Source organism: Gemelliphila sp. 1F1 (genome assembly GCF_056897515.1).
On sequence record NZ_JBXHBE010000003.1, the window covers coordinates 1 to 57,671 of the forward strand.

58 protein-coding genes (1 of these 58 running past the window's edge) are annotated in these 57,671 nt (G+C 26.7%); 4 read left to right on the top strand and 54 right to left on the bottom strand.

The window, feature by feature from the left end; genetic code table 11:
* Window positions 1–365 precede the first annotated feature (365 nt).
* The 9 genes from AC1XWJ_RS03875 to AC1XWJ_RS03915 form a co-directional block, all read right to left on the bottom strand.
* Window positions 366–1,523, bottom strand: coding sequence for a multidrug effflux MFS transporter (locus AC1XWJ_RS03875; protein ID WP_483334588.1), 1,158 nt, complete (start codon window positions 1,521–1,523; stop codon window positions 366–368).
* 156 nt (window positions 1,524–1,679) lie between these two features.
* Entirely contained in the window at window positions 1,680–2,528 is an 849-nt protein-coding gene (locus tag AC1XWJ_RS03880; protein ID WP_483334589.1) for a hypothetical protein, read from the bottom strand.
* Window positions 2,529–2,671: 143 nt separating this feature from the next.
* The gene (locus AC1XWJ_RS03885; protein ID WP_483334590.1) at window positions 2,672–3,604 is read right to left on the bottom strand and encodes a ketopantoate reductase family protein; all 933 of its coding nucleotides are present in this window, start codon (window positions 3,602–3,604) and stop codon (window positions 2,672–2,674) included.
* A gap of 26 nt (window positions 3,605–3,630) precedes the next feature.
* Window positions 3,631–3,969, bottom strand: a complete 339-nt coding sequence (locus AC1XWJ_RS03890) for a DUF5713 family protein (protein ID WP_483334591.1) — start codon at window positions 3,967–3,969, stop codon at window positions 3,631–3,633.
* Between the two features lie 19 nt (window positions 3,970–3,988).
* Complete coding sequence (locus AC1XWJ_RS03895) at window positions 3,989–6,592, bottom strand: ABC transporter permease (protein WP_483334592.1); 2,604 nt, start codon at window positions 6,590–6,592, stop codon at window positions 3,989–3,991.
* A 1-nt stretch (window position 6,593) separates the two neighbouring features.
* Entirely contained in the window at window positions 6,594–7,295 is a 702-nt protein-coding gene (locus AC1XWJ_RS03900) for an ABC transporter ATP-binding protein (RefSeq protein WP_483334593.1), read from the bottom strand.
* 121 nt (window positions 7,296–7,416) lie between these two features.
* A complete protein-coding gene (locus AC1XWJ_RS03905) occupies window positions 7,417–8,007 on the bottom strand; it encodes a glycerol-3-phosphate acyltransferase (RefSeq protein WP_483334594.1) in 591 nt (196 codons plus the stop codon).
* Window positions 8,007–8,975, bottom strand: a complete 969-nt coding sequence (locus AC1XWJ_RS03910) for a lysylphosphatidylglycerol synthase domain-containing protein (RefSeq protein ID WP_483334595.1) — start codon at window positions 8,973–8,975, stop codon at window positions 8,007–8,009. The genes AC1XWJ_RS03905 and AC1XWJ_RS03910 overlap by 1 nt, the downstream gene beginning before the upstream one ends.
* A gap of 164 nt (window positions 8,976–9,139) precedes the next feature.
* The gene (locus tag AC1XWJ_RS03915) at window positions 9,140–10,543 is read right to left on the bottom strand and encodes a peptide MFS transporter (RefSeq protein ID WP_483334596.1); all 1,404 of its coding nucleotides are present in this window, start codon (window positions 10,541–10,543) and stop codon (window positions 9,140–9,142) included.
* A gap of 341 nt (window positions 10,544–10,884) precedes the next feature.
* On the opposite strand from AC1XWJ_RS03915, the gene AC1XWJ_RS03920 reads away from it, so the two are divergent.
* On the top strand, window positions 10,885–11,760 hold the full coding sequence (locus AC1XWJ_RS03920) for a YitT family protein (protein WP_483334597.1): 876 nt from the start codon (window positions 10,885–10,887) through the stop codon (window positions 11,758–11,760).
* Window positions 11,761–11,833: 73 nt separating this feature from the next.
* Window positions 11,834–12,463: an ATP-dependent Clp endopeptidase proteolytic subunit ClpP gene (gene clpP, locus AC1XWJ_RS03925; protein WP_483334598.1), complete on the top strand. Its 630-nt coding sequence runs from the start codon at window positions 11,834–11,836 to the stop codon at window positions 12,461–12,463.
* A 46-nt stretch (window positions 12,464–12,509) separates the two neighbouring features.
* Here clpP and AC1XWJ_RS03930 read toward each other — a convergent pair whose 3' ends face one another.
* The 5 genes from AC1XWJ_RS03930 to yaaA all read right to left on the bottom strand — a co-directional run bounded on the left by AC1XWJ_RS03930 (window position 12,510) and on the right by yaaA (window position 17,920).
* A complete protein-coding gene (locus AC1XWJ_RS03930; RefSeq protein WP_483334599.1) occupies window positions 12,510–13,835 on the bottom strand; it encodes an APC family permease in 1,326 nt (441 codons plus the stop codon).
* Window positions 13,836–13,866: 31 nt separating this feature from the next.
* Window positions 13,867–14,817: an L-threonine 3-dehydrogenase gene (locus AC1XWJ_RS03935; RefSeq protein WP_483334600.1), complete on the bottom strand. Its 951-nt coding sequence runs from the start codon at window positions 14,815–14,817 to the stop codon at window positions 13,867–13,869.
* Window positions 14,818–14,847: 30 nt separating this feature from the next.
* The gene (locus AC1XWJ_RS03940; RefSeq protein ID WP_483334601.1) at window positions 14,848–16,038 is read right to left on the bottom strand and encodes a glycine C-acetyltransferase; all 1,191 of its coding nucleotides are present in this window, start codon (window positions 16,036–16,038) and stop codon (window positions 14,848–14,850) included.
* Window positions 16,039–16,599: 561 nt separating this feature from the next.
* Complete coding sequence (locus AC1XWJ_RS03945; RefSeq protein ID WP_483334602.1) at window positions 16,600–17,184, bottom strand: flavin reductase family protein; 585 nt, start codon at window positions 17,182–17,184, stop codon at window positions 16,600–16,602.
* 1 nt (window position 17,185) lies between these two features.
* Window positions 17,186–17,920, bottom strand: a complete 735-nt coding sequence (yaaA, locus tag AC1XWJ_RS03950; RefSeq protein WP_483334603.1) for a peroxide stress protein YaaA — start codon at window positions 17,918–17,920, stop codon at window positions 17,186–17,188.
* Window positions 17,921–18,073: 153 nt separating this feature from the next.
* On the opposite strand from yaaA, the gene AC1XWJ_RS03955 reads away from it, so the two are divergent.
* The gene (locus AC1XWJ_RS03955; RefSeq protein WP_483334604.1) at window positions 18,074–18,703 is read left to right on the top strand and encodes a superoxide dismutase; all 630 of its coding nucleotides are present in this window, start codon (window positions 18,074–18,076) and stop codon (window positions 18,701–18,703) included.
* 39 nt (window positions 18,704–18,742) lie between these two features.
* Here the strand turns inward: AC1XWJ_RS03955 and cysE are convergent, their stop codons facing one another.
* From cysE to glmS, 12 genes are all read right to left on the bottom strand, one after another.
* The gene (cysE, locus tag AC1XWJ_RS03960) at window positions 18,743–19,270 is read right to left on the bottom strand and encodes a serine O-acetyltransferase (protein WP_483334605.1); all 528 of its coding nucleotides are present in this window, start codon (window positions 19,268–19,270) and stop codon (window positions 18,743–18,745) included.
* A complete protein-coding gene (gene cysK, locus AC1XWJ_RS03965; RefSeq protein ID WP_483334606.1) occupies window positions 19,270–20,178 on the bottom strand; it encodes a cysteine synthase A in 909 nt (302 codons plus the stop codon). Before cysK ends, cysE begins: the two co-directional genes overlap by 1 nt.
* Before the next feature lie 168 nt (window positions 20,179–20,346).
* A complete protein-coding gene (locus tag AC1XWJ_RS03970; RefSeq protein ID WP_483334607.1) occupies window positions 20,347–20,685 on the bottom strand; it encodes a zinc ribbon domain-containing protein YjdM in 339 nt (112 codons plus the stop codon).
* A 370-nt stretch (window positions 20,686–21,055) separates the two neighbouring features.
* The gene (locus AC1XWJ_RS03975; RefSeq protein ID WP_483334608.1) at window positions 21,056–23,503 is read right to left on the bottom strand and encodes a Rib/alpha-like domain-containing protein; all 2,448 of its coding nucleotides are present in this window, start codon (window positions 23,501–23,503) and stop codon (window positions 21,056–21,058) included.
* A gap of 331 nt (window positions 23,504–23,834) precedes the next feature.
* The gene (locus AC1XWJ_RS03980) at window positions 23,835–24,881 is read right to left on the bottom strand and encodes a hypothetical protein (RefSeq protein ID WP_483334609.1); all 1,047 of its coding nucleotides are present in this window, start codon (window positions 24,879–24,881) and stop codon (window positions 23,835–23,837) included.
* Between the two features lie 52 nt (window positions 24,882–24,933).
* Window positions 24,934–26,151 carry a lipid II:glycine glycyltransferase FemX gene (locus AC1XWJ_RS03985; protein ID WP_483334610.1) on the bottom strand — a complete coding sequence of 406 codons (1,218 nt, stop codon included), beginning with the start codon at window positions 26,149–26,151 and terminating at the stop codon, window positions 24,934–24,936.
* 17 nt (window positions 26,152–26,168) lie between these two features.
* Complete coding sequence (locus AC1XWJ_RS03990; RefSeq protein ID WP_483334611.1) at window positions 26,169–26,834, bottom strand: C39 family peptidase; 666 nt, start codon at window positions 26,832–26,834, stop codon at window positions 26,169–26,171.
* 58 nt (window positions 26,835–26,892) lie between these two features.
* On the bottom strand, window positions 26,893–27,912 hold the full coding sequence (gene galE, locus AC1XWJ_RS03995) for a UDP-glucose 4-epimerase GalE (RefSeq protein WP_483334612.1): 1,020 nt from the start codon (window positions 27,910–27,912) through the stop codon (window positions 26,893–26,895).
* 214 nt (window positions 27,913–28,126) lie between these two features.
* Complete coding sequence (locus AC1XWJ_RS04000; protein WP_483334613.1) at window positions 28,127–28,660, bottom strand: DUF948 domain-containing protein; 534 nt, start codon at window positions 28,658–28,660, stop codon at window positions 28,127–28,129.
* Window positions 28,661–28,713: 53 nt separating this feature from the next.
* The gene (gene murC / locus AC1XWJ_RS04005) at window positions 28,714–30,030 is read right to left on the bottom strand and encodes a UDP-N-acetylmuramate--L-alanine ligase (RefSeq protein WP_483334614.1); all 1,317 of its coding nucleotides are present in this window, start codon (window positions 30,028–30,030) and stop codon (window positions 28,714–28,716) included.
* A 117-nt stretch (window positions 30,031–30,147) separates the two neighbouring features.
* The gene (locus AC1XWJ_RS04010) at window positions 30,148–31,074 is read right to left on the bottom strand and encodes a diacylglycerol/lipid kinase family protein (RefSeq protein ID WP_483334615.1); all 927 of its coding nucleotides are present in this window, start codon (window positions 31,072–31,074) and stop codon (window positions 30,148–30,150) included.
* 133 nt (window positions 31,075–31,207) lie between these two features.
* Window positions 31,208–33,007, bottom strand: coding sequence for a glutamine--fructose-6-phosphate transaminase (isomerizing) (gene glmS, locus AC1XWJ_RS04015; protein WP_483334616.1), 1,800 nt, complete (start codon window positions 33,005–33,007; stop codon window positions 31,208–31,210).
* A gap of 477 nt (window positions 33,008–33,484) precedes the next feature.
* On the opposite strand from glmS, the gene AC1XWJ_RS04020 reads away from it, so the two are divergent.
* Window positions 33,485–34,816 (top strand): hypothetical protein, encoded by a 1,332-nt coding sequence (locus AC1XWJ_RS04020; protein WP_483334617.1) that lies wholly within the window; start codon window positions 33,485–33,487, stop codon window positions 34,814–34,816.
* A 250-nt stretch (window positions 34,817–35,066) separates the two neighbouring features.
* Here AC1XWJ_RS04020 and AC1XWJ_RS04025 read toward each other — a convergent pair whose 3' ends face one another.
* The 28 genes from AC1XWJ_RS04025 to AC1XWJ_RS04160 all read right to left on the bottom strand — a co-directional run.
* Window positions 35,067–36,014: an ISL3 family transposase gene (locus AC1XWJ_RS04025; RefSeq protein ID WP_483334734.1), complete on the bottom strand. Its 948-nt coding sequence runs from the start codon at window positions 36,012–36,014 to the stop codon at window positions 35,067–35,069.
* The gene (locus AC1XWJ_RS04030; RefSeq protein WP_483334618.1) at window positions 35,977–36,342 is read right to left on the bottom strand and encodes a transposase family protein; all 366 of its coding nucleotides are present in this window, start codon (window positions 36,340–36,342) and stop codon (window positions 35,977–35,979) included. The genes AC1XWJ_RS04025 and AC1XWJ_RS04030 overlap by 38 nt, the downstream gene beginning before the upstream one ends.
* A gap of 205 nt (window positions 36,343–36,547) precedes the next feature.
* Window positions 36,548–38,398, bottom strand: a complete 1,851-nt coding sequence (locus tag AC1XWJ_RS04035; RefSeq protein WP_483334619.1) for an ATP-dependent helicase — start codon at window positions 38,396–38,398, stop codon at window positions 36,548–36,550.
* Between the two features lie 77 nt (window positions 38,399–38,475).
* Window positions 38,476–38,919 (bottom strand): hypothetical protein, encoded by a 444-nt coding sequence (locus tag AC1XWJ_RS04040; protein WP_483334620.1) that lies wholly within the window; start codon window positions 38,917–38,919, stop codon window positions 38,476–38,478.
* Between the two features lie 3 nt (window positions 38,920–38,922).
* A complete protein-coding gene (locus tag AC1XWJ_RS04045) occupies window positions 38,923–39,471 on the bottom strand; it encodes an ImmA/IrrE family metallo-endopeptidase (RefSeq protein WP_483334621.1) in 549 nt (182 codons plus the stop codon).
* A gap of 134 nt (window positions 39,472–39,605) precedes the next feature.
* Window positions 39,606–40,427: a hypothetical protein gene (locus tag AC1XWJ_RS04050; RefSeq protein ID WP_483334622.1), complete on the bottom strand. Its 822-nt coding sequence runs from the start codon at window positions 40,425–40,427 to the stop codon at window positions 39,606–39,608.
* Between the two features lie 17 nt (window positions 40,428–40,444).
* Window positions 40,445–41,050, bottom strand: a complete 606-nt coding sequence (locus tag AC1XWJ_RS04055; RefSeq protein WP_483334623.1) for a hypothetical protein — start codon at window positions 41,048–41,050, stop codon at window positions 40,445–40,447.
* 5 nt (window positions 41,051–41,055) lie between these two features.
* Complete coding sequence (locus AC1XWJ_RS04060; RefSeq protein ID WP_483334624.1) at window positions 41,056–41,349, bottom strand: hypothetical protein; 294 nt, start codon at window positions 41,347–41,349, stop codon at window positions 41,056–41,058.
* 2 nt (window positions 41,350–41,351) lie between these two features.
* Window positions 41,352–41,780, bottom strand: a complete 429-nt coding sequence (locus tag AC1XWJ_RS04065; protein ID WP_483334735.1) for a phage tail tip lysozyme — start codon at window positions 41,778–41,780, stop codon at window positions 41,352–41,354.
* Window positions 41,781–41,792: 12 nt separating this feature from the next.
* A complete protein-coding gene (locus AC1XWJ_RS04070; protein WP_483334736.1) occupies window positions 41,793–42,320 on the bottom strand; it encodes a M23 family metallopeptidase in 528 nt (175 codons plus the stop codon).
* A gap of 193 nt (window positions 42,321–42,513) precedes the next feature.
* Complete coding sequence (locus AC1XWJ_RS04075) at window positions 42,514–42,687, bottom strand: hypothetical protein (RefSeq protein WP_483334625.1); 174 nt, start codon at window positions 42,685–42,687, stop codon at window positions 42,514–42,516.
* Between the two features lie 11 nt (window positions 42,688–42,698).
* Entirely contained in the window at window positions 42,699–44,630 is a 1,932-nt protein-coding gene (locus AC1XWJ_RS04080) for a CD3337/EF1877 family mobilome membrane protein (RefSeq protein ID WP_483334626.1), read from the bottom strand.
* A 67-nt stretch (window positions 44,631–44,697) separates the two neighbouring features.
* Entirely contained in the window at window positions 44,698–45,186 is a 489-nt protein-coding gene (locus AC1XWJ_RS04085; RefSeq protein ID WP_483334627.1) for a hypothetical protein, read from the bottom strand.
* Between the two features lie 66 nt (window positions 45,187–45,252).
* Window positions 45,253–45,741, bottom strand: coding sequence for a hypothetical protein (locus tag AC1XWJ_RS04090; protein ID WP_483334628.1), 489 nt, complete (start codon window positions 45,739–45,741; stop codon window positions 45,253–45,255).
* Window positions 45,742–45,800: 59 nt separating this feature from the next.
* Window positions 45,801–46,004 carry a hypothetical protein gene (locus AC1XWJ_RS04095; RefSeq protein ID WP_483334629.1) on the bottom strand — a complete coding sequence of 68 codons (204 nt, stop codon included), beginning with the start codon at window positions 46,002–46,004 and terminating at the stop codon, window positions 45,801–45,803.
* A 4-nt stretch (window positions 46,005–46,008) separates the two neighbouring features.
* Complete coding sequence (locus AC1XWJ_RS04100; protein WP_483334630.1) at window positions 46,009–46,485, bottom strand: hypothetical protein; 477 nt, start codon at window positions 46,483–46,485, stop codon at window positions 46,009–46,011.
* A 2-nt stretch (window positions 46,486–46,487) separates the two neighbouring features.
* The gene (locus AC1XWJ_RS04105) at window positions 46,488–46,787 is read right to left on the bottom strand and encodes a hypothetical protein (RefSeq protein ID WP_483334631.1); all 300 of its coding nucleotides are present in this window, start codon (window positions 46,785–46,787) and stop codon (window positions 46,488–46,490) included.
* Window positions 46,788–46,791: 4 nt separating this feature from the next.
* A complete protein-coding gene (locus tag AC1XWJ_RS04110; protein ID WP_483334632.1) occupies window positions 46,792–48,168 on the bottom strand; it encodes an FtsK/SpoIIIE domain-containing protein in 1,377 nt (458 codons plus the stop codon).
* Between the two features lie 239 nt (window positions 48,169–48,407).
* Complete coding sequence (locus tag AC1XWJ_RS04115; protein WP_483334633.1) at window positions 48,408–50,912, bottom strand: ATP-binding protein; 2,505 nt, start codon at window positions 50,910–50,912, stop codon at window positions 48,408–48,410.
* Window positions 50,913–50,933: 21 nt separating this feature from the next.
* Complete coding sequence (locus tag AC1XWJ_RS04120) at window positions 50,934–51,299, bottom strand: TcpE family conjugal transfer membrane protein (RefSeq protein WP_483334634.1); 366 nt, start codon at window positions 51,297–51,299, stop codon at window positions 50,934–50,936.
* Entirely contained in the window at window positions 51,299–51,541 is a 243-nt protein-coding gene (locus AC1XWJ_RS04125; protein WP_483334635.1) for a TcpD family membrane protein, read from the bottom strand. Before AC1XWJ_RS04125 ends, AC1XWJ_RS04120 begins: the two co-directional genes overlap by 1 nt.
* Window positions 51,542–51,556: 15 nt before the next feature.
* Window positions 51,557–52,525, bottom strand: a complete 969-nt coding sequence (locus AC1XWJ_RS04130) for a conjugal transfer protein (RefSeq protein WP_483334636.1) — start codon at window positions 52,523–52,525, stop codon at window positions 51,557–51,559.
* A 12-nt stretch (window positions 52,526–52,537) separates the two neighbouring features.
* Window positions 52,538–52,915 (bottom strand): single-stranded DNA-binding protein, encoded by a 378-nt coding sequence (locus AC1XWJ_RS04135; protein WP_483334637.1) that lies wholly within the window; start codon window positions 52,913–52,915, stop codon window positions 52,538–52,540.
* 18 nt (window positions 52,916–52,933) lie between these two features.
* Entirely contained in the window at window positions 52,934–53,104 is a 171-nt protein-coding gene (locus AC1XWJ_RS04140) for a hypothetical protein (protein ID WP_483334638.1), read from the bottom strand.
* Window positions 53,105–53,141: 37 nt separating this feature from the next.
* Window positions 53,142–53,420, bottom strand: a complete 279-nt coding sequence (locus AC1XWJ_RS04145) for a hypothetical protein (protein WP_483334639.1) — start codon at window positions 53,418–53,420, stop codon at window positions 53,142–53,144.
* A gap of 18 nt (window positions 53,421–53,438) precedes the next feature.
* The gene (locus AC1XWJ_RS04150) at window positions 53,439–53,720 is read right to left on the bottom strand and encodes a hypothetical protein (protein ID WP_483334640.1); all 282 of its coding nucleotides are present in this window, start codon (window positions 53,718–53,720) and stop codon (window positions 53,439–53,441) included.
* A 59-nt stretch (window positions 53,721–53,779) separates the two neighbouring features.
* Entirely contained in the window at window positions 53,780–57,106 is a 3,327-nt protein-coding gene (locus tag AC1XWJ_RS04155) for an SspB-related isopeptide-forming adhesin (RefSeq protein ID WP_483334641.1), read from the bottom strand.
* Window positions 57,107–57,278: 172 nt separating this feature from the next.
* Window positions 57,279–57,671 carry the final stretch of an SEC10/PgrA surface exclusion domain-containing protein gene (locus AC1XWJ_RS04160; protein ID WP_483334642.1) on the bottom strand. The gene runs 2,004 nt beyond the window's last position, so the window shows 393 of its 2,397 coding nt (coding positions 2,005–2,397); its start codon lies beyond the right edge, outside the window; it ends in the stop codon at window positions 57,279–57,281.

Here is a 57,671-nt window from a genome sequence, read left to right on the forward strand (position 1 = left end):
GAACTTTTTCTATCTTTTTTTCTTAACATTCAATAAGTTTTTCTTTCTTATTGTTCGTCTCTCGTCAAGACTTTTATTATTCTATCATCTTCTTTTTCTTTTGTCAATATCTTTTTTGTTTTTTTTAATAATTGTTTTAACAATAATCTAAGAAGACTTGTAATAGTCTATCATCTAGTCTTTTTATTATCAAGTTATTTTTATATTTTTGTTATAATTTTTTATTCTTATAAATTAAATTAACTGTACATAACAATTTTTTATCTAAATTAATGTAAACTAATATTTATTAGTAAAATTTATAAAAAATACTTAATATAGAAAAATTACATTCCATATTAAGTATTATATATTTGTAATTAATTTTAAGTTTTTATAGTTGAGTATAAAAACAAGGCTATAATGCTACTTACTATAAGAACTATGCTAGTAGAATATAAAGTATTCCCTAAGCCTACTAAGGGAGATACTAACCCTCCAAATAAAAATTGAATAAATCCTAATACAGCTGCTGCTCCCCCTGCATTACTTCTTTCAGAATTCATAGCAGATGATGATGTAGCTGGCAAAATAATACCTAAACCTACTAATAACATAAAAAATCCTAATTCTACCAATAGAACATTTAATTTAAAAATTAAAGATAATGTAATATAAATACTTAGAATAACCATACTATTTAATCCGACAGATATTGATTTCTTATTATTAAATAAATTAGAAATTCTTGAACCTATAATTAATGCCAATCCATTCAAACCAAAAAATAAGCTATAAACAAACGCAGAAACTCCGTATTCTTCTTGAAAAATAAAAGGAGATGCCGAGATATAACCAAATAATCCTGCCATAGCAAATGATTGAACTAATATATAAGTAATAAACGTCATATTCTTTACAATATTAAATAATTTTTTATATGTTTCTATTAAAGAACCCGAAAATCTCTTGCTTTCTTCTAATGATTCATAAAATTTTAGAGATACTATTAACAGTATTAAACCTAGTATAGTTAGTATTATAAAAATACTTCTCCACTCTGTAAATTGTATGATAATCCCTCCAAATATAGGAGCTATTATAGGAGCTAACCCATTTATTGTCATTAATAAAGAAAAAAATGATTTTAGATTTCTTCCTCCGTACAAATCTGTTGCTATAGCTCGTGATAAAACTACGGATCCTGCTGCTGAAAATCCTTGTATAAATCTAAGTATTATTACAAAATTAATGTTATTAACTAAAACAATAAATAAAGTGCTTAAAATATAAATTATTAAACTACATATTAAGGGTAATTTTCTACCAATTCTATCGCTTATTGGCCCTATAATCAACTGTCCTATAGACAATCCTATCATACTACCAGTTAAAGTTAGTTGGATAATAGTAGCATTAACACCAAAATATTCGCTCATTATAGGCAATGCTGGTAAATACAAATCTATTATGAACGGCCCAAAGGCTGACAATACTCCTAAGAATATAACTAAAAACAACTTGCTATTCTTTCTTGAATTCATATTCAAAATACCTCACTATCTAACATTAAACAATGACTTTCTAAAGTTTTATAAAACAAGAAAAATATAAAAATAGTGGCATCATATTTTCAAACTAAATTACAATAAATATTAAAAATTTATCGCTAGTTATATACCACTATTTTAAATACCATTCTACTTATTTTCTAATGAGAAAAACTCTACTATAGATTTTAAAGCTTTTTTCGTTTCATTATCAGATTCTTCTTTATTAGTTTCTTCTAATTTTTCAAAATTATCTTCTTCTATTTTTTTTATAATTTCACTTATATTTTCTTCTTTAACGTTGGCATTAGAATCAATACTATCACTATCCATCAATACTTGTTCTTCTGACTCTATATACTCTACAACTTTATCCAATAAATCTTCTGAAGAAAGTTCTTCATCTTTTACATTCTCAACATTATCTATAAATTCAGATGTCTCTAAACTATCTTCTTGACTTGTATTTAAATCATTCATTAATTTATCAACTTCTTCTTTAATATCTTCCTTCATTTGATTATTATCATCTACAACAACATTGTTGTCATCTAAAATCAAATCTAAATTATCTTTACTCTCTTCTATTTTATCTGTTATTTCTTCATCTACAGATTGTTTAACTTCTGCTAGTTCAATAGTTTCTTCCAATTCTACACTATTATCTGAAAGCTTTTCTTCTATTACTATATCTTCAATAATAACTTCTTGATTATCTAAAGGTATTTCTTCTTTATCAGAAAATGCATCTATTAATTTGTCTAGCTGTGAACTATTGTTCAATTCTTCTTTAGTAACAATACTTTCACTTATATTATTTTCTAATTTTTCATCTTTTTCTATATTATAATTAGCCAATTCATTAATTTTATCTATACCATTTTGAAAATTTTTCAAAAGTAATTCCTTATGTTTTTTTGCTTCTTTAGGATTTTTATAATAATATATTCCTAGTGCAGAAACAGCCCCAAGCAGCAATCTTCTAGTTATTTTTGACATAAAGTATCTCCTCTTAATAAATTAATATTTTAATTCTATCAAAAATATATAATTATGTAAAGATTTATAAAATAAATGAAACCGAAATATTTTTTGTAAAAAAGAAAAGGCTGATGAACAATCAGCCTTTATTAAATAAAATACTACTTATTGTTATTTATTTCTTCTTTAGCGTGAATAATATGAGTAATTAAATCACACACTGGAGTTTTTATATTATGTTTCTTTCCTAATCTTGATACTGCTCCGTTTAAGTAATCGATTTCTGTTAAACGTCCATTCTTCATATCTTGATATAATGATGGATAGTGCAAGCCAGCCAATTCTGGTGGGAATATTCTACTTATATTTCCAGAGATAACATCATATTTAACGTCAACTCCTTCTGCTCTACCTACAGCTACAACTTCTTCCAACAGCATATCTGTAAGTTGTTGGTGTCCAGAGTAAGAACCATATTCTCCTATATTACAGTCAATAATTGTACAATAAGCATTCAACACACAATTTAAACCTGCTTTATGCCAAATTGACTGATAAACATTGTCAGAATAAACTAAATTTAGTCCAGCTTCATTGAACCTAGCAACTATATCTTTTGTCGCAGATACATCTTTTTCTGATACTTGTTTTATTTCTGTTTTTCCAGTACCTACTGCATTAAGTACTCCCGGACCACCTAAGCCACTAGTCCATAAAGTAACACCTATCAAAATATTTTCTGAATCAACATATTCTTTTAACGTATCGACGTGTCCTAAACCATTCAAAATACAAATAACTTTTGTAGTTTCTTTTAAAAATGGTTTTAAAGTTTCTAGCATTGGTTTTAGTTGCATTGATTTTGTGGCTACGAAGACAACATCATATTCACCAGTTAATTCATGAGGATAAAATATAGGAATTTTTACGTTTCCTAAATCTTCTCCATCAATTATCACTTTTAATCCTTCATTTTTTATTTTTTCTACATGTTCTTTCCAAGAGTCAATTAAAGTAACATCTTCTCCTTTTTGATGTAGCATATAAGCAAATCTTGATCCTAGAGCTCCAGCTCCTGCAAATAAAATTCTCATTTTTGTATCTCCTTTATTATATTTTATTACCAATCTCTTTCTTGAAGTGCTGTTTCCAAATCGATATCTATATTGAACCAATTTAAAACATACTCTATCGTAACAGCTATGCTATCCCTAGCGATAGTCTCAATTTCACTATCATTATCCCAAAATTCTTCTTGAAGATCATTTATTGATAATGTCATTTCATCAAGCACTTTTTGGACAACATCTATTTTATTCTCTCCAGTCTCTAAAATAGAAATAACTTTTCTTATTTCTTCTTGTAATTTTTCAACAAGAAAATTAGGATAATAGGTATCCTCAACCATGTCTTTTACCAAAATATAATTTTCATCAAATTTTTTCATATATGTACACATCCTTTTTATTTTTTATAAACTATTCTACTGATTTTAACGCTTCTACCATATTAATATTTTTTAGGTATCTATGAACTATAGCCATTATAATAATAGTTACAACTAATGTTATTGCAGTGGATATTAAATAAACATAAATAGATACAGAAGTTTCAAATATCATATCTCTAGCTGCAAGCTCTACAATAATTTTTTGATACATTAAATATCCTACATAATTACCTATAGCTACACCTATCAATGTTAAATAAAATATTTCTCGAAACACATAAGTAGTAATCTCTTTGGTGTAAAATCCTAAAACTTTTATAGTAGATAATTCTCTAATTCGTTCAGAAAGATTTATATTTATTAAATTATACAGAACTACTATCGCTAAAGTGGTAGAACATAGAACAATAACTAATACTATAATATCTATACCTTCTACAAAATTATCAAACGTTTCTTTAAAACTTTGTTGATTTATAATATTTACAACATTTTTATCTTTCTCTAACAATGATACCACATTATTTATCTTGTCTTTATCATTATAATTTTTCACAAGAAAACTATTAACTACATATTCTTTTTGAAATATTTGTTCATAATATTCGCTAGACATATATATAGTATGCCCAAAATAGTTTTTGCTTATCCCAGAAACTTTAACTTTATAAGTATTATCGTTCAAAGCTATATCAAGACTAGATCCTATATCTAAGTTATATAGATAAGCTAGTTTTTCACTAATTATAGCTCCTTCATTAGATTTTTCTACGATTCCATCATTATTTTTTAACGTTACATAATCTTGTAAATCATCTTTATAAACAATCATAGATATATTATCTAAAATATCATTACCATTTTTTATAACAGCTCTACTTAACAATACTTCCACACTATTATCTACATTATGTCTATCATTCAAAACTTTTACTATATTATTTTTATCACTATCGCTTATATAAGGGTTATAGCTAACTGCCAAATTATATTTAGTAATACTGTTGAATTGTTCATTAGAAATATTCATAACTCCAAATCTTATACCAAAACCGATAAACATCAATGCCGTACACCCAAGAACTCCTAAAACAGTCATCAACATTCTGACTTTGTAGCGAAAAATATTTCTAAAAGTTACTTTATGAAGGAAAGATAATTTATTCCAGATAAAAGTCAAATATTCAAGAAATATTCTTGATCCTTCCTTAGGAGCCTTAGAACGTAATAAATTAGCTGGTTTCTCTCTTAAAATTTTATATATAGGAAAAGTTACAGCAATTATTACACAAACAACAGAAATAAAAAGTGCAACAAATATAGTAAATTTTGTAAATACTATTTCTGGGATTTTTAGAGTCAAAAATCTTGCATAAGAATTATAAATTATTGGAACTATTATTGAATAAGAAGCTACAACACCTATAATCCCCCCTATTAATGTAGACAAAAAACCATAAATATAATACTTCTTAGAAATTTGAAGGTTACTATATCCTAAAGACTTCAATGTTCCTATATTAGTTCTATTTTCATCAACCATTCTAGAGATTGTAGTTAACGAAACTAGAACGGATACAGAAAATAAGAACACAGAAAAAATATTAGCTATTGATAACAAACTTTTAGCTGACTCTATAAATTGTTTATAATAAGTATTTCCTTGGATATTCTCTACATTATACTTAGGATAAGATATTTCATCAATCTGTTTTTTATAGACTTGTAATTGTTGCTCTCTGCTTTCTAATTCTAACTTCTGATTATCCAAATTTGACTTTTGCTGTTCGTATTCCGTAGAAGGCAAGTTTGCAATTTGTTCATAAGCAAAATTAAGTTGCTCTTTGGCATCTAATATTTTCTGGTTATCTGCTTGCCATTTTTCTAAGTTATTATTACGGAACTTATCATTATTAACTCTGTGCAAATCCTCTAATTTTTTAACTATACTATCACGATATTTATTTACATTATCGTAATATTCTTGAACAGTTAAATCTGTTCTATCTATATCTTTAAGCAATATGGATACCCCACTTACCAAATCCGAAGAAAAACTTTCTTTATGGACATAACCAAAGAAATCTACATTACCTTTGTTATTCGTAGAATTTTCTGGATAATCCATTCCATAAACAAAACCTACTATTTTGTACTCTGAATTTTTTAGATTTAAACTACTATTATCTAGATTATTAAGTTTAATGGTATCACCAATTTTATAATTATCTTTTAGTGCTTCAGTCAAAACTATCTCTTCTTCATTTTTAGGAAGATTACCACTAATTAATTTAGGGGTAGCTATATTTTCATTTAAAGATTGAATTTGTAAATTATATCCATATTTATCTTCTTTACTTTTTAGTTGATAATAAACTTCTGTACTCTTTATCTCTGAAAATTGTTCTAAATAAGAAACATCTTCTTTAGCCATAAGAAAATCATTGCTGACTTTTATATCGTACATATTAGACTGTTGCAAGTATTTATTTAAAGTGTTGTTCATTGTAGATGGAACTTCATTTAATCCAATAAATACAAAAACCCCCAAAAACATTATTATCATAATAGATAAAAACTTAGTTTTCGTCTTTTTAATCTCTCTTAATAAATCTTTATTTATAGATTTCATACTACCACTCAACTTCGCTAATATCTTTAGGATTATCGTTTATTATAATATTTCTGACACTAGAATCATATATTTCAATTACTTTATCGGCAACTTCTGCAATTTTGCTGTTGTGAGTTATTACTATTACTATTTTATTTTCATTTCTACAATAATCTTGTAAATTTTGTAACACCAGTTTACCTGTGTTGTGATCAAGAGCTCCTGTTGGTTCATCACAGAGTAAAATTTTTGGATTTTTCGCTATTGCTCTAGCTATAGAAACTCTTTGTTGTTCTCCCCCTGATATTTGTGATGGAAAGTTATTTTTTCTTACTTCAAGACCAACCATTTTCAAAACATCCAAAGATTCTTTTGCATTATCCACTATTTGAGCCGCTAGTTCAACATTTTCTAATACTGTTAAATTAGGTATTAAATTATAAAACTGAAAAACAAATCCTATAGTTTTTCTTCTATATTTTGTAAGTTGCGTATCATTAAATTTTGTAATATCTTCTCCAAAAACATCAACTGTTCCACTTGTTGCACTATCCATACCTCCTAATATATTTAAGAGCGTACTTTTTCCTGCACCACTAGGACCTAATATTACAACAAATTCACCATTGTCTATTTCAAAATTTATATTTTTATTGGCTACTACTTTATTATTTCCTAGTCCATATTCTTTTATTAAATTCTTCACAACTATACTTTTCATAAGTCACCTCACAAATCCATCTACTATTATATTTTAACATAAAAATTACTTGCATTGTATATCTTTTCAATTTTAAATAAAAAAAGCACATTTACATACTATATAAATGTGCTTTCGATAATTATTTTTTTACTCGACGTGCTGCAAAGTATTTGTTAAAAGCATTAGTTATATCACCTATAGCTACTACAAACAACATAATAATTACAACAACAAATATTAAAGCTCCCTGCCACGACTTAAAATCTACATAATAAATATATATTAACATAGGTAACGTACTATAAAATCCTATAGTTGTGCTTCTAGTTACAAAAGCTATCAATAAAAACCCTAAAAGAAAAACAAATAGCAAGTTAGGAGACAATGCAGCTATCCCTCCTACAAACGTTGCAACACCTTTGCCGCCATTAAAAGAATTTAAAATCGGCATAATATGACCTAATACTACTAAAAATAAGCAGATAGTAATTACTAAAATATTAACATTTAATATCTTTAACAATATAACTACTAAAAAACCTTTAAATAAATCTATAGTAGCAACAAACAAAAATGCTCTCGTTCCAAAAACCCTTCCAGCATTTCTTGCTCCAATATTACCAGAACCTTTGTTAGAAATATCTTCGCCATAAAATCTTTTTAAAACATTTCCACCTAATATATTACCTATTGAATAAGATAGAATAAAATACACTGTATTTAAAATCATTAAATTCCCTCCTTTTTATTAATCAATCTTTTTACAAATTGAATAACTACCTCACTAATAAAAAGTATAGTACCTATAATAAAAGGAACTACATAATAAGATAGCCTATAAACAAATATAGTTGCAGCAACTATTTCTCCTTTAAATCCTAGATTTTTTAGACCTAATATAACTAAAAAATCAAAAGTCCCGACTCCTCCCGGGACCATAGACAGCAAACCAGCAATAGAAGCTACTACTATTACACCCAAAATTCTAGATTCTTTACCAAAAATAAAACTTCCTTCAAAGATATATAATATAAACAACACTAAAAAAGCTGCATATAACCATTCTAAAAAAGAAACAACCGCCAATTTAATAGCTAAATATCTATCACTCTTTATTTTAGGATTTTTCATATTAATAAATAAATATATTGGTAAAAATAATGTCATAAGTAGCAGAAAGTAATAGAATATAGAATAATCGCTATACAAATCTGCCCCTGGCAAGAAATTAAGGACTACTAAAATAGCCAACATACTTAACCCAGACAACATTGATACTAATATCATCCCAATAGCTATTAATAAACTTTTATTATTTTTAGAATAAGGTTTATAGCAATAATACCTTAATCCTGCACCTATAACACCGCCAAAACCTAAAATCATATTAAGAGAATTTGTCATAAAACTAATTTTAAAAACACGAATACCTTTTAAACTATTTTTTATAGGAATAGCTTTTAAAACAAAATAGTCATAAAAAGAAAGAATAGATATTCCTACTATCCCTAAAAAAATTATAAATAAAAAAATAGGTACTCCTAAACTAGATACTAATCTTTCTATCTTAACAAAATCAAGATTGTCGATTTCTTTCCTAAAATAAGAAAAAAGCATTGTTACAATTACTATCCCAAATATTATTTGAACTAATGTTTTAATAATGTTGGAATATTTTTGATTTTTACTATTTTCCATCAATTCTTCCTTAACAATATTTTTTCAATAATATAATATCACTTATTATATATTTTTTCAATATTTATACTAATTATATAAAAAACAATTATGTTAAGTACTATTAATTTATAGATGCATAATAAAAAAGGCTGACGTGAAAATCAGCCTAAACAATTATTTTTCTACTCTTCTTTCAATTTATCCAACGCCATAAGTTTTTCTAAGTAACCTTTTATCATTAATAAAATTACTCCGAACACTATTACTATTATTGCAATATATCCAAAAATTTTAGAGAATCCTAGAGACTCTGTATATCCTGTTAATGCTGCAGAAATTTTGTTAGCTAGTGAGAATGATAGATACCATATCGCCATTACAAGAGATGAATATTTTGCTGGCGCTAGTTTGTTAAATAGTGACATTCCTATAGGAGATAACATTAACTCCCCTACCGTTAACAATAAGTAAGCTAGAAGAATGTACCAAATACTCATCTTAGCACTTCCATCTGTAACTCCACCTAATGTACTAATACCTAATACAAGAACTCCAAAAGCTAAACCAGATAAAATCATACCTAAAGCCATCTTAGTAGAAACAGGTAAATCTCCTCTTTTAGACTCATCTAATCTCAACCATAATTTCGCTAAGACCGGAGCCAGAACAACACATAATATTCCGTTAAATGATATTAACCAAGAAATAGGCATTGTAAAGCCAAAAATATTTCTATCTACTAAATCTTTAGCTAACAATGAAAACGAAGTTTGAGTCTGATACCATGCACTCCAGAATAAAACAACAAATACAAAGAATATAGCCATTGCAACCATACGTCCTTTTTCTTCCTTAGTGAATCCTTTTTTAACCTCTTTTTCTTCACGCTTAGCTTCCGCTTTTTTGAATGATGGATATTTTCCTACTTCTTTTAGCCACTTAGGTGCTAAATATACAAATCCTAAAAGTTGAATCGTATTTAAAATTAATGCTGTTAAAAACGCATATTTAAATCCATAAGCAGCTACTGTACCATCAGCATTTAACGTTGCAAATTTTGTTTCTACTATGTATCCTACAACAATAGGACCTAAAAATGCACCAATATTAGTTGCCATATAAAATATACTATATGCTTCATCACGTCTACTCAACTCTTCTTTTTTGTAGAATTCTCCCACTAAAGCACTTACGTTCCCTTTACCTAGACCACTTGCTAGAATACCTAACCCAAAGCAAATCCATAAAGTAGTAGCAGTTGGATTACTAGGTAAAATAGTTACAAAAGCTAAGTAGTAAAATGAACTGACAAGTGTTCCCAAGGCAATAGTCTTTTGTAATCCTAAATACCTATCAGCTAAAAATCCTCCAACAAGCGGCGCCATAAAACCTAACATTGCATACGTTCCATACATATCACTCGCTTGAGAAACACTAAACCCTAATCCATTTTCTTCTACTGGAGAAGTTAAGAATAAGAATAAATATCCTATAACTCCGTATGCATAAAAGCTATTTAATCCAGTACATAAATTAGCTAGTTGCAACCCTATAGGGTGTTTCTTTTTTAATTTATTTGTTTCCATAAAACAAACCTCCTTATTTATTTCAACTGTATTTTAGCACCTTTACTCAAAAAAATACAATAGATTTTTAAAATGTAAATAAATTAATTTTATTATACTTTTTCATATTATATTTTCATAAAATGAAAACATTTTATAATATAAACAACACAAAATGTATCCGATAACCACAACTATTTGCTTTCAGTTTTAATTTATGATATTTTTTATTATAAAATCTATATTCATAAACTATTAACCAACTAAAATTAATCAAATTTTTATAACTAATTTATCTTGATTTTTCTATAAATAACGATTACAATAATACTAACTAAGAAACATAAGAAAGAATAGACGATATGATAAGAGAAACGCTTTACGAAGTTAATAAAAGAAAAAACATTAAAAACATTTTGTTTATGACTGTGGGTATATTTATTTTTTCTGTTTATGCAGGAATACTCATACCTTACAACGATTTGTCCACTGGCGGAGCTTTAGGACTCGCATTAGTTATAAATAAACTTACCGGGATAAAATTAGGGCTTGCCCAATTATTACTAAATATACCACTATTTTATATAGGATTTAAGTACGTCAGCAAAAAATTTATGGTTATAACTGTAATATTTATCGTAGCATCATCTTTTTTAATAGACTATCTACCGACAGTTATTACACCAGTTGATTTGCAAGACAAATTAGTAGCCACTATTTTCGCCGGAATTTTATCCGGAGTAGCTATGTGCCTTATTTTAATATCAGGTGGTTCTACTGGCGGAACTGATATTACAGGTAAATTTCTAGTAAATAAATATAAACTAAATTTACCTACTGTTTTTTTGGTACAAGATATTATAATTTATATTATAATTTGGTTCACTTTCGACTTACGTTATGTTATGTACGCTGTTATTATGAGCTTTGTTAGAAATCAAACTATGCGAATGTTCCAAAAATTTATTTCAGCATATATTCAATGTACAATTATTTCCGACAACGCTGACGCTTTAGCAGAAATAATTAATAGAGAAATGAATAGAGGTTGTACAATAATCGATGTAGAAGGAAGTTATACACACCAAAAAAGAAAAATGCTTATTCTTGTTATCCAACAAAACGAATTATATACTCTTAAAAAATTAATAAATAAAAATTGTCCTAAAGCATTTATAACTGTAAATAGCATTAATACTATTATGGGTAATTTCAAAGAACACTCTTATATACTGTAAATTCGCACTATTGAATAATATTTATATGTACAGTATAATATAGCTAATAGATTTTCAAGGAGGAAAATAATATATGAATTTAATACCTACAGTTATTGAGCAAACATCTCAAGGAGAAAGAGCTTACGATATTTACTCAAGATTATTAAAAGATAGAATAATTATTTTAGGATCAGATGTAAATGATCAAGTAGCTAATTCAATAGTTAGCCAATTACTATTTTTAGAAGCTCAAGATAGCGAAAAAGATATATATTTCTACATAAATTCCCCAGGCGGAAGTGTTACAGCTGGATTCGCTATATACGATACTATGCAACATATTAAGTGCGATGTAGTTACTATATGTATGGGAATGGCAGCAAGTATGGGAGCTTTCTTACTAGCAGCAGGAACTATCGGAAAGCGCTACTGTCTTCCTAATGCAGAAGTTATGATACACCAACCTTTAGGTGGAGCTCAAGGCCAAGCTACAGAAATCGAAATAGCTGCGCGTCATATTCTAAGAACAAAAGCACGCTTAAACAAAATATTAGCAGATAGAACAGGTCAAACAATAAAAGCGATAGAAAGAGATACAGAAAGAGATAACTATTTAACAGCAGAAGAAGCTTTAGAGTATGGTTTGGTAGATAAAGTTATGTATCCAGAAAATGATAAACCACAGAAAAAAGAAAAACCAAAAAAATCTCAAAAAAAGTAAACTAATAAAAAATCCTATTACTTAAAATTAAGTAATAGGATTTTTTCTATTTTTTATATTTATTTATTAATTCCTTATAGAAAAGCAATCCAATTAGCATTAACACTGTTCCTCCTAAAGCTAGCAAGGTTTGAGTTAATAACGTATTTATCAGAATAAATAACCCTCCAATTATTGCTATTCCCGGAATAACAGGGTATAAAGGAACCTTATAAGGTCTAACTAATTCTGGTTCTCTCTTTCTCAAAATTATAACAGCTAAAAATGTCATCGTATAGAACATCCAAATAACGAACAGTAATAAATCTGTTAACATATCGAACTGTCCAGAGAATATCATAATTATAGATACAATCAAAACTATTATCCCTGAATTTACAGGTATAGCATTTTTGTTTAATTTTGCAATTATGTTAGATTTTGGAACTAAATTTTCTTTAGCTAATGTATAAGGTATTCTTATTCCAGCCATTGTGTACCCATTAATAGTTCCATAAACACTAACTAATATACCTATAGTTATCAATTTCCCCCCAAGAGGTCCAAACAACTTAATAGCAACATCACTAGCAGCATTAGAATTTCCTGCTATTTCTGATATAGGTAAAGCCGTAACAAAAGCTATGTTTATTAAAACATATACAAGCATAATAGCGCTCAACCCTAAAACAATGGCTCTTGGCAAATCTTTTTTAGGATTTTTCATTTCTCCAGCCATAGCTCCAACATTAATCCACCCATCATAAGCAAACATAGTAGCTAACAAAGCTGTCCCCAATAAACTAAGAGTATTTCCTCCATATCCCCCTACATTTTCACTAGTAGGCAATAAAGATATACTTTGTACATCACCCTTTAACAATCCAAATACTATTATCAAACCTATAGGTATCAACTTACATATAGTTGTTACTACCTGTAAAGTTGAAGATGCTTTAGACCCTAAGAAGTTTAAAAACATTATAGAGCTGGCAGCTAATATAGCTATAGGTATATGCCAAGTAACATTTATATTAAATAAATTTAATACTTGTGTTGAGAAGATAATAGCTAAAGCTGCTATGTTGGCTGGCATATAAATAACACCTTGAGTCCAACCTAATAAATATGCTGCAGTTTTACCATAAGTTCTCTCAATCCAAACTATCATTCCTCCAGTTTCTGGTATAGCAGCTGCCAATTCTGCCGCTGTAAGTCCAGCACAAAGAGTTATTATTCCTCCAAGCACCCAAGCTAACATTCCAAGACTTACACTTCCTGTGGTCTTATATATTATAGCTGCTTTAAAGAAGACTCCAGCACCTATAACCGTCCCCATTACGGTAGCAAAAGCCGGGAAGAAACCTATATTCTTTTTTAATTCATTATTCATTTTTTTACCTAACCTTTAATAACTTATAAACTTAAATTCCTTTTTTCGATAACTCGTCTAACATAGTCTTTGTCATTCTATCTAGATCAAACTTAGGCTCAAATCCCCACTCTTCTTTCGCACAAGTAGCGTCAATAGAATTTGGCCAAGAGTTTGCTATACCTTGTCTCACTGGATCTACATCATAATCAATTTCAAAGTTAGGTATATATTTTCTTATTGATGCTGCTATTTGCTCTGGTTCAAAACTCATAGCCGCAATATTGAAACTATTTCTATGTTTTAGTTTACTTGCATCTGCATTTAATAAATCTACAACCGCATCAATTGCATCATCCATATACATCATATCCATATATGTTCCTTTAGCAATAAAGCTCGTGTATTTACCATATTTTAAAGCATCATAGTAAATATGCACAGCATAATCAGTAGTTCCACCACCTGGCAAAACTTTGTGAGAAATTAATCCAGGGAAGCGTACAGATCTAGTATCCACCCCATATTTAGTGTAATAATAATCACATAATAATTCTCCAGCTACTTTAGTAACTCCGTACATAGTACTAGGACGCATCAAAGTATCTTGTGGTGTGTTATCTTTTGGAGTATCATCACCAAACGCAGCAATAGATGATGGTGCAAAGAATGTTGCATCTAACTCTCTAGCAACCTCTAGTCCATTTACCAATCCTTGCATATTTAAACTCCATCCAAGTTGTGGATTTTTTTCTGCAGTAGCTGACAACAATGCAGCTAAATGTATAATTGTATCAACTTTTTTATCTTTGGCTAACTCTAAAAATTTACTGTAGTCCATAACATCTAAAATTTCAAAAATACCGTCTGTTACAACTTCATTATCTTCAACTCTTTTTATATCTGTAGCTATTACGTTTTCTACACCTAAATCTTTTCTTAATCTTAAAACTAATTCACTTCCTATTTGTCCTAGTGCTCCTGTAACTAATACCTTTTTCATTTTTATAAACCTCTTTTTCTCATAAATTTATTATATTATCTCTAATTCTTTTCCTATTTTTTCGTAAATACGTACAACTTCTTCTAGCATTTCTTTCGTATGTCCTGCTTGCAACATATTTCTTACACGTCCTGTTCCTAAAGGTACAGTCGGAAACACAATAGATTTTGCATAAACTCCGTTGTCTCTTAATTTTTTATAGAACATTTGCGTTTTATTTTCATCACCAATAATAACTGGAACTATAGGTGTTGTAGAAACCCCAACATTATAACCCAATTTCCCTAATTCTTCTTTTAAGAAATTAGCATTCTCCCATAATCGTTCTACCAATTCTGGCTCTGAAGATATGATTTCTATAGATTTTTTAGCTGCAGCAGCTGCACCTGGAGTAAGTGATGTTGAAAATAAGAATGGTCTTCCTCTTACTTTTAGCCAATCTATTAGTTCTTTACTACCGGCTACATATCCTCCCACTACTCCTACAGCTTTTGATAAAGTTCCAACTTGAATATCTATATCATTAGATGCATCAAACTCTTTTACTGTTCCTGCACCTTTACCCATAGTTCCCGAACCATGAGCGTCATCAATATAAGTTATTAAACCAAATTCTTTGGCTATTTCTACTATTTCTGGTATTTTTGCAACATCACCGTCCATAGAATATACTCCGTCAGAAATATACATAATCTTCTCATATAGACCACTATCAATAGCTTCTTTCGCTTTAGACCTTAGATCATCCATATCCTGATGTTTACATCTAATAATTTTTGCACCAGACAATCTACATCCATCAATAATTGATGCATGATTTAATTCATCAGATAATATTGCATCTGCCTTACCTACTATTGCAGGAATAGTTGCCATATTACAGTTGAATCCTGATTGAAAAGCTATAGCTGCTTCTGTTTTTTTGAACTTAGCTATAGTTTCCTCTAGCTCTTTGTGTATCTTTAACGTACCATTAATAGTTCTAACAGCCCCTGCACCTACACCGTATTCTTTTACAGCTTGAATTTCTGCTTCTTTTACATCTTCTCGTGTAGCTAATCCTAAATAATTATTAGCTGATAAATTAATAAATTCTTTATCATTAATCTTTATAGTAGTTCCATTAGCTCCCTCTAGAACATCAATTTCATTGTACAAACCTTTTTCTTTTAACTCTGCAATACTTTTAGATAGTATTTTTTTTAGATTGTTAGCACTCATAATAAACCTCCTATTTTTATATGCTGTATTTATTAGAAATACAATTGTTTTAAAATTTATATCCGGATTAAATTATAAAATTCATTTATTTATGTAAATATTTTTCATTTTTGAAATTGTTTACAATATAATTTAAACATAGAAATTAATTTGTGTCAATACAAAATTATAAAAATATTGTTGTTTTTATGGGTAATACAAGTGTATTTATTCGATTAAAATTGTTTTAATTTTCATTTTAATTTTCAATTATAAAAAATATTTCTATTATATTACAGCATAAAATAATATTATAAAAATAATATTATTTACAAAAAATAAATCAAAATTACGAAGAAACTATACGCTAATTCATTATGCAAAACATATATTACAATATATTACAATATTAAAATTATATTTTTTATGGAAATAATTTTATATTCTTTACATTTTCAATAAAATATACGACTATAAAATAAAAAAAGAGAAAATAAACAAGAAAATTTTCTCCAATATGTTTATATATTTTTAAAAAATTAAAACTGTTGTTAAAATATAACAACAGTTTTAATTTTTTATTTAACTACAACTACTAGTACCATTTTCAACAAAATCCCCAAGAGAAGCAGTTTCATCTTTTAAAAATCTATATACTCTCTTGTCAGAATCACCAACAAAGTGCACAGTTCTAACTTTTTCACCTAATAATTTTCCATCTTCCGATAAAAGATTTTCATCTACTATACGACGTTTAATTTCTCCTATTATATGAGTATAGCCACTATCATCTATTATTTGTCTAACCTCACACTCTATTGATAAGAAACATTCATCTACTAAAGGTGTATCAGTATATTTACCAATAGTGTAAGGTAAATCCGCCTGTTGCAGTTTATTATGACTGCTAAAGAAACCACAAATTTCTATTTCTGCCATTAAATTTTCGCAAGGTAAATTAACACTAAATTCACGATATTTCTTTATATATTTTGTTGAGCAGCTATCCGATTTCAAACATATAGTTATTGTTTTACCCAAAGTATATGAAGAACTTGTTGTTGTCGCATTGTACTTAAATTTATCATCTTTATATCCTATAAGTATAACCGGAAAACCATAATACAGTTTCTCCGCATATATCTCAACCTTATTTTCACCAAACATATTAATCTCCTCTTCTTGCTACAAATATAATTTTCTTATCACTTGATAAATCTTGTCTAAAAATATAATCATCAAATTTTAATTTTTTTATTTGATCTAATGCCGTAACATTATTTTCTACTAATTTCGTAACAAAACGTCCTCTAGCTTTTTTCGATATGGTAGAATGCGTCTTTAGTGTTCCGTTACGTTCTTCTTTAAATATTATTTTCACAAAGTTATCTCTAACATTTTTCGAAAAAACTTCTTCAAATTCACTAGATAGCAATGATATAACTAATTCCTCATCTTTAATAAAATTATCAAAAGCATCTCGCCAACAGGATTTTAAATTTTTATTATTAATTTTAATATTTTGTAAGAAATCTAATCTATGTTCTGAAATCTTATCATACACATTTATAATACCATAGAGTGAAGAAGTAATAAAAACATTAGATTTTAAATATTTTCTTTCTTTGTTAGACAAATCAGACCTTTTTATACTTCTATACATCAAACCATCAAACAAAAATAATGCTTCATAGCTATATGTACTTTCGTTAAACAAATTTAAAATTCTATTTCGTTCAATAATCGCAGAATCATATTTTATTTTATAAATTTCTGCTAATTGATCTATATCTAACTTATTTATTTCCTCAAGAATTATTCTACTATTTGTAGATAATTCTTGAAATTGATATTTCTTAGCCTCGGTATTCATTTCTTTAGCTGTTGGTATTAAAATTTTCATAATATCTCTCACAAATTTTTACTCTTTCTAGGTAGTAATTATATACAAAAATTATGTATTTTGCAATTAATCTACTTGATAGGCAGATATATTGTAAATATATACAATTTTTTTTATAATATATTTAAGATAATATATTTCGGAGGAATAAAGATGAAATTTGAATTACCTGAATTACCATACACTTATGATTTCTTAGAACCTGTTATTGATGCAAAAACTATGGAAATACATCATAGCAAACACCACGCTGCATATGTAAACAATCTAAATGCTGCATTAGAAAAATATCCAGAACTTGATTTCAAATGTCCAGGACAACTTATGAGAAACATAGATGACATTCCAACAGATATCAAACAAGCTGTAATCAACAATGGAGGAGGTCACTTAAATCATTCTCTATTTTGGAAATCTCTAACTTCACCAGACTCATCTAAATTTGAAGGAGAAATCAAAGAAAAAATAGACAATGAGTTAGGAGGATACGATAAGTTTGTTGAATTATTTACTACAGCTGCCACAACTAGATTCGGAAGTGGTTGGGCTTGGTTAGTAATAAATAAAGATGGAAAACTTGAAGTAATATCAACTTTAAATCAAGATTCTCCACTACTAGAAGGAAAACGTCCATTATTAGGACTAGACGTTTGGGAACACGCATACTATTTAAATTATCAAAATCGTCGTCCAGACTATATCAAAGAATTTTTCCGCATTATTAATTGGGATGTAGTTAACGCTAGATTAGAACACGCTAGAAATTGCGGATGTTCTAGATAAATAACTAATAAAAAAATAACTGTATCTAGTATGATACAGTTATTTTTTTTGATTAAGTTTTACATTAGGAGGGATATCGTAAACTATAGCATTATCTGGTACATCTTTTTTTACTACAACATTTGCTGCTATCTTAACATTATTTCCTATAATAATATTACCTAAAACTTTTGCTCCTGCCCCTATCATAACATTGTTTTTTACAGTAGGATGCCTTTTTAATGGATCAAACTTAGTTCCGCCTAAAGTAACACCATGGAACATAGTAACATTATCACCTACTTCAGCAGTTTCTCCTATAACTACTCCCATTCCATGATCAATAAATAATCCCTTACCTATTTTGGCTCCCGGATGAATTTCTATTCCCGTTAATCTTCTTGCTCTCTTAGCAATTATTCTCGCCATAAGAGGATGACCAGATTTATATAACTTGTGAGCAAAGTAATGATAATTAAGTGCTTTTATATGTGGAAATGTCCAAAATACCATCCATTTTGATTTAGCACTCGGATCTTCTTTTAGTACCCTTTCTAAATTATACCTTAAACTCGAAAAAAATTTCATTATTCTTCTATATACTTAACATCATCAAATTCAAACATTGAGAAATATTTATCAGATCCATCAGGAAGAACTGTAACTATAGTTTTATCAGGGTACTTTTCAGCTACTCTCTTAGCTCCAAGTATTGCAGCTCCAGAAGAGATTCCAACTCCTATTCCTGTAGTTCTCATAAAGTTCTTAGCTTCTTCTATAGCTTCATCACTAGTTATTGTTAATATATCGTCCATTAAGCTACTGTCAAAATTCCCAGGAACAAACCCTGCTCCTATACCTTGTATTCTGTGAACTCCTCCTACACCTTCTGAAATAGCCGGTGATTCTGCTGGTTCTAAAGCGATACCTAAAATATCGGCATTATGTTCTTTTAAATGCTTTAAAACTCCTGTAAATGTTCCACCAGTACCTATCCCCGCAACAAATACATCTACATTAGGTACTTGTTCTAATATTTCCTCTGCTGTAGTTTTATAATGGTAATTTGGATTGGCTGGATTATCAAACTGACTTAATATAATTGAGTTATCATACTTTTCTACAAGCTCTTTAGCTTTTTCAATAGCTCCAGACATTCCTAGTTCTTTAGGTGTTAATATTAATTGTGCACCATATGCTTTAATCAAAGTACGTCTTTCTATACTCATACTATCAGGCATTACCAAAACAGCTTTATATCCCAACATAGTAGCCAATAAAGAAATTGCTATACCCGTATTTCCACTAGTAGGCTCTATAATTAAAGTATCTTTATTTAATTTTCCTTGTATTTCCGCCTCTTCTAACATACCTAGAACTGCCCTATCCTTGACACTTCCACCTAAATTATACTTTTCTAATTTAGCATAAATATTAGTTTCTTCTATTTTATACATAGGGGTATTACCTACAAATTGTAATGACGAATGTTTCATAATACGAACCTCCATTTTCTTTTTTTCAATTATATCACATTTTATTTTTGTTAAACAATATTTTGTTTAATAATATAAAAAATAATCCAAAATTTTCTAAAAATTGTATACAAATTTTAGATATATTAAATCTAATTAACAAAAGTAGAAATTTTGGATTATTTATAATTATATTTTTTTTACAAATTCTGATTTTAGTTTCATAGCTCCAAAACCATCAATTTTACAATCGATGTTATGATCTCCATCAACTAAACGAATATTTTTTACACGTGTACCCATTTTTAAAACAGATGAAGCTCCTTTAACTTTAAGATCTTTTATAACAGATACAGTATCTCCATCTTGTAATATATTTCCATTAGCATCACGGTAAATCTTCTCTTCCTCTATACTAGATTCTTCACCGGGAATCCACTCATAAGCACACATTGGACAAACAAGCATAGCACCATCTTCATATGTATATTCAGAATTACACTCTGGACAATTAGGTAATGTTGTCATAATATCCTCCATAAAATTTACTAAAATAATTTTATCATAAATAATTCAAAAAATCTAGATAACAGCTAAACTTTACCCAATATAATCAATTATACTATTTCTCTTAATCATTAATAATTTATAATAAACTATTCTAATTTCATATCTAAATTAATTATATTATATTGATATCCAATATAATTTTTTGATACATTCATTATGAAGTTATAAATATCAATATTATTACAATAAATTTAAAAAAATTAATATATTTAACTATATAAAATATTATAATCATCACAGTTTTATAATTTAATATTTTAATATAAAAAAGGCAAATTCCATTGAATTTGCCCTTTTATAAATTTTTGATTTATAACTTACAAATAAATTATTTGTTTTTGTTACGACGCTTAGTTACAACAAGAAGTAACGAACCTATTAACATACTTGCTCCGATAGCAGTCAAGCCAACTGAATAACTTTCTCCTGTATTAGATAGTTTTCCTTGTTTTGCACCTAATTTATGATTCTTTGAAGTAACTAAATCTGATGCAGAAATTGTATCTATTGATCCATCTGGATATGTAATAGTTGCTTTTCCATCTGATCCTACTTCTACTTTAGTATTCGGCGGAAAATTATCTTTGTTAGCATCTACAATCTTATCTTTCACAATATTTTTCTCATCATCTGTCAAGTTTGTAATATCATCAACTTCTGTTATTTCTGGAACATTAGGAGTAATACATTCTGCATCTGTAACAACTCCTACATCTTTTTTATTATCTACAACTTTTACTGTTACATTAATTTCTTCTGTTGAGTTATCTGGATATGTAACTACAACTGTTGCTGATTTATCCCCTACTGAAGTTGTATCTACTGGTGTTTTGAACGATACTGTTGTTCCTTTTGGTAAGTCTCCAAAGTTTTCTATAGAATTTTCTACTTTTGGTATTTCATTCAATCCTACTGATTGGTCTTTTCCTACCGGTTCGTTTTTATCTGCGTCTGTTCTGTTGTCTACAACTTTTACTGTTACGTTAATTTCTTCTGTTGAGTTATCTGGATATGTAACTACAACTGTTGCTGATTTATCCCCTACTGAAGTTGTATCTACTGGTGTTTTGAACGATACTGTTGTTCCTTTTGGTAAGTCTCCAAAGTTTTCTATAGAATTTTCTACTTTTGGTATTTCATTCAATCCTACTGATTGGTCTTTTCCTACCGGTTCGTTTTTATCTGCGTCTGTTCTGTTGTCTACAACTTTTACTGTTACGTTAATTTCTTCTGTTGAGTTATCTGGATATGTAACTACAACTGTTGCTGGTTTATCCCCTACTGAAGTTGTATCTACTGGTGTTTTGAACGATACTGTTGTTCCTTTTGGTAAGTCTCCAAAGTTTTCTATAGAATTTTCTACTTTTGGCATTTCATTCAATCCTACTGATTGGTCTTTTCCTACCGGCTCGTATGTATCAACATTTAGTTCTGTTACTGTAATCGTTACTGGGACACGTTCGGTCATTGTTCTCCCTGTTTCAGGGTCTGTGTAGGTTACAACAACTGTTGCTTTAACTTTTCCAGCAAAAGTTGTGTCAACTGGGGCTTCCCATTCAAATGTCGCATTATCTGGTAAATCACCAACATTAGAAATGCTATCTTTCGGCATTACATCTGTATTTTTAGTAACAGTACTGTCTTGCCCTTTTGCTTTATTTATCTTGATAGTTTGAGTTGGTATTAATGTATCATCAAGTGGAGTCCCCTGAGGCATGATATAATAAATATAACCTAGTTTCCATACATTGTTCGGGTCTTCAGGGTCTATACCTAATTTTTTAGCATTCTCTATAACCTCTTCTTCAGAGAAGTCTTGACTATATCCCATCGCTGATCCCTCTGGATAAGATACCGTTACTGCTCCGTCATTAGCAACAGTTACTTTTGTTCCCTCTGGTAAGTCAGGATTTGCTTTACGCACATTTTCTTCAACCATTGCTTTTTCTGCATCCGTTAAATTTTGTGAATCTACTACTGGTTCTAAGACTGGTAATTTTAACACATAGATATTCTCCTCTTGTGACCAAGGTTGTGTAAAACCATCGCTACCTAGCAGTCGACTAGAACCATCTGCATTGACAGCAGCTGTGTCTACATGGCTATACAAAGCAGCATCTTTCGCCAATTCACGAAGATCACCTATAGCTTCTCCTGTTACATAAGTTGTATAGATATATTGAATAGTGGCTATAGCATATTTTTCGGCTTCAGTTATATTATTTGGATCTATAACCCTTATCTTTTGATGTGGTTCCAAACCATAAAAATCAATCATATGACGTATCCACTGTGCCTGAGATACAATATTCAATACTTTATCGTGTGAAACAATTACCGGATCTGAACCATCTGTAAAGTAAACTTTTAATGTTAAATTTCCAAAACGATTATCCGTATCTTCTGTGCGTTCACCATTCATTTCATTACCTGGCTGAACATATCTGTAATATGTATTTTCAGCAATCTCTATACGATCAATTGGTAATGTAGGATTCTCAGCTTTTAGAGCTTCTGTCAATTCATTAATCACACGTTCATTAATTATAACTTTACTGACAGAACTCCATGTAGTTTTTACTTTATTTTGTAATTCTGCTATTTCGTGTGTTTGCGCTGCTTGAGCATATTGAATATTTAAAATAATATCTTGTGGTATCATAGCACCAAATAATGCTAATCCAATAAGTACAGAGCCAGCACCATTTTTAAATTTTTTAATAGAAAAACGTTGTTTTATTTTTTCAGTTTTATTTTTTTCCTCTTTGGTATTCATTAAATTTTCCTCCTTTTATACTATAAAGATATAGTATTATAAATTAAACATAATTATCCAAATTATACTACCACTCATACTTTTTGTCAAATAGATTACTTACATAAATAAGAATAAATTAAACTAAATTTTATACTCTAATTCAGCCCATAAAAAATAAAAACAAGCGAACAAAACCATAAATAGGACTTTATTCGCTATATATTGTTTTTATACCTACTAAATTAATTATATAATTATGATAAAAATATTTAAAAATAATTTTCTATAAATATATATTAATTTAAAGTTTATATTATCTTTAATGATATTTTAAAATATAAATTATAACCTATTTAAATATTATTTTCTTTCTTGGTTCTCTTACCATATATTTAGCTAAATATTCTGTATAATAATTATTTTCATTACGCTTATCTATTAATGTAGCTCCTTCTAGAGCAGATTCATAAGATTCTTCACTAAGTGGAGAAGTAGCTATCATATATTTTAATATCGGCATATCTTCTATAGTATCAAATATCATTGCTCTATATTTTTCTGCTAATTCTTTCGCATAATCAATATCTCCTACTATTACTGCTACTTCAATAAAGTCTGTAATATATACTACTAAATCTAAATCTTGCTCAATGTACGATACTGCTTTAGGTAATAATTCTTTCGCCTCTTCATAGCGTTCTAACGCTATTAAACTTTTCAAAACATGAGAATAAGTAATATGAGGAACTTCTGCACAAGTTAACTTTCCATCTAATATAGGTTTAGCAATTTTTAATGCTTCTTCATATTCTCCTACAAAACAATAATAATTCACTTGTTCTGTTATTTCGCAAGCTTCACAATCACTCATTACATCATCAGAAGACTCTTGCCATAGTTTATAGTTTTCTTTTGCTTGTTCTATTTGACCCATATTAATATTTTGAAGCATTATAGTTTTGTAATACATAGCCAAACTAATATTAAGATTTGTGTAGTAATAATGCATCATATCATTAGCACTATCTATCATTTCTTTGGATACCGACATAGAATTTGGTATATCTGGTAATATCCATTTAAAATACCACATATAATCATACAATTTATAGTACAAACTTTCTTTCTCTTCTTCATCATCTATACTATTAAGTTTTGCTACTGTATTTTCTACTAATTGATATAATAATCTCATTCTTCGCTCTGCAGAAATTTTTGTACTAGAATAATCTTCATCAACTATTAGTAACTCTGATAGAACCATCAGTAACTCCATATCTTCTTTTTCTTGGATTTCTCCAATTTTCTCATAAATATATTCTTCTTTCTCTATTTTTGTATCTAATTTTTTTATAAAATCAACTATTGCTACTGCTTTATCTCTTACATTTGACATAAAAATACCTCCTTTTTATGTTAATTATAACATAAAAAGAAGGTGATAATTGTTATTTTTTTATTAATGTTAAAATTTTTCTTCTCAGTGGAATACCATAGTCATACATAAATTTATACACTTTATTAATTACGTAATCAAATTCTCCATAATGTTCCACTATATCTGGATTAAATTTCGATTTAAATAATAATAGATTATCTTCCAAACTACCTTCAACTCCACCAGTAGAAAAATGCGTAACCCCAAAATCATAAGCCTTTTGCATAGTTTCTGCATAAACTTTATATTGTGCTGGTAATTTAGCAAGTCTATTATCCATACCCGCATAAATCATTTCGGCACTATTACCAGAAACTAAAGTAAATGAAGCACTTATTATCCTCTCTCCAGTGAAACCATCTTTTAATAAACTTGTAAATAAATCGAGTAATTTATTAGCACTATCTTTCTGTTCTTCTAATTGTCTTCTTTTCTTAGGAGAATTTTCTCCTAAGATAACAAGTTCTTCATCTAAACTAGATAGTTTTTGTTTACAATTTATTATAGCCCTATCTATATTTATATAAGACACAAAAACTAAACAATTATCTCCATATAGTCTGAGAAGTTTTTCAAAATATTCTTTACTTCGTAAAATTATACCTTTTCTTTTCTCTGTACACTCAATAGCATACATAAAATCATCTAATTTATCTATACCTACTCGTCTAACCTCTACGAATTTTTTATCTGCATCACGAATAAGTCTACGAGTATCTTTAGGAAATTTGTCAATTATATTATCTTCTAATTGAGTAACAACCTCAAATCTTGGTTGTATAGTATCACTCATATTAAGTGTAAAACCTTTGTGAACAAATCCCTCTTCTTTAAATACTTTCAAAATATAATCTTTTTTTGAGCTATATTCCGCTTCTTTAAAAACAGATAATTTCGCCATTTTAACAACTTCAGGAATATCAACCTTTAATAATTTTGCTCCGTTAGAACGAGCATATTCTTTTATCTTTTCTAAAAATTTTCTAAACAATAACTCATTATCATAATCTAAAACAGGACCTCTAGCTATGTACCAAAGACCTTTTCTAACTAATATTTGCGCTACAGCAAAAATATCATCGTTATCAACTAAAGCAACTCTTCTAAAATCCCAAGAATCACTTTTTACTTCTACCCATTCAGGAGTTTGGAAGATATTACTATATATACTACTTTTTAAAAATTCATTATACTTATCTATATCTAAATTATCTACAAAATACACCATATCCTCCTTAATAATAATTAACGTATAACTAAAGATTTACTTCCGTACGCTCTATATTTATTATAAAAAATATTTTTGTCTAATTTTCTTTCTCCCAAAGCGGGATCATTTATATACCAATTTTGTTCGTCATAACCTACTACTAATACTGCATGCAATCCAGAACTAGAATATATAGGTTCACTATCTGTTAATATAGCAATATTAGTAGGATCCCAAGAGTACCAAACTAATACTGGATTTCCTAAAAATACTTCTCTTTCTATCTCTTCTAAAGTTAGACTGTTAGCTACATAAGATTTAGACCTATAATCTTGGACTTTTCCTATTAATGCTTCTGGCCATATAGTCGGAACTGTTCCATTATAATATTTAAAAGAATACATATCTCCCATAAATCCTTTACGAGGATCATAAATAGTAGGTATATTCTCTATAAATTTATTGACATCCATACTTATACCTTTATAATCAAAAGCCATATTAATACTAACACACTCGCATCCCATAGGTATAAAGTCAGGGGATAACTGACTAAATACTGGAACCGATAACTTATAATTATTTGGTTGCATGCTAGGTTTGTGAATCTGGGTAAAAAACTGATCATAATTAGCATTACTATTCTTAGAATTGACAAACATCAACAAAAAAAGTATAAGCAATATTTTTCTCTTAGTCATTATAACCTCACATATATAATATAAATAAAATGGGGTATCTCATTATACCCCAAAATTTTTATTTAAATCCATTTGGATGTTTACTTTGCCATCTCCAAGAATCAATACACATACGTTCAATATCAAATTCTGCTTTCCAACCCAATTCAGCAAAAGCTAGAGAAGAATCTGCATAACAAGTCGCTATATCTCCAGCACGTCTAGGTGCAAGAACAAAAGGCAACTCTCTACCGATTGCTTTATTCATATTTTTTACTATATCCAAAACAGAATATCCATTTCCAGTTCCTAAATTATAAACTGAAACTCCCGACAAAGGTTCTAGTTTTTTTAGAGCTGCAACATGACCTTTCGCCAAGTCTACTACGTGAATATAGTCACGAACTCCTGTCCCATCATGTGTATCATAATCTGTTCCAAAAACATTAACTCTTTCTAATTTACCTACAGCCACCTGTAAGATATATGGTAACAAATTGTTAGGAATTCCATTAGGATCTTCTCCTAAATCTCCACTTTCGTGCGCTCCAATAGGATTAAAATAACGTAACAAAACAATATTCCAATCATTGTCTGCACTATAAACATCTTTTAATATTTCTTCTAACATAAGCTTAGTTCTTCCGTAAGGATTAGTTACTGATAAAGGAAAATCTTCCTTAATAGGAACTTGATGAGGATCACCATAAACAGTTGCTGAAGAACTAAAAATTATATTTTTACAGTTATTTTTTGCCATAACTTCGCATAAAGATACAGTTCCTGCTACATTATTATCATAGTAGGTAAGAGGTATTCTACATGACTCTCCTACTGCTTTTAATCCTGCAAAATGTATAACTCCAAAAATATTTTTTTCTTTCTTAAATATTTCATCCATTTTATTAGCATCTCTTATGTCAGCATTATAAAATGTCAAATTTTTCCCTGTAATTTCTTGAACTACTTGTAAACTTTTTTCACTAGAATTGTATAAATTATCTACTACTACAACATCATATCCAGCATTCAATAATTCTACACAAGTATGAGAACCTATATAGCCAGCTCCACCAGTTACTAAAATTTTTCTAGTCATAATAAACTAATCTCCTTATTATAAACAATTTCTGCAATTAACTATTTTTATAATATATAATCACTAAAAACTAATACATTAATTTTATAGCATTATTAGTTAACTGTCAAATTTTCTTATTATCTACTAAAAATAGTTCTCATAATATTTTACAAAATAAAAAAATTTAAAATAAAGTATTATATACGCAAAACTTTATTTTAAATTTTTTTATTTATTTATCTTCTTTAGAATCTTCACTATCAATATCAACTTGAATTTCTACTGATTTATCTTTTTTTAGAAACTTGCTAAGAAGACCATTTGCTTTACTTACACTATCTTTTCCTTTGTTTACTGCACTATTTATCTTCTCATCCGTATCTTTCTTGAAGTTAGTAACATTATTTTTCATCCCTAAAACAGAATCTTGTAAAGAATTAACTGACTTAACTAAACTTTCTGTTGAATCAAATAAAGGATTTAACTTTTCAGATTTTTCTTGAAGATCTTCAGCTAAAATATTAGTATTTTGAAGTAAAATATTTGTCTCAATCATTATAGGTTCTAGCTGTTGTTCTACTTTCTTTACAGTTTCATTAAGATCTTGTGCTAAATCTAGCCCATCTTCTGCTATTTCTGTAAAAATACCTATTGATTTTCTAACGCGTAACAATGTAATAGCACCACTAAAACAAATTATAAGAATACCTAAACCTGACAAAAATATTCCTGCATAAGCTAGAACTAACCAATCTATATTCGGCATTTCTATACCTCCTCTTTATATATTAATTATATTTTAAATTATAATTTATAGAATTACAATGCTTTTTCTTTAACTTCTTCTAAAAATTTTTGCTGATATTTATTAATATCTCCTGCTCCCATAAATAAAATAACGTGATTATCTAAAATTGATAATTTTTTTAGACCTTCTTCACCACTAATTACTTCAGCATTACCTATCGCTTTTCGTAAATCTTCAATAGTTACTTTACCTGATTTTTCTCTCGCTGATCCAAATATAGAATATAGATATACTTTATCAGCATTACTCAAACTCTCGGCAAATTCTTCTAAAAACGCCTCTGTTCTAGTATATGTATGTGGTTGAAATATTGCCACTACTTCTTTATCTTTATATTTTCTACGTGCTGTATTTAGCGTAGCCGTTATTTCTTTTGGATGATGAGCATAGTCATCTACTACTATATTATTTTTAAATTTATATTCTGTAAAACGACGCTCTGCATTTTTATATGTTAGTAATCCTTTTTGGATATCTTCTATACTTAAACCACAAACATGCCCCAAGATAATAGAACTAGTTGCATTACTTATCTCGTGCAAGCCGAAAACTCGCATATTAAACGTTCCAAAATACTCTCCATATTTGTATATGTCAAAAGTACTTCCTTTTTCATCAGTAATAACATTTCTTATAGAATAATCATTATCTTCATTAAATCCGTAAGAAATCATTTTAGAGCTTTTTGATTTTAGTCGCGATGCTAATCTATCATCTCCACAATAAATAACTGCTTCTTTTACTTGGTTAACAAAACTTTGAAATGCATCAAATACATCTTCCTCATCTTTAAAATAATCAGGATGATCAAAATCAACATTAGTTACTATTGCGTAATTAGGTCTGTAATGTAGGAAATGTCTATAATATTCACAAGCTTCAAAAATGTAAATATCTGGATTCTCTATGCCTACTCCTGTTCCATCACCTATTAAATAAGATGTAGGGACGTTTTCTTTAAAAACTGCACTTGCCATCGTAGTTGTCGTTGTTTTTCCGTGCGCTCCTGTAACGGCTACAGATTTTATTTGTTCAGACAACTCACCAAGAAATTCGCTGTATGTATAAATTTCTAAACCTAATTCTTTTGCTCTAACATATTCAATTTGATTATCATTAAAAGCATTTCCTAATATAACTATAAATCCTTCTTTTATATTTTCAGTATTATAATCTAATATTTTTATATTTCTATATTCTAATTTTTTTTGTGTAAAAAAGTATGTAGGTACGTCAGATCCTTGAACATAATGACCCATATCGTGCAATATTTGCGCTAATGAACTCATTCCAGATCCTTTTATACCAATAAAATGGTACTTCTTCATTAATAATCCTCCTAAGTTATTCTCCATAACTTTTATTGCCATTACAATTCTACATTATATTTTATTTTTTTTCAAGAAAAATGTAACATATTTGTAACATTAGAAAATATTTATTCTCTAAATCAAATAAAATGGATAAGTTGTAACAGATAATTTTAATTCCGTATTGTCTAAATTTCTTATTTCACCGTCAAACTGCAATAAACTTTTTGTATTTATAGATATATAAAATTTCTTACCTATAAATTTTTGCAATTTCTCTGTTTTCTCAAAATGTTTCTCTGTAAATAGTATGTGTGGCAAAATTTTAACTACATCAGCTATATTTACATTTTGAGCAATTATCAATGATATCTCATTATTATTCTTTTTAGCGTGTGGATTAATCTTTATTCCACCACCCAAATATTTGTTTTTCATAAATGTAGAGAACAATACGTTATCAAATTTTAATTTAATCATATCATCTATTACAACATCAATAGAAAATAATGCTCGTTTTTTGTAGGCACTCAATATTTTACTAATATAAGATAATCGACCTACCTTTAACTTTCTGTTATTTTTTGATATATTTACTAAATTCGATACTAAAGCATCAAACCCTATACCTAAACCATTTAATGCATATATTGTATCATTATTTATTGTTGCTTTTATTAATTCTATATTTTCTACTTGTGAATCAAACAATTTCTCAATAAATTTATTCTCATCATGTTCTAATTCAAGCGACCTTGCAAAGTCATTTCCCGTACCAGCTGGAAAATATGAAATAGGTACTTCTAAATTTTCCTCCTTTAAACCGGTTATGGCTTCGTTTAGTGTACCATCTCCTCCTACAACTACAATTCTATCCGTTTTTAAATTTTTTGTAGTATTAGCTACTTCTTTTATTAATGTTTTAGTATGCTCTGGATAATTAGATATATAGATTTTATACTTAATATTATTTTTGTTACAAGCAGATTGTAATTTTGATAATACACTTTTGCCTCTATTACCACCCGCATATAAATGTGTAACTATTGCTATATTTTTCATATAAATTCCTCTTATTAAGTACAATTATTTAAAATTATTTTATCACAAAAATATGTTTTGGTATAGTTTTATTGTATTCAATAAAAAAAGATTGAAGTAACAAAACGATACTTCAATCTAAAGTTAAATAAGTCTATTCTACTGTTACTGCTTTTGCCAAGTTACGAGGTTTATCTACGTCAAGACCTCTACTTGTTGCAGCATAATAAGCAAATAATTGTGTTACTACTATACTTACTATAGGGGCAAGTTCCTCATTAACATTAGGTATAGCATAATCTCCCTCACGTGCTAATTTTTCCAAAGTTATCACTAAAGTATTAGCTCCTCTACTTGCAACTTCACTTATGTTCCCACGAGTGTTTAAATCTAATTTTGTATTAGTAATTAATGCTACTACTGGAGTATTTTTTTCTATAAGAGCGATAGTTCCATGTTTAAGCTCTCCTCCAGCAAAACCTTCTGTTTGAATATAAGAAACTTCTTTTAATTTAAGTGCCGCTTCACAAGCACTATAATAATCAACTCCACGACCTATATAAAAAGCATTGCGTTCAGTAAATAATTTATCTGCTAAATTTTTTATTGTTTTTGCATCATCAAGAATTGACTCTATGGCATTAGTTACCACTGATAATTCTTTTTCTATATCTAGTTTTAGTTTGTACCCTAATCTATTTGCAACTTCATAAGCTAAAATACTTAACACAGCTATTTGAGATGTATATGCTTTTGTAGAAGCAACTGCAATCTCAATTCCTGCATGAAGTAACAATGTATAATCACATTCACGACTTAGAGTAGATGCGTCAACGTTAGTTAAAACTAAAAACTTGTAGTTATCATTTAACTCTCTAACTTTTGTTAATACTGCACGCAAATCTGCAGTTTCTCCTGACTGAGATAAGAAAATAAACATAGGTTTTTTCGATAAAATAGGTACATTATACGCAAATTCTGATGCTAAGTGAACTTCTGTAGGTATTTTTGCCCATTTTTCAAAATAATTTTTCCCTACTAAGCCTGCATTGTAGCTAGTTCCACAACCTATTATATAAAGTCTATCCGCTTGCTTAACGTTATTAATAATTTCTTCATCCATAGAAACATTTTTTCCATCAAAATATTTAGAAATTATGTTACGCATAGCGAAAGCTTGCTCATTTATTTCTTTTATCATATAGTGATCATAAACACCTTTATCTATTTCACCATATTTAATATTTGGTGTAAATGGTTCTCTCAAAATTAAATTACCATCTTTATCTTCAATATTTACACTATCAGCTTTAACTATAACTATTTCTCCATCATTTATTTCCAAAAATTTATTAGTATATTTAATCATAGCCAAAGCGTCACTTCCCACATAATTACACTCTGATCCTAATCCAATTAATAAAGGACTCTTATTTTTAGCTACATATAGAGTATCATCATCATATTTATCCAATAAACATAAAGCATACGACCCTTGCAATTTAGAAATAGCTTTTAAAAATGCTTCTTTAGTAGTAAGACCATCTTGAGCAAATAATTCTATTAACTGAACAATAACTTCTGTATCTGTTTCTGATACAAAGTTATGACCTTTAAAAAATCTATCTTTTAACTCTTGAAAGTTTTCTATTACTCCATTGTGAACCAAAGTAAATCTTCTACTCGCACTTTGATGAGGATGAGAGTTTGTTACATTTACCCCTCCATGAGTTGCCCAACGTGTATGTCCTATACCTACATTAAATACTAAACTCTCTGGAGTTAGCTCTTCTAAATTTTTTATACGACCAACTGTTTTTATAACTCTGACATCTGCATCTAAAATACCAGCTATACCACAAGAATCATAGCCTCTATACTCCAAACTGTTAAGTCCATCAATTAAAAAATCTACTCCATTTCCATTCCCTATATATCCTACTATTCCACACATAATTTGTTAATCTCCTATAAATTTCTATTTTTTTGTGCATAGTTAAACACTAAAAAATATATTAAAATTTAACCACACCGTAAAAAGGTTCGAAACCTTACAATATAAAGAGATAGCAACAATTTTGTTTTTTTGTATGTTACTTAACGAAACTCTTAATTCCGAAAAAGCATCCGCCGAATATTCGATAACTTTTTTCCTCGTCATCTAAACCTATTTCAACCGTTAAGACTTAGATCGGGCGCTATAATTATAAAAATAAAATCCCCCACTGTATATTTAATAAATATAATATACTACACCTAGTCATTAAAGTCAACAGAGCCTATTCTATATCAAGAAACTAAATTTAACATTAGTTGAAATCAATATCAATACTATATTCACACATTTTTCAAGAATAAAATTTTAATAAAATATTTATTAAATGTTTTTAGTATGATATAATTAAAGAAAATAACTTTTAAGGAGACAATTATGAAAAAGAAAAATATAATTATAGCAGCTGCCGTATCTGCTACTATTATTGGAGCAGGTGGAGCATACTATGGCTATACATATTATAATGATCCTGTCTTAAAAATAGCTAAGGCAGAAGCAGAAACTTTGGAAAAGATATCAGAATATACTAACGAACGTTTAAAAGAAGATATATCTTGGTTTGATAAAAATTCTGGAAAAGAAAAATCTTTAACTATAAATTCTAAAATAGAAAATACTAATGTCCAAGTGGATATGTATCAAAATCCTAAAGAAAATAAAGGATATATTTCTGCTAATATTAGTAATCCAGAAAATCCATCACAAAAAATTGATTTATCATTCTATGATAAAGATAACGATAATATTGTAGCAGATTCTAGTTTTAGTGATTACTCATTATCAATTCCAGAAACATTCATAAAAGAACAACTTAAATACCCAATATCTATGTCACCAGTTCCAAATAGTATTGATACATCTTATATAGATTCGTTAGATATTAGTGTAAATGAAATTACAAAAATATTTATTCCAGATAAAAATAATCAAGATTTAAAACTGGACAACAATGATATGATAGAAATATTAAAAACTATTCCTAAAGAAGCAGTTACTAAAAATGATAAAACATACACTGTAACACTTAATAAAGAAAGAATTGATAATCTATTTTCTAAATATGAAGAAATAGCTACTAAAAAAACTAAATCAGAATTTACAAAAAATTATGTTAAAGATTTAGTTAAAAATATAAAAAATGAAACTTCTAAAATCAAAGAAGATATTAAAATAGATTACAAAATAGATAAAGATGAAGTAACTAGAACAATTAGTTATAAAGATACTACAATAGGCAATAAACAAACAGAAACACAAACAGAAATTAAATCTAATGTATCTAAAGAAAAATTATCTCTTAGTATGAAAAACATTAACAACCCTAACGAATCGCTGCAATATGTTAGTGAAAAAAGTGGAGATAGCACCTATAAAGATACTGTAACATTTAATGGAGAACAAAATATAACTTTTGATACAAGAAAATCTGGTAACTCAACTATAACTAGTATGAAAATGCTAAATTCTACAGTAGATACTATGACACTGAAAACTACAGTTACTGATTCTACATTAACATATGAATTACTTAATGCAGGTACCCCTGTTGTAACACTAACTTACAACAATAACCCTACTAAACCAGCTGAAAGTAGTAAGGAAATAAAAGATTTGGCAGGTAAATCTTCAAACGAACAAAATATGATGTTATCAGAATTTGTTCAAAAAATAATGCTTAAAATGATATCAGAAAATGTGGACGAATAAAATAAAGGTTTTTTGTCAATAGATGTAGATAAAATTTTTTAAAAATTTTTAAATTAAATATATTTGTTTATTTAATAAATGCGCTTGTTGATATATAGCTTTTTGTATGATTTTATATTATTTATATATAAAAATACATAACTAAACAGACTTGTTATTTTCAAATTTTTTTGAAATTATTAAAAATATTTTAATTACTGGTTGAATATTTTTAATTAACAAGTCTATTCTTTTATTAAATTAATAATATTTACTCTAGTTTTTTCTTTGATAAGTAGTTAAATATAAGTAATATTCTAGTTCTAAAGTTTTCAAAATTCCTATATCCACAAGCATTCCTTTTTAACGCTTTTATTATTCTGTTTGCTGCTTCTAATTTTCCATTTGAATATTTATACATAATAGAATTTTCAATATAAGAACTATACTTATTTAAAGTTTTCACACATATTTTTAATTTTTCATTTTTAATAAGTTTATAATTGTTTTCTTCTAATAATTTTCTAAAGTGAACTATATCTTTATTATCTATCGCAAAATACAAATCTTGTAATATATAATAAGCATTCTTTAAATCTTCATTTAAGTTTAAAATATAATCTAGTATATCAAATTCATTATAAAACATAGGATAGTATTTATATTTTATATAATCTGTTGATAAATTCTTATACTTTTTTATTAGTTTTTTATTAAATTTCTTTAAAACCCTATATTCCAAACTATTCTTTTTATATTTATTCATTAAATTAATTCTTATATTGTCTATTACTCTGTATAATAAACCTACAATATGAAATCTATCTAATACTATTTTAGAATTTTTAAAATACTTGTTCGCAATATCAATATAACTATCCCACATATCCGTCACAAAGAATTGAACATCATTTCTTGCTTGTACTGTATATGTTTTGAAATATTTTATTAAATCATTTTTTCTTCTAGTAAAAATATAATCCTTAATAGCTCCAGTTTCTCCGTTTTGTATTACACAATTATATTTCCCTTTGTAAGTTCTAATACCTGAATTTTCATCAATACATAAAACTTTAGGCAATACTTCTTTATTTACTTTTATATTTCTTTTATTTATTTCTAAAACTCTTTTTACTGTAGATATAGACACATTATATCTTTTTGCGATTTCTGTCATTGAATTAGTTGTAGTAATTAAATCGTGTGTAATTGCTGTTATTACCTGTTTTGATTTTCTTGAATGTTTTTTTTACATCTTTACAATTAACCGAAAATACCGTATTACAATTATTACATTTACATCTTCTTTTCTTTAAATACATTATAGCTTTAGTATTTGATATATTAGATAATTGTATTTTTATTTTGTCTACTCCGTGGCTTCTTAAATCTTCACTTTTACATTTATAGCACTTTTTTGGTATATATAATAAATTAGCGTGTATTATATTAATACTTTTATTATTTTCTTTTATTTTTGATACATTTTCTATCAATATTCTTTTATCTTTTATATTAAATAAACTTAATAAACTTTTATTTTCCATAATAAGCCCTTTATTTTTATTGTAACACAAGTATAATTGTTATAATACATATATTTAGGCATAAAAAATAAGCCCACTAACTTATAGTGGACTTTAGGGAGTAATACTTAAAGGAGTATTACACAAATATGAAAACTTCTATTATTAATAATAACACATACATATTATAAATGCAAATGTTGTTTAAAAATATTAGTATTCTTTTCTAAAATATAAATCTACTCAATTCTTTTATAAACTTTGAATTTTTATCTCCAAAAATATATAGATTATCAATAGTACGTGTCATTGCTACATACAACAATCTTCTTTCTTCTTCGATAAGATTATTATTTGACAGTTCTAATTTATCGAGTTTCATATAGTTAGCTTTATATAAGTATGGGTAATTCGCATTTATATTTAAGATATATACGTTATTAAATTCTAAACCCTTGCTTGCATGCATTGTCATTATTTGTAGTTTATCTTTTGTAGCTACGTCTTTAAAATATTGAATATAATCTAAATACTCTTTTGTTGTTTTATACCCATTTCTTTTGTAGTATTCTCTTGATTCTTTTAAAAACTCCTGAAGATAATTATAATCTTTATTTTTTACTTCATTAAATAAGTCATCTATTATTTCTTCAATCAGACTGTCAAATGATTTTTCTATATTGTATTTATCAAAGAAGTTTGTAAATTCTTCCATTTTATTTGTGTATCTTTTTAATTTTTTTACCTGATATTTGTTATAATTTTCAATTATTTCAAAGTAAGTTTCTATTCCTAGATTTTTTCTAATATCGTCTAATACTTTAAAGAAATTTTTTCCTAAACCAAATTTTAAGTTTATAGCTGTTCTTTTTAAGTGGTAATTATTGTTTTTATTTTCTAAAAAACGTAATACGCTTATTAAATCTTTTACTACTTTTCTTTTATATAATGGGTAATCTCCTATTATTTGATATGGGATATTGTATTCTACAAGTTTTGTTTTTAACATAGTAAGCAAGTCAATATTTCTATTTCTTATTAATATGGCATTTTGATTGTAGTTATAGTTATTTTTATTTTTTAATATCTCATTTAATGTATATGTTATTTGATTGTTTATTTCTTTTTCTAGTAATATTTTAGGATATGTATTAGTTCTATCTGTTATAAGTGTTTTTTCTATTCGATTTTTATTTTGTTTTATAAAGTTTTCGGCTAGGTATAATATTTCTTTTGTAGAACGATAATTTTGTTCTAGCTTAATTACTTCACAATTAGGATATTCATTTTGAAATTGTTTAAAGTATTTACTGTTACTACCACGCCAACTATATATTGACTGGTCTTCATCTCCTACTACTAAGATATTTGTATTAGATGATATTAGTTTTATTAATTCATATTGATTTTTGTTTATATCCTGGTACTCGTCTATAAATATATGAGTAAATCTATTTTTGTATTTTTTTAATATTTCTTTATCTTTATTTAATAATTGTACACTTAACGCTATTAAATCATCAATTTCTATTAAATTGTTATTTTTTAAATGTATTAAATATAGTGCATATAGTGTTTCAATGGTTTTCTCTAAATCTTCTGCTTTTGATTTTATATAAAGATTATTTTTCATTAATGAAAAGTCTTGTATTAAGTTTTTAAGTGTAATCCCGTATTTATTAATAAGTTCGTAATTATCTGTGATTTCTAACATATTAGATATTGTTTTTTCTCTTGTTTCATCATCAATTATTGTTAGATTACTATATCCTAATTTTTTGTAGTTATCATTATCATAAATAATTGTTCTTGATAATTCGTGAAATGTATTTACTACTACATTATTATTACCTAATATAATATTAAGTCTTTCTTTTATTTCATTTACTGCTTTGTTTGTAAAAGTAATCGCAAGTATGTTACTTTGTATTACTTCTTTTTGTGTAACTAAATATCTTATTTTATTTATTATTGTATTTGTCTTTCCTGTCCCTGCGCCTGCGACAAGCATTATTTCTTTACTATCACTTAGTACAGCTTGTCTTTGTGAGGTGTTAAGTCTTTCTAAATATTCCATATTTTTGTCCTTTATATTTTTAAAATCTTTTTAAATTTCTAATTACTATTAAAATAAAAAAGTAGAGTTTTTACACTCTACTCCTTAAATTTATCTTTTTTTATTCTGATATTTTGAATATAGTCCGTAGTATCTTTAGTATTACTAAATAAATATTTAAACATTATAGAAATTAAACTAATTATACTTACAAACACTGTTACTGATAAACCTAGCAATAATTTTTCTCCGGGTACAAAATTTCTAGACACAAGTAGATAAGCATACATAGCTATCATAAGTATAAAGAAAATAGATATTAACCCAATAGAAAATTTTAATGCAAGTTTTCTAAATTTAATTTTCTCTAAAAGTTCTCTTTCTAAAATATTTTCTATATACCTAATATGATAATCATACTCCTCTTTGGTATCAAATCTATTATGCTTTTTTACAAGTTCTTTTATATTTTTATCAACTGTATTATTAGTATTTTTTGTTTTATTCTGCAATTCTTCAAATTGAAAAGTAGTTTCACTCATAAATTACCTCTTTATATCGTTCCACAATATATAAGCGGCAGGTTTGGAAATTTTAAAATTATTACTTATAAAAATTACTTGTGTCTCTCTATCTGTTACATTTAAATCTTCTTCTATTACCCTTAAAAATTCCTTTACTATCCTTTGTGGTGCTAAAAATTCAATAGCAAATTTATCTGCTTCTGCTTCTTTTTTTTGTTCTTCTAAATCATATTTATAATTTCTATATGATACTTCAACTAAATCATCATTCAATTTTTTATCAGGAAGCCAACCCCAATGTAAAAATATATGTCCTAATTCATGTGCTATAGTAAATCTTATTCTATATTCACAATCATTTCCATTAACTACTATTTCCGGTAAACCATTAACTATGTGAACATATCCAGAAATATCACTATTAGCGTCTATTTCTTTCATATCTGCATATTTTATTTTTATTCCAATTTTCTCAATAGAATGCTCTATATCTTTCATAACATTGTCTAAACTAAGTTCTGGTACAATTTGTCTTAATAAATTTACAAATTTTTCGTAATCAATAGGCATATAGATTCCTCCTTTATAAAATAATAATACTATTTTGTAACATTACTAAATGTTTATACAACAAAATATAATCAATTACTTTATTTAATTATATCATTCTTTTATTTTATTTTAAATATTTTCCTCTTAAATTATTAATGTTTATGTAATTCTCCGAAAATATCGGTAAATATTTTTTCTAGTTCATAATTGTCTATAAATAATTTTTGTATCTCTTGTTCTTTTGCTTGTTTTTCTTCTTTATATTTATTAAGCTCTTTTTCTGCTTCTTCTTTTGCTTTTGTAAATCTTTCTATATTAGATTTTTCATTTTCATTAGTAAATTGCTTTATTTTATCATCTGTATATTTTAATGTTTTTTCTGTTTCTTCAATATTTTTCTCTAGTATTTTAATAGCACCTTTTACACTTACTATATTATGTTCTAACTTTTCGTGTTCCTGATATTTTTCTTTTGTAATGTTTGTTAGGTCATATTTTTTAGCGTTGTGTATGTCTATGTTGTATTCTCTTGTATCATCTTTATTATCTTTACTTTGGAGATAAACTTTGAAGTTATCATCTACATATAAATTAGCTGTGAGTACTGCCATATGTTCGTTATTTTGAAATACATCTAATTTTTCTTTTTTGTTGTTTAAGATAATATAAAAATCATAGTTTGAAAAGTAATCATTGACACTTTTCGCAAATATTAACATTATTTTTTTATGTTCTCTATCATTTATTGTTTTGTAGTGTAAAAATTCTAATCTAAATTTATCATCATCTGTTTGTTGTTTAGTAGTTTCTACATTTACTATTTCTGTTTGTTGTTCTTCTTTTGGTGCTTCTTTTTTCTGTGAATAGTTAAATATTGTAAATATAATTAACAAGATAAAAAATATTAATAATATTATTGTAGTTTTGTTCTTTTTTATAAATGCTTTCATAATAGTTATAAAAAAATAAAACAAGATATTTCTATCTTGCTTTATATATACTCCTTATAGTTCTTCATTATATGTTTATACTGATCTATTAATACTCTTTTTAAATTTTCATCTTCCCATTTTTTTGAAAATTCAAATTCTAACATCTCTATACCAGTTACTAATCTATAATCTTTACTTGATATTTCTAAAACTTTTTTATTATTAAATTGATAATCTTCCCTATTATACAAAAGATACAATTTATATGTATTATTATAGTTTTCTAACAATAAAAAAGTGTATTTTACATATTTACGGTTACTTAACCATAAATATGTATCTTTTTCTAAATATATACTATCTTTATCTAAAATATCCAGCTTTGTTACATTATAATATTTATCAATCTGATATATAGACTTCAAATTATTTCTTTTGATAATATTTAATTTCAAGTAAAATTTTTCATCAAAATCAAATTTAGTTCTTTTATATAACTCTAGTTCTAATGTAGGTTCTATTTTATAATCATGTTCTTTTTTTATATATTCTTTTTGAAAGTTATTAAATCTTTTTTGTAGCCTGTAAACCACAAATGATAAAACAAATGTAGATAAAGATAATAAAATAGGTGTTATTTCTATAAAAATTTTATAGTATAGCAATGCGATTATTTCCTTTTGTAATATTTTCTATCTATCATTATATCATTTTTAATAAGCAAAAATATAGTATAAAATATTAATATAAATAAAATTGCTAAAATTATACTAGCTATAGTTTCAAAAATAATGCTTTCTTTAATTTTAAATACATCATATGCTTTACATATAAAAAATACAACAATTAAAGATAGTGATAATTTAAATAATCTATTTACTATAAAATCATATAAATTCTCTAATTCTTCCATATAATTTTCATATTCTTTATGTGTTAATTTTTTCTTTTGCTTTTTTAACATTTCTACCCCTTATACTTTTTATAGATTGCTTCTGCTTTTTGGTATCTACTTGCCATATTGACTATACCTGCTTTTTCATACTCGTTATGGAATGTGTCTGTTGCTTGGTATATATCTTTTATTTTTTTGTAACTTTCAACCCAACTCATACTATTCATTTCGTGCATTGAAAAGTTTAGTTGTGCAGTTAGTGTACTTACATCAAGGTTATTTTCTTTTGCCCAATTTTCTAAATTTGTACGTCTTTCGAAACTCCATTGTGCTAGTCCATATCCTATATTATTACCTATTTCTTGTATATCTGGATTCATTCCACTTTCGTGCATAAAATTACCTAATATTCCTGCAATTGCTTCGTCTGAAAATCCTTGTTTTTTGTAGAAATTCCACGCTTTTTCTATATTGTCATTCCCTGATAATTCGCTATCAATAGCATTAGCAACTCAACCTTTACCACTTTTTATATCAACGTTACTTTGTGTTTTATCACTAATACGTATTACATCGCCACTCCTTAATTTTGGAGAGCCTAAGTATATTGAACTATCTTCTGTCGCTAAGTTAGGGTAATTTGTTTGTACTTCAAAATGGACGTGATATACATTTGTTGCACCACTATTACCCAAGTTACCTAATTTTTCGCCTTTTTTTATTTCTTGACCTTTTGAAACAGTTGCATTTTTTAAGTGTCCATAATAGGCTACTTTGTCTATACTCATTCTTACGTGTACATAGTTACCCCCGATATCTGTATATCCTACATTTTCAACTATTCCGTCCGATACAGAGTATACCCCTACATCTTCAGCGTTAAAATCTCTAAAATTAACGGGTTGTACATCTATTCCAGTATGTCCTACTCCTGTACCTACATATAGACCTGCACCTGCCCCTGTTGCCCAAGCAGTAAACCCAAATTCTTGTAATACTACATAATCCTCTGCGAATATATGCCCACCGGCATTGATTATTTCACTACCTCAACCATTATCATTACTACTCGAACTAAGAGAAAGTATTAATATTATGGGCATAAATAAGAATAATAATATTGTAGGTAAGCACCCTATGGCTATACTTCTTTTTAATATTTTATTCATTTTATTTCGTCCTTTTATATAAAATAAAAAAGATAACAAAATTAATTGTTATCTTATGTATTAATTATTCGTTTAGTCTTTCATAAATATGATGAATTTGTATGTTTCTATTTTTCATTTGATTATATTCATTTTTTAAATAATATTGTTTAAAATAGATTGATAATATTGAAATTATTATCGCACATAAAGAAAGCACAATAGATATTATATTTAATACTTTGTTTGTTTTATTCATTTTCATCACTCCTACAATAAACCTTTTTCTTTTAGTAGTTCTTCATATTCTTGTTTTGTCTGAATGCTTTCTTCAGTAATATTTTGTTCATTAATTTGTCCTGAAGATATTTCGTCCATTTGTTTTTTAATATAGTCTGGTGTATTATATTCTACTCTACCACTATGGCCAGTATTTCTATATTGAGTATTCCTTGTTTTATAAGGATTTGTATTACCTTGTATTTCATTATTAAAATTATTTTGTGGTGTTCTTGAATTATAATCTGTATTGTTTTTATATGATAAATCATTTTTGTACTCGTTATAATTTGCTTTACTTTCTTCTAAATAATCATCATAGCTTGTTTTTTGATTTGTACGTACATAATTATTGTCATTAGCTTTATAATTATTATTTCTACTTTCTAAATTCGTATCTGCATTTTCTATATAATCACTTTGATTTTGTCTTACATAATCATTTATATTGTCATTATTTTCTAAATTAATATCTTGATAATCTTGTGTTTCTTCTATTTGTGATGTACGCTCTACAATTTTACCTTTATCATTTATTCTTTGTGTTATTTCTTGTTCTTCGTATGTTCCGTTATTAGCACTATTTATTAATTGTTGTTCTTTATCTTTTCTATCTTTTCTGTCTTGTAGATAATCATTTACTCCTTGTTTTGTATTTGATAAACCATTTCTAAATTTATCTAAACCTTTAAACCCTGATGATAAATCTTTTGTATATTGATTGTTCGCAAATGTACTGACTATTTCAGTTCTTTTCTTATATAGCGACATTATCGCAACTAAAAACATTATTGTTGATACTGAATATGTTGTTAATGCCGATGATGTTGTGCTTTCCATTATTTTTGAAACTAAAACCATTAATACATCTATAAATAATACTAATAACCCTAACATTGCTTTTAAGAGATACATTCCTAGTAGTTTTTTAAACATTATTACATAGTTACTACTCATTCCTGGTATCATTGACAACATTATCGCAAATGGTATTATTAATATATAAAATAGTATTTGTACTTGTATTATAAAGCTAAAAAATGCGATTATAGAAAATGGTATCATATATAATATATTCATCCCAATAGAAACAACTGCTGTAGTTAACTTGTGACCTGTTACGTAATCAGTTATATAATAATTTTGACCTTCTACCTTACCGTCATAATCTTCTCCTTTAAGCTCATAATCTTTTAAATATGTTTGCTTATCCTTATATTTTTCAAATCTCACTAAATTATTAATTCTTTCATCAGAAATACTATTTTTGTCTATTGTATTAAAATTTAATATCAAAAAAGGTTGTTCTACCATTTTTTCAAATGCTTTTTCTCGCATTAAATCCACACCAGAACTACTATCACTAATACCTGTTGTTTCTGTTATTTTACTACCACTACTTGCGATTATCCCTTGTAGTTCGCTTGATAAATCGTTAGCCGTTCTTATTATTGTACCTGAATTTGTAACCCATAATACACCTATTCCAATTACTATAAAGAGATTAATTGCTTCACGTATTCCCCTACCATTTTTAGTTAAATATCTTATTCCTATAAATAAAATAGCTATCCCAAATAATAACGCTCCTACTTGACCGAATACATTTTCATATATTCTACTAGACATATCACTTAATACATCTACTATACTATCCAATGCTTTATTATCATACAAATATTTTAAAAAGAAGTCTGTAATACTCGCAAACCATTTAGCTATTCCAAAAAACCAATTTGTTATATGATTAGCGTACACGGCAAAATTTACAGACCAATTACTATCATAAACATAACTTTGATATTGTTCAATATTACTATATTTATTATCAACACTACTCGTCGCATAAGCAATTAATATTGTACTAAAAAGTAAAATTATAGTTGATAAAAATATATAACTTATTCTGCTAAATTTTTTCAAGAGCTATCCCCCTTTCTACTCAAAATAAAAAAAGACAACAAATTTAATTGTTATCTTTAAAAATATACTATTGATTTTTCTTAAAATTTTCCATTTCTGCCTTTAATTTATCTTCTAAAACCTTTTTATTTTTTTCATCATCTGTAATATTATTTTCATCGTAAACAGACTTATTAGAATTTTTAACTTGTTTTTCTAAATCATAAGGCAACTTCAATATTTCATTTTCTTTAGTAATAATATAAAAATCAGTAGTTTTTATTATTTTAGAATTAGTATATTCTTCCAATGTTCTTTTTACTTCTGTTCCATTACTAGGCTTAAATGCATAAGAAATATACCAATACTCAAAAGAATAAACGTTAAAATTGCCTTTTACCTTTAATGTATCTATATTAACATTTTCATAAACCTTAATATTAATATCTTCTCTTTTTAATTCTGCTTTTTGTAAGACCTTATTTATTTCATCATCATATTTTTTACTTTTACTAGAACACCCTACTATCGTTACCACCAACAAAAAGGCTGTTATCATTGATATAATCTTTTTCATAATATAACTCCTTATATCTTATTTTTCATTCTAATTATACCAATAATAATCCTTTTTCTCAATAGTTTATATTATAATATATCTTATTATCTCTATAAAACACCATATTAGTATTGATAAAAATAGATATAACGTTAATGTAGTTATTGTACTTAATTTATATGTTACAAGTACCGATAAATATATTATAAATAAAAATATTATTGATACTATTAAACTTACAATTATACTTATTTTTAAAAGTCTATCTTCTTTATTGTTTTTCCTTTTAATAAATAATGGCGATAAAATCAACATTAATAAACCTATAATCAAAATATTTATTTCTAAAAAATCAATTTTAATATGTTCAATGTTTTCAAATTGTTCTTTAAAGTTTATTTTTTCTAAATATGGTACAAACTCATTTTTTATTTTTTGTGAAATATAGAATACTAATACTCCACTTAATCCTAATGAAAATAAAATTTTACTTATGTTATTCTTTATTATTTTTACATATTTTGAGTTGTTAAAGTTCTTGATACATACGTCTATTTCTTTTTTAATTTTCATTTCATCACCTACCCTTATTTTATCAATAATTATTTTTACATCAATAATTTTACTATTCTTTATTTAAATAAAATAAAAATAACTAAATATACTAAACCTAAATACAAAATAGTTAGAAATAAAAATGATACTATGAATAAAAATAAATAAAGATAACCTATCAATCCGATTTTCCCTATAATTTTTAATATAGTATCTGATATTAAATTAGCGTTATTGGGATATTTTTTTATTAAATATGTTTCTAAACTATATTTTTTCATTATTTTATATCCCCCAAAGTATCATTATTTTTTCATAAATAAATTCTAATAACAATACTATAGATGAGTATACAAAAATTGCTAAAAGGAAATTATAAGTTATAAATATTCTTTCTTCTTCTTTATTTTTCTTTTTATTTTCTTCATCATTTTTATCTTCTACCTTAAAAAATATCTTTTTATATTCTTTATTAGCTTTAATTATATGTAATAAAAATAATGGAAACAATAATAAAAAGAAAAAAAATGTTTTATTTGTTTCATTTATAGAATTAATTAAAGAACTTAAATATTTTTGAACTACAATAGATATAATACCTAATAGAATTACTGGAGTTACAACGTTATCAGTTATATATTTTAAAAAATCTATATTATAAAAATTTATTTTAGGCATTTTCTCTTTTTTTATTAAATTATTACTTTTTAATATTTTATAAGTTATTAATAGTGACACTAATAACGATATAACTATTATCATCTTTATATCTCCCTTTGACATTCGTCTATTATTTTCTCAAGTTTTTTTATAAAAAAATGTGTATCTTCAAAAATTTTTCTATCCAAAAAAGTTATTCTTTCCGCAACTTTTCTTATGACAGGTAGCTTTAAATCTTTACGCAACATAAATCGCATTTGTAAATCACTGTTATATTCTTCTATTACTAAAAGGCAATCATAAAATATATGTTTTTTCACAATACACATAAAATTATTACTATCAAATGTTAGTATTCCATCTAACTCTAAGCAGTCTTTTTCCCAGTATTTAATTTTATCCATTTTACTAATTCCTTTCTTTTATTAATTCTACTATTTCTGTATATACTTTTTGTTTATTATCTACATAGGGCGATAAGAATACTTTAGGAAATTTACCTTTCCCTAGTATTGTATAATATCCGTATCCTACTGTATCTAGTTCTTTAAATGAACTATCTACATTTTCAAATATCATTCTATATCCCTCTTTTGAAAGATTACCTAATCCTATTCTTAAATGTAGTTGATCTCTTACTGCTCCGTCTATAAATTGTGTATCTGCTCTTTGTAGTGTAAATATGATATTTACCCCTGCTTGTCTTCCTTTTAATATTATATTTTTTATTAAGTTATCTACTTCTTTTTTTTCTTTTGCATCTAATGTAGACATAAATGCTGATTGTTCATCAAATATTAAAAAGTATGGCTTCATTCCATAACTTGAAAAGTCTTCTCCAAAGTTTTCACTTGAATTTAACATAGTTAAATATCTTTGTTCCATTTCTATTACTGTATCTTTTATCACTTGTATTATAGTTTCTTTATTATACGCTACTATGTTTTTTGAAATTTTTTCAAATTGTGAAAGGTCGCTTTTTTTAGGGTCTATTATTTTTATTTTGTAATCTTTTCTAAGCATTTCTTTTATTAAGTAAAATAATAAGTATGTTTTTCCACTACCTGTTCCACCTGTAATTATTGCGTGTGGCTCTTTTCTAAAATTCCAATACACATTATTCATTAATTTTATTTTATTTTTTTCGTTGTCTATATCTATAAATTTTATCCTTTGTTTTTCATCAAATAGTTTTAATACATATACTTGATGTTCATTATCTATATATTTATCTACAAGTGTTAAACCGTAAACTAATTCTAGCTTTTTATCTAAATTTATAAATTGTTCTTGAAAGTTTGAGCCGTCTAAGTAAATATATATTTTTATTCTTCCGTTTTTTTGGTTTATATAAAATTTTGGAAAATATAATGTTTTAAATTTTTCTCTACTTCCTATTAATCCTTGACTAGAAAATAAATTAAGCCAAAAGTTACCACTTCTTTTAGTTGCACCTTGTGTTATTTGTGGATTAATATAATATCTCGAACTAAATATTAATTCTGCTAGTTTTTGTATATTTCTTATTTTCATTAGTTGCTTATATAAGACTATTCCTAATATTACAATTAATGGTAATGATATTATAAGTGATGTTATTAAGTTATTTAATAATTGTTCTTTTAGTTCTATACTTTTATCATATTCTAATAATAATCTTATTATAAATATTACAGTTATTATCCCTAATGTGCCAAATATTAAAGAATTAGTAAATATTTTTTCGTCATTTTTATCTATTTTATATGCTAAAGGTCTTTTTATTAATCTTTCTAGTTTGTTCATTTAAGTAACTCCTTGATTTTTTATATTAATTCTCTTTTCTCGTCATTCTAATAGTATTAATTATAAAAAATAATAATGCGATACTTCCTATATGAAAAAACATATTAAAAAAATCTTTTTTTATAAATAATAAAACAGAACTTATAAATAAAGTTATTTGAAACATAACTAAACCACTTAAAGCTATTTAATACAATATTTCATTTATAAAATATAAAATTTTAAGTATTTTGTTCATATTAATTAAACCTTTCTTCTGCTTTTGCCACTTCTGTTTTTTCTACTGTCTTGAAACTTTGTGTCCATTCATCAAATAGACAATGTACTGATAGTTTTGAAACTCTACCATAAAAATCTTTAAATAAACATTGTCCTTTTACTGTATTTGATAATATTTTATAGTTTATATCGTTCGGCTCTAGTCCTAAAAGTTGCAAGATATTATCTCTGTCTTGGTCTTCATCAAAGGCAAATATACAACCGTAGTTTCCTGCGATACCTTGTTCGTCTTTTATATCTCCTACTAGTTGTGTTATAAATACTAAGGCATTGTTCATACTTCTACCTACACGCTCTAGTTGTTTTTTTATTGCTCTACCGATTTTTGTTACGCACATACTCCAAGCCTCATCAGTAAATATAATTGTCTTTTCATCTTTATTACTTCCAAATACTCCCATAAATTTACCAATTATCTGCATAACAAGTAATGATTTTTTCTGTGTATCTGTGTATGTATCTACACTATCTGTTGCTTCTGGTAAATCTAAACCATATACTTGCAGAACTGTACTTTTATTGTTAAGTGATAGTGTCGTATTACTTCCGTCATATACTAGTAGTTTAAGCATTCCATTTTGTGTTTTTTCATAAAGATTGTTTCCTGCATTTTTAACTTCTTCTTTTTCGTGATTTTGTAGTTCTTCTATAACGTGCAAACTTCCTACTATCTCTCCTGCTTCTTTTCTATCTACTACATTTCTCACAGCTTCTAATATGGCAGTTTCTATCTCCAGTTTATTTCTTACATCAATAATTTCAAAAAACATTTCTTTTGTGAGTTCTTTTGCCTCATCCCCATTTAAAAATGTAATAGGGTCTAGTATTCCGTAGTTTTCTTCTTTTGTATAGTCTATAGTTAAATAGCTTATACTGTTTAATAAGTCTACAAATAATGGATAATTCTTTTTATTATATTCATCTTCTGCAACTTTACTAAACCAACTTTTCATTTCACTTTTTGGGTCAAAATATAATGATTTTATATCAAGCATTAAAGAATAGATGTATAATAGTTTTGCCAAAAAACTTTTACCATTACCAGTCTTTCCTGTTATCGCTATATGTGGACTGTCTGTATTAGCTGTTTTTATTCCCTGATTGGCAAGCATAGGGTGAAATAATACTATATCTCTTGAATTGTATATAGCACTCTGTAATGTGTTTGATTTTAAAAACTTGTCTATTCTCCCTATATAAAACCCGACATTAGTACCTAATCTTTGTGTTACTCCAAAAAGTAATTCTGCCATTGCTTCTGTTGTGCTTAGTTGTAGCCAGTTTTTATATAACCCTAGTTCCTGACCTTGTAAAAATAAATAGAATAATTGTAGTTGGTCGGCAATCGGACAAACTAAATTATTCCCTTTTTCTCTACCACTATTGGTCATTTTTATTTCTTGTTTTAACATTGAAATCTGTTTTTTTAAATCTTCCTTATCAGTAGAACTTAAACTTATTACTAAAAGCCATTCGATAAAATTTTTCCCTGCTTGGTCTTCACTATCTAATCTATCAATTAAATACTTATTTCTAAGACTTTCATCATTTAATTTTCCTTTGCCCTGAAATTCATCTTGAATTTCATTCTCTTGTTTTTTATTTTTATTTGATAGTTTTAAATTAAACATTGTTTTATCAACTGCTTTTAATTTTAAGTTTATTTCAATAGGTAGTGGAAAACTTTGTAATCTTTCAAAGATATGTAAGTTATTCATAAGTATATTTGTACTTTCTAGCACTAGATAACTTTTGTATATTGTCTTATTTTCTGTATCTATTTTTAATATACCTTTTTCTCTACTATCTAAAATGGCATTTGCTATTTCAAAACTACCTCTTTTTGTACTTTCTTCTTCTATGTTATGTACCGCATTACCTAAAAAGTTATATCTTATTAAATAATTGAGTTCATCTTCTGTACATCTCTCTACATTTAATATTTCTAAATCGTTATATAAATATTTTTCTGTCTGCATAAATCTATAAAAATACTCGTCCGTTACTTCTATTTCATATCCTAAAAAGTTAGCGAGTATATCTGTAGTCTTGCCTACTGTATTTTTTACAGTATCTTTCATATTTTCTGAATTTATAGAAATTCCGTCAAGTCTTATACCTATATAAAATTCATATCTTGCAATTGTCCCTAAATCCGATTTTAATATATTTATTGTTTCCGTGCTATAATATTTTGCACAATTATAAAATTTTTTATCAAAATCACTAGATAAGTTTTCAAATCGTTCTTCTAAGTCCATATTTTTAGGTAACATTTGTAAGTGTACATCTTTGTATTTAACTAAATTGTCAAGCACGTTGTAGAATTTCTTTTTATACTTTTCTTGTTCAAGCAAATTAGCGCGTGATATTATTTCAGGAGTTATTTTGTAGTAAGCGTAAATTGTACCATTTTTTGTTAGAAGTATATTTTTATATGTTCTTTTTAATGGAAATTTTAACATCTATTCTCCTTTCTTTTGTTTTTATATAAATCTATTATTTTTCTTAATATATAAAACTTCTTTGTCATAACTATAAACTCTATTTTTATAAACTACACTATACTTCCATACTATATAATCATATAAGAATACTATCGAATTTTTACCGTCAACATTTCTTGTTGCTAGATAATAAGTAAGTATAGGGGGGAATAACCAATAAATTAATCCTATATATTTTGTAAAATGTATTATATTATTATTAATAAAATAAAATATAATACATAATAGTATAAATATTGCTATTGTCAGAAATTTTATACCATTTCTAAATTTTATCCAGTTTTTTAAGTTATAAAGTTTGTGGGGACTTCTCCAAACTTTTGTATAATTATATAAATCTCTCATTATGTAAATATCAACCTAAAAATCTCTGAAACATTTGTTAATGCACCTTGTAGGTCTCCAAAAAGATAAATTAATAATGACCCTACTAATATTGTCCCAATAATAATTTTAACAGAACTTTTTACTAAACCAAATACTAAACCTATTACAACAAATACTATTACTATATATGTTGCTTCTATCGAAACTTTATCTACAAGTGGTTTAAAACTTATCATATTTAATAAAAATAATTTTTCCATTTTTTATTTCCTTTCTTATTTGTGTTCTAATTTTTCAACGAAATATTTTCCGTCTTTTTTTGTTACTGTTAATGTAAATTTTTCTAATGTTGATACTTTTACATCTTTATCAATTAAACTAACTTCTGTGTATATTACATAACTGTTATTATCGTTATAAATATCTATTTTTGTAAGTTCTCCTACTTCTTTACCTGTAATTACTTCAGGGGTTTTCATTAAGTATTTGATTTCATCTTCTGTATAACTTACATATTTTTTTAGAAAATCTTTTGTAAAGTTTTCTAGTTCTTCTCTTTTATCCCTCTCTTTATCAAGTTTTATTTCTTTTTCTTGATATATTCCAGTTGATTTGTCTTTTGGTATATTTGAAAAGTAAGGATAATTGCTTACCGAATAGTTATTATCTATTACTTTTATAGGTATATTTATTAGTTCTTGTTTTGATTTTTTTGTGTCTTCTTCTGTTAAACTATAGCTTATAAGGTATTTATATAAGTAATTTTCATTGTCTATTTTTTCTGTTGAATATAATCTTATTGATGTTAGTTCTCTTTTTATTTTATTGTTTCTTATTTCTACATTATCTTTTAAGTTTTTTAAGTAATAATTTTCTAGTTGTTCTTTTCTTTCTTTTTCTTTATCACTATTATAGTTTATGTAAATTGTTGTGAAATTTTTTGCGAAGTTATCCATTTTTGAATTGTATATATTGCTTGCATCTAATTCTTGTTTTATTTGTATTACTTCATCTGCTGTATTATTTAATTTGATTCTGTCTGCCCCTTTTTTTACTATAAGAAATATACTTGATATTAGTATTAAGGTAATAATAGTCCATACCATTGTTATTATTAATTTGTTTCTTCTTTTGGCTTTGTCTATTGTTCTAAAGTTTTCTTTTTGAAATAATTTTCTTTCTTTTTTATATTCTTTATTTTCTCCAACGAAAAATAGTTTTATTTTATTTATTAATTTTTTCATTTTGTTTTACCTTTAATATTCTTCAGGATATACAAAGTCTTGTGGCAAATCTAAATCTTGTTCTATATTGTTTTCTTTTTTATCTTTATAATCTATTACCTGTATTTCATTAGCTAGTACATCAAATGAATATTTTTTATTGCCTTTTTCATCTATGTAATTACTCGTTTGTAATATTCCTTTAATATATACTCTGCCTTTATCTTTTAATTTTTCGTGCAAATAACTTGCTTTTTGTCCAAATACTACTACGTTAATAAATGATGTTTTTGTTTCTTTTCCTTGATAGTAATTACTTGCGACTGTTACCTTAGTGTAGTAAGCTCCGTTTGATTGTTGCTTTAATTCAACTGGTTTAGTTAGTCTACCTAATATGATTATTGTATTCATTTTATTTACTCCTTTTTATTAAATTTTTTTAGAATATTTATCTATTTCTGAATATACCTTTTTTACACAAAATTTTATTTCCTCTACTAATGCTTTTATTTCTAATGTATTATTTTCAATTTGTATTTCTTCGTTTATTTCTGTTAAAATACCTATATATTTATCTATATCCTTTTTTAATTGTTCCATAATATCATCTCCTTTTTTATAATTTATTTTAATTATGTTATGCCCATAGATTATAGTTATTTATTTTTAAAATTTCTTTTTCAAATTTTGTTACTGCTTTTTGGGCTGTTTCTAAATTGTTGAAGTACCCAAATCTATTTAATATATATGTATCTTTTTTTATTCTTGCCACTTTTAAGCTATCATCATCTATGTATAAGTAGTATTTGTCATCTTTTTTATTATCTGTTTTGTTGTTATTTTTTATAAATTTTTTTATTTTTAGTATTAAATTTTCTTTTTCGTTTTGTAATTTTTTGTATTCTATTTCATACATTTTTATCACTACCTTTTTTTATAATTCTTGTTTGTATAATTTTATTATTGATTTTTCATATTTTTTTATCGCATTGTGTACATCTCTTATATCGTAAAAATAACCTAATAATACAAATTCATTGACTTGTTCATTTGTGCCTGATATTGTTATTTGTGGCTTTAAATCTATTATTGTAATTGATATGTAGTATTTATTTCCGTTAGGCTTTTTTAAACCTTTTTCTATTGCCTTTTCATTACATTCATCTTTATATTTTTTAAAATCTGACAAAAATTGTTCTTTTTGCCTTTTATTCATTTTTTCCCTCTTATAAAATAAAAGGAGGCTTTATGCCCCCTTTATGTGTTTTATTTATTTTAATCTCTTTTTCTTCTAAAGTAACCTATAACTCCTACAAATACACTTAACATTAATGCACCTAAATAGCCTAAGATATTATTTTCTTGTGCAGTTGTATCTTTTACGGCAGTTGTTTTAGGTAATTTTTTAGTAGGTGGTGTTTGTGGCTCTGGTGTAGTTGTTTTTACTGTGTTAGATATAATTTCATTTCCGTTTACTACATTTGTATATGTGTTTTCAAATGTTCCTACCGCTATTCTTTTTACTTTTAACAATGCGTATACATCAAATTCACTTTCAAGAGATACTTTTTCTAAAAAGTTTGATTTTAATTTGATTGTTACTTTACCAGCTTCTTTTATTTCTTCTGTATATTCTGTAATATCTGTTCCTTTTTTAATTGTTGTACCGTCTTTTAGTTTTATATCTACATCGGCAAACGCTTTGTAAGACTTGTATTCGTCCCCTTTTTCATCATAATCATCAATTAGGTCATATTGTGTTATTTTTTCACTTCTGTTACTTGGTAAATATGCACCGTCTAATTTATATTCAAATTCTTCATTTAATGATACTGTGCCATTATTAATATCTTTTCCGTTTACATCAATTACTTGTTTTGATACTTCTAATTTAGGAACGTTATTTACTACAACTTCCGTATAATATCCGTTACCAAAATCTATTTGATATGCTTTATTTTCATATTCTCCGTTAAATGATTTTTTTACTTCCATTGGTGCTGTGATGTAGATATTTGTACCAGTTTTTACATATTTTTCAAAAAATTCTTGTGGGTTTTTAGCACTAAATAATAAGAATTCTCCATTGATTTTTATTTTAGATTTTTCTATTACTTCTTTTACTTTTTCATCAACTGAATTTATATCTTTAATATGTTTGATGTCTACTCCAGTTACTTCTTTTCCGTCTTTATCTACTAATTTTATCGTATCTTGTAGTATGTTTAGTGCTTCTTCAGGGTAGTCATCTACAAAGTAGAAACCTTTAGCTATATCTTCTTTTGTAGCTTTTATTCCTTTGTATTGGTCTAAGTCCCATTTTAATTTATAGTAGTTTATTGAGTTAGGAAATACTGTTTTTCCGTCAATATTTACTCCGTCTTTATTTGTGTTTTCTTTTGTTGGTTTAATGAAACTATTATCAGGTGTTTCAGGTGTTGGATTATCTCCCGGCGTTATTACTTTTACAGTATTACTATACACTTCATAATCGTTTATTATTAGTTTATAGTTATTTTTATATACTGCTCCGTCATTTAATACTGTTCCTACAACTACTGGTGCTTTTGGTAGATATGTACTTGTTAAATCTTTATTAATATCATCTAACATAGTTTGGCTAGCTTTAAATACTATTGTATGTGTATCTTTATTGTACTCTACATTATAATTTTTATTTTCTGTTGTTGTTTTTTCAATATCTAAATCATATCCACTAGGTAAACTATCTATAAATTTAATTTCTTTTGTTTCTTCTCTACCTTTTGGCAATCTTTCTGTTTTAAGTTCCCATACAACTTCTGACCCTTTGTTTACTAAACTATTATTAATATTTACATTCTCTGTATTTTTTGCTTGTTTTTCAATATTTAATTCATAATTTAGCTTATTGTAATTATATTTAACCTTTGGTATTGCTATATTATTAATAGGTATTTCTTTATATTCAGGCTCCTTAGGAGGAGTAACTTTCTCGTCTAATACACCTTTTGCATTTATTTCACTATTAATATAAAACCAGATACTATAATCAGTATCTATTGTTACTTCTGGATTTGTTCCCGGTGTAATAATACCAGCACCTGAAATTTTATAAATAGCTCCGTCAGGGTTTGTATCTAAAGCTATTCCTTTTGATTCATAAGGAATAGCAGCTATTTCTCTATAATCAGAATGCGTTCCTTGTAACCATTCACCTTGTTTTTTAATAATAGAACCATTAATTTCAACCAATTCACCATTCATTTTAACCTTTTCCGCAGATACTCCTGTTGATTCATAATATCTTCTTGATGATATACTACTTATAGATAGTGCAGCTTGATTGTATTCTGTAAATTGAATTTCTTGACCATTTTCATCAAAATATCTAATTTTAATTTTAACTTGTAAGTGCGGATTACCTTTTATTTTATCAAAAGTATAACTACTTCCATCTGCAAAGGTTTCTTCTTCATCTACATTATTAGTTTGCAACCATTTATTATCACTTGCTCTATTTGTATAATCTAAATAAGATGTTGCAAATATAGTGCCATTCGGATTATTAAAGAAATAAGCCATTCCTGATTTATCTCTATTATTTGTTCCTGAAAATGTATATTCGTGAATTGTTTTGGTTATTTTTTTACCTGCATAACTAGAATTTTCAAGTCCTGTATATTCAACGGATATAGTTTCTCCTTCTTTAAATTTTGCAACATAATAATTTTTTGAACCTTTAATATAGTCAGCAACAGGGTCTGTTATATGACTTATTAATTGAGGTGTAGTTGCTCTATCATTTTCAGTAATTGCATCCGAAGGAATATTACCTACCCAATATTTTTTATTTTCATCATTAAGCATTTTATTTACTATATCAATTTCTTCTTGATTACGACCTTTATACATTACTCTATTTAAGGTATCAAGTGAAACAGGCAAACCTCCTGATATTATTCTTGCACTTGCATTAGGCTCATCTTTATATATTAAATTTTGTACTATCGGCTTTTTTAAATATCCTTCTTCTTTTGCTTTTTCTTCTGCTTCTTTTACTTTTTTATCATATTCAGCTTTTTTAATTTTATATTCTTCTAATTCTTTATTATACTGTTCTTTAGTTTCATCATTTAATTTTGTTATTCTATCTACTTCATTTTTGTAATTTTCCTGTTCTTGTTTGTATTTTTCTGTTGCATTGTTTATAGTTTCTATTTGTTTTTTATAATCGTTTATGATTTCTTCTGTTAGTTTTTCCTTTTCTTCTTCATTTGTTGCTGTTCCTATAATTTTATCATCTTCTTTTTCTATTAATAAACCATCTTTTTTAGCTTGTTCTACTGCATTATCTATTAAAGTGTTATCAACTTCTACATCTATATTCCCAGTTTTAGTATTTTCTTTTGCTTGAGAATTTGTTGATTGTTCCGTTTGACTTTCTTGTGCATATTCAAGATTTGTCGCAGGATTTTCTGTTAATTCGTTTGCGTGTGCTGAATTATTATCTAACGCAACACCCACTATCGTCGCAAATAATACTCCTAACCCTAATGACACTAAATTTTTATATTTTTTTGATTTTCTAAGTTTAAATTTTTCTATTTTTGTATATTGCATTTTTTATGCTCCTTTTCTTTTATTATGTTTTATCTTGAAATATAAAAAGCACCTAATTTATACTGGTGCTCTTATACTCTTTATTCTTTTGTTCATTTTAATTCTCCTTTTTGATATAAAAAAAGAACTAGATTTTTATTTCTAGTTCTTTCTTCTATATCCCATTTACATATTATCCTTGTTTTCTTCTGTATAACCCTAGCGTCAATATTGCTAAAATTATTCCTAACACACTATTTTGTGTTGTTTCTCCAGTATTAGATAATGTTTTATCATCTTTCTGTTGTTTAACATTTTTTTGTGATTGTTCTTGTTGTATTTTTGCCAATTTTTCTGCTTTTATTTTTTCTTGAGTTGTGTACTTAGCTTGTAAATTATTATATTTTTCTGTTAGTTCTCTTTCTTGTTTTTGTAACTTCTCTAATTCGCTTTGTGCTTTCTCTAATCTAGTAATTGCTTCTTTTAATTTATTTTGTGCTTGTACTAAATTAGTATCTGCATTATTAAGTTTAGATAAGTAAATTTCAAGTTCTTGAATTTCTTGTTTTAAAATTTCTATTTCTTT

Coding starts and splice junctions, on each gene's coding strand:
- AC1XWJ_RS03875 (WP_483334588.1), bottom strand. CDS start 1,523: ATGAATTCAAGAAAGAATAGCAAGTTGTTTTTAGTTATATTCTTAGGA.
- AC1XWJ_RS03880 (WP_483334589.1), bottom strand. CDS start 2,528: ATGTCAAAAATAACTAGAAGATTGCTGCTTGGGGCTGTTTCTGCACTA.
- AC1XWJ_RS03885 (WP_483334590.1), bottom strand. CDS start 3,604: ATGAGAATTTTATTTGCAGGAGCTGGAGCTCTAGGATCAAGATTTGCT.
- AC1XWJ_RS03890 (WP_483334591.1), bottom strand. CDS start 3,969: ATGTGTACATATATGAAAAAATTTGATGAAAATTATATTTTGGTAAAA.
- AC1XWJ_RS03895 (WP_483334592.1), bottom strand. CDS start 6,592: ATGAAATCTATAAATAAAGATTTATTAAGAGAGATTAAAAAGACGAAA.
- AC1XWJ_RS03900 (WP_483334593.1), bottom strand. CDS start 7,295: ATGAAAAGTATAGTTGTGAAGAATTTAATAAAAGAATATGGACTAGGA.
- AC1XWJ_RS03905 (WP_483334594.1), bottom strand. CDS start 8,007: ATGATTTTAAATACAGTGTATTTTATTCTATCTTATTCAATAGGTAAT.
- AC1XWJ_RS03910 (WP_483334595.1), bottom strand. CDS start 8,975: ATGGAAAATAGTAAAAATCAAAAATATTCCAACATTATTAAAACATTA.
- AC1XWJ_RS03915 (WP_483334596.1), bottom strand. CDS start 10,543: ATGGAAACAAATAAATTAAAAAAGAAACACCCTATAGGGTTGCAACTA.
- AC1XWJ_RS03920 (WP_483334597.1), top strand. CDS start 10,885: ATGATAAGAGAAACGCTTTACGAAGTTAATAAAAGAAAAAACATTAAA.
- clpP (WP_483334598.1), top strand. CDS start 11,834: ATGAATTTAATACCTACAGTTATTGAGCAAACATCTCAAGGAGAAAGA.
- AC1XWJ_RS03930 (WP_483334599.1), bottom strand. CDS start 13,835: ATGAATAATGAATTAAAAAAGAATATAGGTTTCTTCCCGGCTTTTGCT.
- AC1XWJ_RS03935 (WP_483334600.1), bottom strand. CDS start 14,817: ATGAAAAAGGTATTAGTTACAGGAGCACTAGGACAAATAGGAAGTGAA.
- AC1XWJ_RS03940 (WP_483334601.1), bottom strand. CDS start 16,038: ATGAGTGCTAACAATCTAAAAAAAATACTATCTAAAAGTATTGCAGAG.
- AC1XWJ_RS03945 (WP_483334602.1), bottom strand. CDS start 17,184: ATGTTTGGTGAAAATAAGGTTGAGATATATGCGGAGAAACTGTATTAT.
- yaaA (WP_483334603.1), bottom strand. CDS start 17,920: ATGAAAATTTTAATACCAACAGCTAAAGAAATGAATACCGAGGCTAAG.
- AC1XWJ_RS03955 (WP_483334604.1), top strand. CDS start 18,074: ATGAAATTTGAATTACCTGAATTACCATACACTTATGATTTCTTAGAA.
- cysE (WP_483334605.1), bottom strand. CDS start 19,270: ATGAAATTTTTTTCGAGTTTAAGGTATAATTTAGAAAGGGTACTAAAA.
- cysK (WP_483334606.1), bottom strand. CDS start 20,178: ATGAAACATTCGTCATTACAATTTGTAGGTAATACCCCTATGTATAAA.
- AC1XWJ_RS03970 (WP_483334607.1), bottom strand. CDS start 20,685: ATGACAACATTACCTAATTGTCCAGAGTGTAATTCTGAATATACATAT.
- AC1XWJ_RS03975 (WP_483334608.1), bottom strand. CDS start 23,503: ATGAATACCAAAGAGGAAAAAAATAAAACTGAAAAAATAAAACAACGT.
- AC1XWJ_RS03980 (WP_483334609.1), bottom strand. CDS start 24,881: ATGTCAAATGTAAGAGATAAAGCAGTAGCAATAGTTGATTTTATAAAA.
- AC1XWJ_RS03985 (WP_483334610.1), bottom strand. CDS start 26,151: ATGGTGTATTTTGTAGATAATTTAGATATAGATAAGTATAATGAATTT.
- AC1XWJ_RS03990 (WP_483334611.1), bottom strand. CDS start 26,834: ATGACTAAGAGAAAAATATTGCTTATACTTTTTTTGTTGATGTTTGTC.
- galE (WP_483334612.1), bottom strand. CDS start 27,912: ATGACTAGAAAAATTTTAGTAACTGGTGGAGCTGGCTATATAGGTTCT.
- AC1XWJ_RS04000 (WP_483334613.1), bottom strand. CDS start 28,660: ATGCCGAATATAGATTGGTTAGTTCTAGCTTATGCAGGAATATTTTTG.
- murC (WP_483334614.1), bottom strand. CDS start 30,030: ATGAAGAAGTACCATTTTATTGGTATAAAAGGATCTGGAATGAGTTCA.
- AC1XWJ_RS04010 (WP_483334615.1), bottom strand. CDS start 31,074: ATGAAAAATATAGCAATAGTTACACATTTATATGCGGGTGGTAATAGA.
- glmS (WP_483334616.1), bottom strand. CDS start 33,007: ATGTGTGGAATAGTAGGATATATAGGGAATGGAAATGGAGTAGATTTT.
- AC1XWJ_RS04020 (WP_483334617.1), top strand. CDS start 33,485: ATGAAAAAGAAAAATATAATTATAGCAGCTGCCGTATCTGCTACTATT.
- AC1XWJ_RS04030 (WP_483334618.1), bottom strand. CDS start 36,342: ATGGAAAATAAAAGTTTATTAAGTTTATTTAATATAAAAGATAAAAGA.
- AC1XWJ_RS04035 (WP_483334619.1), bottom strand. CDS start 38,398: ATGGAATATTTAGAAAGACTTAACACCTCACAAAGACAAGCTGTACTA.
- AC1XWJ_RS04040 (WP_483334620.1), bottom strand. CDS start 38,919: ATGAGTGAAACTACTTTTCAATTTGAAGAATTGCAGAATAAAACAAAA.
- AC1XWJ_RS04045 (WP_483334621.1), bottom strand. CDS start 39,471: ATGCCTATTGATTACGAAAAATTTGTAAATTTATTAAGACAAATTGTA.
- AC1XWJ_RS04060 (WP_483334624.1), bottom strand. CDS start 41,349: ATGTTAAAAAAGCAAAAGAAAAAATTAACACATAAAGAATATGAAAAT.
- AC1XWJ_RS04075 (WP_483334625.1), bottom strand. CDS start 42,687: ATGAATAAAACAAACAAAGTATTAAATATAATATCTATTGTGCTTTCT.
- AC1XWJ_RS04085 (WP_483334627.1), bottom strand. CDS start 45,186: ATGAAAAAGATTATATCAATGATAACAGCCTTTTTGTTGGTGGTAACG.
- AC1XWJ_RS04090 (WP_483334628.1), bottom strand. CDS start 45,741: ATGAAAATTAAAAAAGAAATAGACGTATGTATCAAGAACTTTAACAAC.
- AC1XWJ_RS04095 (WP_483334629.1), bottom strand. CDS start 46,004: ATGAAAAAATATAGTTTAGAAACATATTTAATAAAAAAATATCCCAAT.
- AC1XWJ_RS04100 (WP_483334630.1), bottom strand. CDS start 46,485: ATGATAATAGTTATATCGTTATTAGTGTCACTATTAATAACTTATAAA.
- AC1XWJ_RS04105 (WP_483334631.1), bottom strand. CDS start 46,787: ATGGATAAAATTAAATACTGGGAAAAAGACTGCTTAGAGTTAGATGGA.
- AC1XWJ_RS04110 (WP_483334632.1), bottom strand. CDS start 48,168: ATGAACAAACTAGAAAGATTAATAAAAAGACCTTTAGCATATAAAATA.
- AC1XWJ_RS04115 (WP_483334633.1), bottom strand. CDS start 50,912: ATGTTAAAATTTCCATTAAAAAGAACATATAAAAATATACTTCTAACA.
- AC1XWJ_RS04120 (WP_483334634.1), bottom strand. CDS start 51,299: ATGAGAGATTTATATAATTATACAAAAGTTTGGAGAAGTCCCCACAAA.
- AC1XWJ_RS04125 (WP_483334635.1), bottom strand. CDS start 51,541: ATGGAAAAATTATTTTTATTAAATATGATAAGTTTTAAACCACTTGTA.
- AC1XWJ_RS04130 (WP_483334636.1), bottom strand. CDS start 52,525: ATGAAAAAATTAATAAATAAAATAAAACTATTTTTCGTTGGAGAAAAT.
- AC1XWJ_RS04135 (WP_483334637.1), bottom strand. CDS start 52,915: ATGAATACAATAATCATATTAGGTAGACTAACTAAACCAGTTGAATTA.
- AC1XWJ_RS04140 (WP_483334638.1), bottom strand. CDS start 53,104: ATGGAACAATTAAAAAAGGATATAGATAAATATATAGGTATTTTAACA.
- AC1XWJ_RS04145 (WP_483334639.1), bottom strand. CDS start 53,420: ATGTATGAAATAGAATACAAAAAATTACAAAACGAAAAAGAAAATTTA.
- AC1XWJ_RS04150 (WP_483334640.1), bottom strand. CDS start 53,720: ATGAATAAAAGGCAAAAAGAACAATTTTTGTCAGATTTTAAAAAATAT.
- AC1XWJ_RS04155 (WP_483334641.1), bottom strand. CDS start 57,106: ATGCAATATACAAAAATAGAAAAATTTAAACTTAGAAAATCAAAAAAA.